We start from the raw sequence: 57,671 nt of genomic DNA on the forward strand, positions 1-57,671 counted from the left end.
AGCTAAATAACTCAACACCGTCCATGAACCAATCAGGGAAACCATATAGCCACTCGCCATTGCTAAAATAAATCAGTAGGCCGAAGAACAGGTTCAACGTGGAAATGGTTATGATAATCGCCGGTACTTTGAGCTTATAAACCAATGTTGCGTTAATCATACCCAGTAGCACACCAACCAATGCGGCAATACCAAAGGCAATCATAAAGTTACCGCCAATACTTAGAATGTATGTGGCCGCAACATATTGGGCAATTGCTGCCGTGGCGGGAAATGAAATATCAACCCCACCAGCAATAAGCACTACAAATAGACCACAAGCCATGATGCCAAGTAACGCCGAGCTTACTGACATATCGAAGATATTACCTAACGTAAGAAAATCTTCTGATGTCGCGGTCAGTACCGCTACAATCAGTACGATCATTACGGAGAGATAGAATTCGTGACGCTTGCTAAACGAAGCCAATTGGCGCTTAAATTGATTATGCATTGACGGCCTCCATGATTTGTTGCTCTGAGCAATTAGTCGGTTGGAAGTCATGGGTAAAACGTCCTTCTTTCATCACAATCACTCGGTGGCTGTTGTAAAACACTTCAGGAATTTCATCACTCACCATAATGATCGCCATACCACTTGCAGCGAGGTCTTTGGCAATGTTGTAGATGGCTTCTTTGTTAGCGACATCAACACCGACTGTCGGTGAGTCAAGAATCAGAACTTCGGGCTCTGCCGCGATCCACTTGGCAATCGATATGCGCTGCGCGTTACCACCAGAAAGGCTAGTAACAGGCAATTTTGGATCTGCGACTTTGATTGATAGTGATGAGATAAGCTTTGCCACTAGCTTGTTGGCTTTAAGATGGTCAAGTACACCCGATGGCTTTTGTAGACGCTTTAGTACCGAAGCAGTAATGTTGTCTTGAATCGACTGGTCCATGACTAATCCAGTTGACATACGGTCTTCTGATACATAACCAATCCCTTGCGCGATCGCATCACGATTGGAGCTAAACGACGTCAGTTGACCATTAATTAGGATTTCGCCGCTGTCAGGCTTATTCATTCCAAATAATGCCATGCAAAGCTCGGTACGACCCGCTCCAAGTAATCCAGTAATGGAGACGATTTCACCTGCACGAACCGACAATGACACATTGTGATATTGACCTTGTTTAGTCAGGTTTTTTACTTCTAGCTTCACATCACCTTGTTGTTGGTATGGCGCTAAAGGCGAAAATTCAAAACGTTGACCTGTCATTAAAAATGCCAACTCGTCGCTATCCACTTCATCGGTTTGATAGGTACCAATGGTACGGCCATCACGGATAACGGTAATGCGATCAGAGATCTCCATCACTTCGTCGAGTTTGTGGCTAACAAAAACAACGGTAACACCTTTCGATTTGAGATCCGCAACAACTTCGATCAGGTGATTGACCTCAGTACGAGTTAACGATGCGGTCGGCTCATCCATGATCATTAGCTTGGCGTCAGACGCCATCGCTCGACAAATTGCTACCAATTGACACTCTGCAATCGAAAGTTGCTCTACACGCTTATCCAATGGTAGCTTCACGCCTACTTTCGCCATTGCTTTAATCGCAATCTCTTCGATACGCTTTTGCTGAACTAATCCCTTTGTCCACTCAACATGATCTTGAATAGCTATGTTTTCTGCGACGGTAAGGTTAGGGAAAAGCGACAAGTCTTGATAAATAACTTGAATGCCATGTTCAATTGATTGTTGCGGATTTAAGCGTGGATATTTTTTACCTTCAAGTAGAATTTCAGCACCTTTTTCCGGCGCATGGACACCCGAAATCACTTTGAACAATGTGCTTTTACCACAGCCATTCTTTCCAGCTAAACAGTGTACTTCGCCTTGGTTGAAGGTTAGGTTAATACCATCCAAGGCTTTCACAGAGCCAAAATGTTTTGACACCTTCTTGAGGGTAATGAAAGGAGTAACAGACATATGAATTTCCATAAATCATGGGGTAGAATTGCACTACCCCGAAGTTATTACTTGTTATCGGTAAAACATTAACGAACTTGTCAAAGTTAACGCCTAGAAGCCAAGTTGACGTGCGTTTGTTTTATCAACTTCAAGGATCTTATTAAATTTCACTACACGTTTTTCAGTATCGATTTCAGCATCACCCAAACCTTTAACGTTTACTCCATCTGTTACTGCTTTGCCATCAAGCATTTGTTTTGCAACAGCAACCATCGCATAGCCAGCATCGGCAGGGTTCCACAAGTATCCTTTATCAATCTCGCCGCGCATCAAGTAAGGTGCAGCTTGGCTTGGCATTAAGATACCTACAACACTGATCTTATCTTTAGCTCGTTTCTTCTTAATCGCTTCCCCAGCACCAATGCCACCTAGAGAACCATAAGAAACAATACCTGCCATATCAGGGTGCGCCTTCATCAAATCGTTGGTCGCTGCGTATGATTGATCGATACTTTCAGCAACAGGCATGCGGCTGGTCACTTCATACATTTCTGGGTAAGTTTGCTTTTGGTAATCTATTGCTAAATTTGCCCAGTTATTGTGTAACGGCACAGTAAGTGAACCTACGTAAACAGCGTATCCACCTTTCTCACCCATATTTTTTGCAAGCTCATCCATAGTCACTTTCGCATAGGATTGGTTATCAATAGTTTCGATATCCCAATCAGCTCCGTGCCCGTCCGGAGATTCGTGAGTTAAAACGATAATGCCCTTCTCACGTGCCTTCTTGAATACTGGCTCAAGAACCGTTACGTCATTTGGCACAACGGTGATTGCATCGACACCTTTAGCAATCAAGTCTTCAATAATTTTTACTTGTTGTGCTGGATCTGGTGTAGAAGGACCAAGTTGGCGTGCGTTAACACCAAAGTCAGTTGCTGCTTGTTCAATACCTTTGTTCATTTGGTTAAACCAAGGAATACCAGATACTTTAACGACGTTTACAATTTCATAGTCTTTAGCGTGTGCACCTGCAGCAGCAAGAGCAAGAGTTAGTGCAGCAGCTTTTAGTAATACCTTTTTCATGTCCATCAATCCTTTTTTATTATGTGTAGGGTTCAATAAAATTGACGAATACATGCTATCTCATAGTTCAATACAAAAATTACCATGCACAACCAAACCGTGACACAGACACAGTAACGTTAATTCTTACGATCGATAATGTTAATAAATAGTTAAATTAACACGTCGAGGTATTTAAAGAACTGAAAATACGACAATAATAACAATTACGCAACATTTACATAACATTACATTTTCATATTTTGCCGTGGAGAATGTTAGGTGGAGAGTCAGATTTCAGTGGCTAATATTAATGAGTGTTTTATTGGTAAAAACCAGACAATGGTCACTATGTATAAGGCGGAAATTCAATATCTCTTGTATGGAGAGATAACTATTACGGGAAAAGAGTTATAGAGAATTGGTGAGTGCACTAAAGGGTGTAATTAAATAACGAATAGTAGTTAAGTTCGCATGGCACTCAACATGATTAGAACCTGTGTAACCATTTCTAACCACGTTGAGCGTATTACAGTTTCAAAGTTCGATAAACTTCTATTGGAATATAGTTGTCGTTAAAGTGTGTAGGTTATACGTTTCTTTTGCACTCCAATGCAACTAACTCACAACCTTAAGGCTCTTTTTACCACTCATCGACAAACTTCCCGTTGCAGCCCCTTCAATATGATCACTCCACCACGCCATGAGAACTTTACGACGTTCAAGGTAATCAGTACGGTTGTATGCGCTTCTTACCTTATCTCTATCTACATGAGAAATGCAGCTTCAATAATGTCTGGATCAAAGTTCTGTTCATTTAGAGTGGTACTAGCTAATGCGCGTAAACCGTGAGAAGTTTGCCTGCCCTTCATGCCCATTCTTACTAATGCTTTATTTGCTGTCTCTTTGTTGATGTGATTTTTGTTACTTTTGTCTGCTGGGAAAAGGTATTCACTATCACCTGTGATGAAATCAATAGTTTCTAATAAATATAGAGTTTGTTTTGTTAAAGGGACGGTATGTACTCTCCCCTTTTTCATTCTTTCAGCAGGAATAACCCAAAGCATCTTTTCTTTATCAATTTCATCCCAACGTGCCCCGGCCGTTTCAGTTGGTCTTGTCATGGTATGAAGTTGCCATTCTAGCAAGCAGCAAGTGATGGGTTTAATTGATGCGTAGTTGATTGTTTTGAGAAGCTCTGGAAGCTCATCAGGAGTTAGCGACGCTTGGTTAGTTACCTTAGCAGTCTCAAATGCTTTACCAATGCCAGCAAGCTTGTTGTGTTCAATCACACCCGTGTTCACTGCAAAAGTCATTATCTCATTGAGGTTGCGGCACAAGCGCCCGACTGTTTATAGCTTACCTTGGTTAGCAATGGGTTTAATTGTTTTGATCGCTTGAGGGGCTGTTATATCACCAAGAGGAAACTTACCTAAGTCAGATAAGAGGTATTTCTCAATGCGTTGCTTTAATTTCTTAGCCGTTTGCTCTTTGACGCTTGTTTTCTTCACTTCAAGCCAGTCATCAAATACCGACTGTAACGTATTCGACAATTCTAACTGTTTTTCTCTGAGTGTAGTGTCACGGTGTTCTTTAGGATCAATACCATCAGCAAGTAGTTCTCTAGCTTCAATCGCTTTGGTTCTTGCTTTGGCTAGTGAGACGTCAGGGAACTTACCTAAGGCTAGATTCAAGCACTTTCGTGAAATGGGGTGATAATAAGAAAAAACCCATAGTTTTGTTCCTGTAGGCTTAATCTTCAATGATAATCCATCACCGTCACCTAAACTTTGCTTGTTTAATTTGAGTAGCCGTTAAACGCTGTACCTTTTCGCCATCATCCCCCCTGAAGTAACCTCGAAATTGCTTAGATCTTAAAAGACTACTTAAGAGATTACTTTAAACGGTGGATTACAACACATCATGGGATCTCTTGGGACCAAAAAATGGTTAAGAGTCTGATAAAACAAGGAATTACAGGTACAAAAAAGCCCACACTAGGTGGGCTCTTTCGTATAATTTGGTGCCCGCTACTGGACTCGAACCAGTGACACCTTGCATGTCATGCAAGTACTCTAACCAACTGAGCTAAGCGGGCAAATGCTTTGAAACTTAACTAACCGCTTTACTAAGTGGCTAACGCTTCAGAACGAGATGGATAATAACGAGTGAATGGGTAGCGTGCAAGGATAAATTTGCACAAAACTGTTCGTTTGCTTTTAAAAACAACAATCAGAATAAATTTTAAACACAAAGCAGATCAATGGCTTGAAGTAGATCACATTTCGCCTCTACTTCAATAGCTACATACATCTGTCTGTTTCGTGTCTTGTTTCTCAGATGAAACGTTTTGACTTAAGATATTAGTTAGAATCTTCATCAACATCGAACACAACATTGTAGTTCTCGGTGTAAGTACAATTAGGTTGACGACTACATGTAAAGAAGCGTCGGCCTTTGTAATCACCTTGGCTTGCCAGTTTAATAATCATCGGGCTACCGCACTTCTTACAGAATCGAACTTCTTTGGATGGTTCGATTAGGTCGATGTGGGCTGCCAGTAACCTCTTCAAGCGGCTCACTTGGTAGCTGTGTTTAATTGACGCACCAATAAGAGGTAAACCTGCCGATTTACAGACGTGAATCAGTAGCTTTTCGCGGTCGACTTTCCCTTTATTGAGTTCTTTGCCGTTATCAAGTTCGATGATCACACGGGGCTCTAACGTTCGCGGGTCGCAAACTACAAAGTCGAAGTAACTACGTGAGATCTTGTTGTTGGCGATAAACCAATTCTTCTTGTTGTTCGTCTTAGCAGGAACCAGCACGTTCGACATGCTGACTTTGGCAAACACTTCCCCATGGTTACCCACCGCGGATTTAAGCGCGTTATAGAATGTCGCCTGTTGCGCTGACATCAACGCCCCTTTCTTCTGATAAGCATGGTCTTTGGTGTCATCGTGTTTCACCACATACTTTTGAATAAAGTAAAAGAACACAACCAGAACAATTACAACGATAAAGATATTAGTCATTTTCGAACACAATCAAGTCTGTATAGGGATTAAGAGAGTGGCTAGCGTATGTAGAAAAGCATCACCTGGCAAGCAAAAGAGCAAGAGTTACCAACCAGAATCACGACCTTTGAATGCTGTAATCAACAAGAGGTCGCTCATACGCTAGACACACTTCTCCTATTTTGATGATCAAATCATCAATTACACTCTAGATTGATTTAGATCAATTTACCCAGACTTGTGATCAACTAGCCTGAAAAACGTTAGGCAAATGTTAATAAGGAAGTTGATATGGAACTTAAACAAGACCCAAGATGTTATACCGACGTATGTGTAGATGGTAAATGGTTCCACTATGACCACTGTGGTACCCAAGCCTACATGTTAAAAGGCGGCGCTTCAGCGGTGATTGAACTCGCTAGCGAACCAGCAACGGAAGGCGAATTGGTTGAAATGCTTCAAGGTGTCGCTAAATAGTTCACCAAGCCAAATCAAAATATGAATTAAACGAATAAGAGTAGATAGCTGTATTAGTTAAGATAAGCACTCTTATTCGCTTAGTTATTGAAGTTCAGGTTTATTGATTAAAAGGGACTAACCTAGCTTGAACACTCAAATGATAACGACCTTATTACGCCCTGACTGCTTAGCTTGATACAAAGCATCGTCTGCCGATTTTAAATGTTTCTTATAGGTACGGCTATTCAACTGTTGTTCCGTTAGATGAGTCGTCGCACCAATCGATGTAGTTAATTCTAATGGGCCAGAATACGTCTCAATTGGTCGGTCAGCGATCGCTTGTCTTATCAGCTCAAGCTCTTTATTAGGATCTTGATTCCCAGCCAGCAACAAAACAAACTCTTCCCCACCCCATCTTGCCACTACATCGTTTGTTGATAAGATTTGCTCTAAACGCTGAGCGACTTCCACCAACACTTGGTCACCGACATCATGCCCATAAGTATCATTTACTTGTTTGAAGCGGTCCAAATCTAGAATAGCGAGCGTATACCCAAACGACGACAAAGGATGTGGTATCGGCTGAGTTAACCGTTGTTCCAAGTAACGCCTATTGTATAAACCTGTCAGTTCACATCTTGTTGATTGCTTGAGTAACTCTTTGTTGGTCTTCTGGATCGAGCGCAACCTTATCAATAGCAACGTGGCGCTTATCATCACCATGATACCCAACGCAACAACGATTCGATTCCGTAGCTGCTGCTTATCTAATGTCAGCTCACCCAACTCTTTTTCTGCGTTAAGCAGTTCGTTTTCTTGAGCTAATGATGCCGTAGCGAAATCTTGCTCTAGTAAAAAGATATCACTCTGGCGCTTATCAAAAAGCAGCGCTTTGTTGCCCTTGTAATAGAGCTTGAAGTAGCGGAGTGCGTTCTTGCTGTCGCCTCTTGAATCATAGTATTCAGCAAGTGTTCTTAAGCCGAGGACCTTCCAGCTGCGAGTCCCTACAACATCGAACATTGCAGACGATCGCTTTAGATCAGCAAAAACAAAATTATCTCGGTTCAAACCAATATTCGCTAAGGCTCTATTTAGGTAACACTGCCCCAATTGAAGTGTGTATTTGTCCACTCCTGGGTATCTAAGACACAAGTTTGCGACTTGTCGTGCTGACTCAAAGTTCTTTTCCGCCAACAACACATCACTCTCGGCTTTTAATAGAATGATTTTGTATCGTTCACTCACGTTATCGCCATTTAGCTTAGCCGCACTTTGATATGCTTCTCGACCCTTGACCAAATCACCACTGCGCAGATAAGCAAAAGACTCATTCACATGCAGCACGCCGATGGTAGACGCTTCAAGTAGTCCGCTCTTGTAATAGAGTTTTTTGGCTCTTTTAATCAGCTTGAGCGCCTTAGGCCAGTCTTCCAAATAGATATAAAGCAGTGCCATGTTTGACACTAACTTGCTGTTGTAGATGTGTTGAGGGTACTTCTTACCAAGGTCTAAACCTTTATGGAAAAAGTATTGAGCTTCGGGAAAGTCATTGCGGATATTGTTGATGACACCCGCCGTGTTATAAGCCTTAATCAACAACTCTTCATAGTGGAGCGATTCTGCGATATCTATCGCGGCTCTGATTTGGATTTCAGACTCCGCCAGCTCACCCTTGCTGATATGTTCAATTGCCAATTCAACGAGAGATTGAGTCTTTAGCCACGACATATGTTCGTGTTGTGCGAGCGCTTTAATCTGTCTGACGTATTCCGAAACGGCTTCGGTATCCAGCTTGTGTTGTGCGAGGTTCGACAAAATCATCAATTCGTAAGCACGGTAGATGGCTTTATCTTGGTCTGGGAACTTGGCTTGGAGAGTGGCGAGTTGATGAGAGGCTAAATTAGGGTCACCACGGGATACATCGAGAATACCAATCAACGCAGTTCCATATTGAGAGAGTAATAACTCTTTCTCTGGACTATAAACACTCGGGTTTTCAGGGAGAATATGCTTTAAATCATCGTCATAAGTTGGATAAAGCAAATACAGCCCAAGCACAACACTCATCAGCACGACTAAAAGAAATGAACCTAACACATTGTTTCTATTCATTTATCAGTGCCATTATTGATTGAATTCCAATTTTATTGACGTTTTTTTAAGAGCGGTCAAACATTATAACCGACAGATATACAGATTAAAATCCTGCGCAGCGGTAGATCTGGGTTGGGTTTTTCTCACTAATTAGAATAATCAGGCAACTTTCTTGATTTAACTCAGACAATCATCTACCTCATTGGCGTTATAGTGATTTTCCTGTTCCTACCTCCGCGGCTTCTTTTTGAACAAGCGGAAGCATAATGAGAATTAACAATGACCCAAATTAATGAACAACGTCTCGTAGAACATTTCTGCGATCTAGTGAAAATTGATAGTGAATCTCGTAACGAAAAAGCGATTGCTGAAGCTTTGGCTGAGCAACTCGGTGAACTAGGTTTTGAAGTTCACAAACTGGCGGTTCCTGAAGAAGTGTCTAACGGTTTCAACATTTATGCACGTTTAGATGGCACTCTTTCAGGCAGCACGGTATTCAGCTGCCACATGGATACAGTAACACCAGGTATCGGCATTGAACCAATCATCGAAGACGGCATCATCCGTTCAAAAGGCAACACGATTCTGGGTGGTGACGACAAGTCTGGTATCGCAGCTATCATGGAAGCGGTTCGCGTAATTAAAGCGGAAGGCAAAGAACACAAAACTATTGAGATTGCATTTACTGTATTCGAAGAAGGCGGTCTATTCGGCTCTTTGAACTTCGATATGTCTTACATCCAATCTGAGCACGCTATCGTACTTGATACAGGCGGCCCGATTGGCACCATCGTGAATGCAGCACCTGGCCAGCAGAAGATTGTTGCGAAGATCAAAGGTCGCCCTGCTCACGCTGGCTTAGCACCAGAAGAAGGCATCAGCGCAATTCAAGTTGCTGCAGACGCAATCACTAAGATGAACCTACTTCGTATCGATGAAGAAACGACAGCAAACGTTGGTATTGTTGAAGGTGGTCAAGCGACTAACATCGTAATGCCAGAGCTTAAAGTCGTGGCTGAAGCACGTTCTCTAAACGGCGAAAAGCTAACAGCTCAAGTTGAGCACATGATTTCTACATTCCAAGAGAGTGCAAAACAGTTCGGCGCTGAAGTAGAAATCGAATCGACTCGTGCTTACGATGCATTCGTTATTGCAGATGATCACCCGCACATTCTGTCTATCAAATCAGCGTTTGAGAAGCTTGGCGTAACAGCGAACACTAAACGCACTGGCGGCGGTAGCGATGCAAACAACTTCAACGCAAAAGGCCTAACAACAGTTAACCTTTCTACTGGTATGGCGAAAGTTCACACCACTGAAGAGTACATTGCAGTGAAAGACATGGTCGCTATCACTGAGTTTGTTGTGGCTTACGTAACGCAATAATCGAATTCTTTAGTTAGGTCGTCACTTCTATCTAGCACAATGAAAAAAGCCGAGACATCATCACGATGCTCGGCTTTTTGTTGTTTAGGTAAGCATAGAAGATCGAATCTAAAAACCTCTACGCTTCCAGAACTGGCCTTCGTCTTTGGCTACTAGGTCGAATGTCTTGTCGGCGATGATGTTGCCTTTTAGCTCGACCGTCATGCGCCATTTGCCTAGCTTGTTCGAGACTGGGGCCCAGATAGTGTCACCTAAGTAGAAATCCCAGTCATTGTTACCGACATACTCTTCACCATCGAACGGTTCGAGCACTTCACCTTTGTCTGTGGTGATGTTCGGGTGATAGATGCAGTAACGGATTTTCTCACCTTTGGCTTTTTTGATGTTCAGGATATAGCCAAACTCTACGTCGATTTCAGCATCAACGGTGGTGGTGAACTCTTGGATTTTTGGAAGATCTTTAGATTTGGAATCCCACGTTGTGTAGATCCCGTAAGATGTCATGTCGACCACAACAGAGCGCTTTGCCATTTCAATCGTTACCTTGCAGTTGTTCTATTAATTTAATTCTATTTGCCATTCAGCCAAGCTGGATAAGCACGAGGCTATTCTTGCCAGTCTCTCGCCATGCGCTTAATCACTGAAGGTTCAATATCGTGAATAGTGCCATATTGCTCTCGACACACTTCGATAATTAATTCTGCTTTGTATTTGCGTGCAAGTTGGCGGTAAGCCTTCATTTCCCAGTGCTTAATAAAGGTATTCGAAACAACCACATCAAGCCCTTGCATTAAGCCGTTTTCCGCCGTGTTTTGACACCACTCATGAGCTTGTTGCAGCTGCCTAGGATCAAAATGGTACTCACCTTGCTCATTCACAAAATACATATCGGCTTCGACATGCAATGCATCGTAGGTTTTTGCTTTTGTTGATTTGCCAGAACCAGGCAACCCTCGAATGAGTATTAACTTCATCTGTCACTTTACAGGCTAATTCGAAAACATGAGTTTATCGTAAATAGTAACGAGTTGCTCTGATAACTGCCTCTGCTCAGCATCCGAAAACCAACTACTTACACACGACTCAGATAATCACTGAATACAATGAGACTCGCCTCGAAGCGCTTGGATGGCTTCTGATAGAAAACACAAATAATTTACATCTATCCATTTTGCATATCGACAAGCGTATCAAACTACTATAGATTTAGATGTATAGACGTCTACATATCTAGCTTAGGGAGAAAGCTGTGCCTATTCGCATTCCAGACCAATTGCCAGCATCCGATGTTCTTCGTGAAGAAAACATCTTCGTGATGCCGTTATCAAGAGCATCGACACAGGAAATTCGTCCACTTCGAGTCTTGATCCTCAACCTAATGCCGAAGAAGATTGAAACTGAAACTCAATTTTTACGCCTACTATCAAACAGCCCATTGCAAGTTGATGTAGAGCTGCTGCGCATTGATGACCGACCAAGCAAAAACACACCGACTGAACACCTTGATAACTTCTATCGCCAATTTGAAATGGTCAAAGGCAGAAACTTTGATGGATTAATCATCACTGGTGCGCCGCTTGGCTTGGTTCAATTTGAAGATGTTATCTACTGGGACCATCTGAAAACCATCATGGAATGGGCAAACAAGCACGTTACTTCAACTCTATACGTGTGTTGGGCGGCTCAGGCTGGTTTGAAATTACTGTATGATTTGCCAAAACGCACTCGTAAAGAGAAGCTGTCTGGTGTTTATAATCACGAGATTCATAACCCATACCACCCTATTTTACGTGGCTTCGACGATACATTCTTAGCTCCGCACTCTCGCTATGCGGACTTCTCTCAAGAGTACTTAGCTGAGCACACAGACCTTGATGTTCTTGCGACTTCTGATGTTGCAGGCGTATACCTAGCGGCGACCAAAGATAAGCGAAACGTATTTGTAACCGGTCACCCTGAGTACGACTCTCACACGCTGCACAATGAATACATTCGTGATTTGGGTGAAGGCATGGAGCCTGTGATACCTATCAACTACTACCCGAACAACAATCCAGACAACAAACCAGTTGCAAGCTGGCGTAGCCACGGACACTTGTTGTTCTCTAACTGGCTAAACTACTGCGTTTACCAACAAACGCCTTACGATCTGGATCATTTCAGCGAAGACAATTTTACCAAAGACGATTAAGTTCTTACTTACGATTCACAAACACATAAAGCCGTGTTCAATAGGTTATTGATAAAATGACGAAATGAACGCGGTTTTTTTATGGTGTGTGGGTCGCATTCCATAATAGATTTACCACTTCAATGGGTTTGATTTCATATGATGGGTTGGTGTTCATAAGGAGCTTCACATGCCTGCCAAGCCGTTATTATCTAAACCCTTTTCGTTATCCCGCCCCCTTTCGTTATCAAGTATGGTACTACTCGCCTCGCTTTCATTGGTCGGTTGCGTCTCTGTCACTGAAGGTCCACCAAAGATTGAAAGTGATCCTATCGCGATGTCTGAATCTCGAATCGAATTAGGCTTAGGCTACATGGGACAAGGCAATATGGTCAGAGCGCGGGAAAATCTTGAGCTCGCAATTAGACACGCACCTAGTTACTACCGTGCTCGGCTTTCAATGGCGCATTACTACGAACGAGTGGGCGAAGTAGACGAAGCAAGATCTACTTATCGAAAGGCATTGAGTCTAGATTCTAGAAACGGCAATGTATTGAACAACTACGGTACATTTTTGTGTAAACAGGGTGAATACGAACAAGCCGATAAGTACTTCAATCGCGCCATCGACCAGCCCTACTACTATCTCGTCTCAGCAAGTTATGAAAACGCGGCGTTTTGTGCATTTAAGGCTGGTAATACCGACCAAGCAAAATACTACTTCAGCAGAGCGATTGACCATGACCCAAACCGCGTAAAATCGATACTACAGTTATCAAAAATCGAAGTGAGTGACGCCGATTACAATGACGCTCGACTTCGTTTATTCAAATTCCACCAGCGTTATGGCTATCAAATTCCATCGCTTCAAATCTTGGTAGAACTGGAAAACAAAGCCGGAAACAGTGCACTTGAGAAGAAGTACCAAACCAAATTAGACGAGTTGCTCTCTACTTAGAATCACTAGAACATAAAAACGGGCTTGCTGAATAAACAACAAGCCCGTTTTCTTATGTAAGCTATTAGATACTTTCTGGTATTGAAGTTTTATTTAAGCGCAATCCACTCTTGTCTCTGCTCATCATCCATAAAGGTCCACGCAACAAAGCGACTCACCTTTTGGCCTTGCGACATCTCTACCACTTTAACTTGTTTCGCTCTCAACTTACCAAGCTCTGAACGAATCATGTCTACGTTGTCTTTCTTAGAAATCAGTGTCGTAAACCACAGCACTTGCGTTGCAAACTGCTGGCTCTCTCTCGCCATTTTCATAATGAAAGCCGCTTCACCACCCGGACACCATAGTTCCGCTTTTTGACCACCAAAGTTTAAGGTTGGCTTGTCTTGCTTAGCTTGCGATTTTTTAGATTCTGGCTTGAATGACTTACCTGCTTTCTTAGCACGGTTTGCCGCTAGATTATCAAGTTTACGTTGCGACCCTTTTTCCGCTTCTTCTAAAGAACCGTGGAATGGAGGATTACAAATAGTGACATCGTAACGTTCATTATCCTTAATCACGCCTTTAAAGATGGCTTCAGAGTCTGCTTGCAAGCGCGCTCGGATCTTACCTTTCAGATTCGCGTTACTTTCTGCAATGAAGTTTGCAGTTTTGATGGATACAGGGTCAACATCTGTACCCGTACAACGCCATTTGTATTCTGTCGTACCAATGATTGGGTAGATACAGTTTGCACCAACACCAATATCCAACGCCTTAACCGAAGCGTGATGATAAGGTTCGCCTTGACCATCGCTCTTAAGGATGTCGGCCACTCTATGGATGTAATCTGCTCGGCCTGGAATTGGCGGGCACAGGTAACCCGCAGGAATATCCCAATGCTTAACGCCATAGTGATGTGCTAGCAGCGCCTTGTTAAGTAACTTAACGGCCAATGGGTCCGAGAAGTTGATCGTATCTTCATCAACAGGGTTCTTAATCAAGTGCTCTTTCAACTCAGGCAAAGCTGCAACTAATAAATCGAAGTCGTAGCGACCTGTGTGCTGGTTTCTCGGGTGTAGTCCGCCCACTGGTTTAGCATTATTCTTGTTACGCTGTGAACCGCCCGTTCGTTTCGAGCCAGAAGGCTTTTGCGAACCGTTCGATCTTTTTGGTGCGCTCTTATTCGAAGTACCTTTCTTAAACGGCGCTTTACCCGCTCCGCCTTTATTATTGGTTGGTTTACCAGAAACTCGCTTGGCTTTATTCTGTGCAGCCGCTTTTGAATCCGCGTTGTTACGGTTTTTATCAGAGGCGCTGTTTTTCGACAGGCTTAGCGTGGTTCTATTTTGTGATTGGCTCATTGGGCTACTTCTTTAAATCTAAATACATCATGAATAAACGGGCATCCAACTCAAGTTGGTGATATTCCGGTTCCATGTGACAGCATAGTTGGTAAAAGGCTTTGTCGTGCTCTTTCTCTTTGATGTGCGCCAGTTCATGCACTACCAACATTCGAAGCAAAGGTTCTGGTGCATTTCTAAAGACACTGGCGATACGAATCTCATTCTTCGATTTGATCTTGCCACCGTGATTCTTCGCAACATAGGAGTGAAGACCTAATGCATTATTGATTAGGTGTATTTTCCCGTCGTAAATCACCTTGCTAATCGGTGGTGTTTTCTTCATGTAGCGATTTTTAATCTCAATCGCATAATCAAACAGGGCCTTCTCGCTTTTTATTTCATGATTATTTGGATAGCGAGCTTCAAACCAAGGCACCAATTTACCCGACTCTACAAGTTGAGTTACAGGGTCGATAATGTGCTTAGGATAGCCTTGAATATAGCGTAAAGAAGGATGCATTATGAAAGACCGTACAAGTTACACCACGACAATACGTTGTGGTCTTGAAAATTGAGCCGCATAGTGTAACTGATCACACTTTTCTAATCACCTAGGATTCGTTACACTTTAGCGAGATTCACCAAGAGAATGAAAAAATGAAACGTGTTGTATTGTACGTCGCAGACAAATGCCCACACTGTAAAGATGCCCAACGCTATTTGGATTCTAAGAAAATTGTTTACCGCCTAACGAATGCAAAAATGCAACGTGGCCGTAAAGAGTTACAGGCAATGGGTGCTCGCTCTATCCCTGTGCTTAAGATCGGCGATCAAGTGATGGTCGGCTGGAATCAGAAGAACTTCGATAAGATGTATAACTCTAAGAACACCTAACGTGTTCTGAACCAGTCATACTTCTATACAACAAAGCCCGAATATCCAATCGAGAATGTTCGGGCTTTGTTTATTTAAATCTTACTCAATCACACATACCGCTTAACGAAATCAATAAAGGTTCTGTCGGCTTTCGACAAATACCCTTCCTTTCTCCAGGCCAACGATAGATTCAGTTTTACAGGGTCTTCAAATGGCACGCCTATCACGTCTTTTTCATATTCTGTCACTAAGCTCAACAGCGCGGTGATCGCAAACTCTTGTTTAACGATAGAAAGAATCATCGGGAGCAAGTTGGTTTCAAACGCAATGGTCATATCGAGGTTGTATTTTTTACAAGTCGCATCGATAAAATCACGGTGAAAATAGCCCGATTTGAACATGATCAACTCTTGAGCAAAGAATTCATCAAAGGTGATTGATGGTTGCGAAGCCAATGGGTGATCTTTACCTACAACGGCGACCATCTCAGAACTTAACAGATGATCCGTTTCCAAATCATCAGGGACGTTCTCATGATTAATTACACCAATATCGAGTTCGCCGTTTAACAGCATTTCACGAATCGATGCGGTGCCAGCATCAATCAGCGTCAATTTAAGGTTTGGGTATTGGCTTTTAAATGCCATCAACACTTGCGGGAAAAAGTAGCTCCCCATCATACTCGGAGCACCTAATCGAACCTCGCCTTTCTCCAAGCCTTTCAGTTCATTCATCGCAAGTTGGGCATCCTCGAACTGCTGAGAAATTCTCTTCGCATGCTCAAGCAATACTTTGCCCTCTTCCGTTAAAGTGACGGATTTATCTCCGCGTCGGAATAACACCAACTCTAATGTTTGCTCCAATTTTTTGATAGAGATGCTCAAAGCAGGTTGGGCAATATGCAGTGCTTTAGCTGCTTGAGTGAAGTTGCCAAACTGAGCAACAGCCAGAAAATGTCGAAGAGGTTTTGATTCAAGCATAGCGATATATTTAATATATAGAGGTGATGTTTTTAATATATGTCCTTAATCACACCTGTACTGATAACTTGTTCACATAGCGCTAAATAAATAGCACATGTCTAGCGAGATTTGTAAAACAAACTGTGTATTGTCTATCTCAATGCCCGTACATTCATACGATGTACGGGCATGTATCTTTTTAACCATTCAATAAATGGCTTTCTAACTACCGTCCTTTGACCTTAAATATGGTATGGCAGAGCACACACCTATACTTTTCTTTGATGCCAAGTATCTTATCAACAAGAGTTCTTTGGACTCTTATAATTCTTTGTTCTTTACACTTACACTTCATCATTTAGAAATAAAAACGCCATACTGTTGATTCGAGGATTATCAAACAAACACATACGTTCGGTAAATGTAATTATTAAAAAATCAACACTATAATTAGACTTAAATCACAAAAATGAATTATGTTTCAGTGACACCCAGCCCATAAATATAAAAATAATGCCGAGTAGCGGTTAAATAATCCCTGGTTATGTAAATTAAAGGGAATTTTACAAACAAAAACACGATCAATTTTCAACCAATACCTTAGCTTATTCACTAAGTTTACCCTTTCTTGGATCTTTTCGTTATGCGGTGATATAGCTAAATCAAACATCATATCGGTTCCAACTTTTCAGTAAAAAATCAAAGTCGATTGGTAATATGCAGCGCTTTGGCAGCCTGAGTAAAGTTACCTAACTGGGCGACGGCTAAGAAATGACGAAGAGGTTTTGATTCAAGCATGTCGATATATTAAATATATAGAGGTGATATTTTTAATATATTTCTTTAATCACCATTGTACTGATAACTTGTTCACAAATAGCTTAATTACTCGTACAGGCGCTACGTAAATGTTTGATAAAGGCAGTTCTCAATACAAACGAATCACCCAATCATTGGCGATTGGTTCGTTCATCATTTTCTGTAACCTCTACCTTTTTCAACCTATCTTGCCGCACATGGCAGAACACTTCCAAGTATCAGAAACCCAAATCAACTGGCTGTTTGCCGCGACCACACTTGGCCTTTCTATCAGTTTAGTACCTTGGGCTATCGCATCGGAAACCTTTGGTCGAAAACCCATTATTCTGTTCGGTCTGTTCGCTATACCATTAATAGGATTAAGTATGGTGTTCACGACTACCTTGCTGCAACTCGTAATTGCCCGCGCGTTCATGGGCATCGCAGTAGCAGCGTTTGCTGGTGTGGCGGTTGCTTATATGGTCGAAGAATTAACACCCAAAGCCTTTGCTGTCGCGATTGGCGGTTATATTGCGGCCAACTCATTAGGCGGTATCTTCGGACGAGTATTAGGCGGCTTAATCACAGACTATTTCGATTGGCATGCGACCGTGTTGTTTTTCGTTGTCGGTTCATTGCTTGGTGCGCTCTTCATCGCCTACCGCCTGCCTGACCAACAAAACTTCAAACCACAAAAAGGCCTGTTCTTTCACCATAATCGCTCGGTAGTGACGCACTTAAAAAACCGTACCTTATGGCTCGCGATGTTGATTGGTGGCGCTAACTTCGCCCTGTTCGTTAACCTGTATTCGGTCATGGGCTTTAGGTTGGTCTCTGAGCCTCACTCAGTACCGGTGGGTTTGGCTTCGCTGATATTTCTGTGTTACTTGGCTGGAACGGTCAGTTCTAAACTCTCCAACAAATGGACGCTTCGCTTTGATCCGCTAAACGGTATCTTGATGGGCGTGTGCATTAGCTTAATCGGAATGCTAGTTTCTGCGGTCGATAAAGTCCCGTTCATGTTGGCAGGCTTGTTACTGATTAGCGGCGGCGCGTTCTTCGCCCACACCCTTGCTTACTCTTGGGTGAGTCAAAAAGCACCTAGCGCGAAAGCGACAGCAACGGCACTTTACTTAGTCCATTACTATATAGGCGGAAGCTTAGGTGGCTTCTTACTTTTGTATTACTGGCAGTTATTTGGCTGGAACGGCGTGATAGCGGGCGGTTCTATCTTCTATGTCGCCATATTTTCTTGGGTCTATCAGCTGAAACAACTTCAAGTATCGACCTCTAAGCTCGCTGAAGCTTAACTAAGACAAGGTATCCAATGAATTATTGCTTTTGATTGACGTCCGTTCTGATATCCTACGCAAAATTTCATTTCGGAACCTGTTATGTCGAACACTCAAAGCACAGATCTTCAAACCATCCACGACCAAGTTAAACAATGGTTAGACGATGTCGTTATTGGCCTAAACCTGTGTCCATTCGCAGCCAAGCCACAACGTAATAAACAGATTAAGATCTTTGTGAGTGAAGCAAAAACGGAAGAAGCGTTATTGGAAGACATCATGACGCATTTTGTAGAGTTAGATAACACACCAGTCGCTGAATTAGAGACGACTTTGGTAGTTGTCCCTAACATGCTGCAAGATTTCTTCGACTACAACATGTTCATTGATTGGATTGAAGCGCTGATCAAACAGGAAGACTGGGAAGGTGTTTACCAAGTAGCGACATTCCACCCAGATTATTGCTTTGGTGGTGCCGACCCAGAAGACGATGAAAACCTAACGAACCGTTCTCCGTATCCGGTTTACCATTTGATTCGCGAAGCAAGCATGGAAAAAGTGTTGAAGCACTACCCTAACCCTGAAGCGATTCCTGATACTAACATTGCAAGAGTTGAATCTTTAACGCCCGCGGAACGTCGTCAATTGTTCCCTTATCTATTCAGCTAATTGCGATAATTGCCCATTAAGAACGAATCAATTTCGGCTTACGAGCCGGAGTGTTCTTGATGATATGGACGAGAAATGAACTGATCTCGTCCATTTTGTTTTGCAATGTACAGACATTCATCGGCAACTTTGATTAGTTTATCTAACGCCGACATCCTTTCCCCTTTGGTATCCCCTGTACTCAACTCAAAATGACACGCACCGATTGATATAGTGACAGGCTTTCTATCAAGCGTGATTTTCTTCATCTCTTGCAAAAGAGTCATGAATTTATCTTCAACACAACTTGGGTTTTTATTTGGATACCAAAGAATGAACTCTTCACCACCAAAACGCGCGACAAATTCACCCTCTTGAGTGTTATTGCTCAGCACGTTCGCCACTTTCTTTAATACAACATCACCCATTTGGTGGCCATAAGTGTCGTTGACCTGTTTAAAGAAATCGATGTCGACAACGGCCAAGGTTCCCTTTCCTAAAGATCCTTTTAACTGTTCCACTTCTGCGTTCAACGTTTTAAACAAGCAACGTCTATTCGGCAGGTGTGTCAAAGGATCGTACATAGCTTGGAACTCTAACTTCTCATTCAGCTCTTTGAGTTTTCGTTCTTGCTGCCTTCTAACCAGTTCCACTTCTATCCATGACGCCATTAGCCTCATCACGTCGACATCGAACTCTTTGAACTCGCGATGGTAAGGTGCCGGGCTTGAAAAATTTAAGGTGCCATAAAGCTCATCATTAACAAAAATGGGAACCCCAATATAAGACTCCAAACCAAAAGACTGGTAAGCAGGATGCTTCGCATACTTATCGTGTTTGCCACAATGCTCAATGCAGATAGGACCGATCGATTTACAAGTAATTTCGCAATAGGTTGAACGATAATCGAAGGTGTCACCACTATTGAGCTCGACCCCGTCAGGCGTAACACAATGTTCAACAACATAAGCATTACCATCGACTTTCGATAAGATACCAATATCAAGGTTGAAGCGTTCAAGCCCCATAATGAGTAGCTGAGCGATTTGAATATCGAAGCCCTTTCGATAATCATTGGTGATTTGATACAAGCGGCGTATAACAATTTCACTTTCACTAGCTTGGTTCATAAATGGAGTCCCACTGCTGCCGAAGTTAATGACAACATTAATATTTGGTATATTTAAAAAGTAAAGTGTAAAAAAACATAATAATCAATTAGTTTGTATGCAAAATACCTCATTGGTCCAACGAATAAAAGTCGACTTCTTCGACTTTGCGTTAGCACCCTATTCCTAGCTTTGGTAAAATAATCCATTAACGAAACAGAATGGATAGGAAAATGAACCTTTCTCAACTAAGCCAAGAAATCTACGATCACCTTTACCGCGACATTGAAGAGTTCCGCAGTACTTTTGATCTGCCTGTTGCTGCTCCTGAAACAATGGACGAAAAAGGCGATACGCTACATACTTCTTTAGCGATCGAAGAACTAACAGAACTGGCAGAAGCTGACTCTAAAATCGAACAAGCGGACGCCATTGTAGACAGCGTTTATGTTTTGATGGGACGCTTGGTTCATCTTGGTCAAGCTAAGGTTGAAGACAATCTAGCAATCAGCTACCTGATCGACCTACTGTTGAATGTTTCTAAAAACCGTTCAATTGACTTCTTACCGTGCTGGGACGAAGTACACTCAAGCAACATGAGCAAAGTATGTCGCAACGAAACAGAATACGCAGAAACTGAAGCTTTCTATGCTGAGCAAAACATCAAACTGATGGCTGTACAGAAAGGCGAATACATCATCGCTAAGTGTGCGGAAGATTTCGTATCTGAAGGAAAGACTATTCGCCAAGGTAAAGTACTGAAATCCGTACATTACCGTCCTGCTAACCTTGAGCCTCTAACGGCTTAATTAAGATTATTACAACTGAGGTACTTTAAAGCATCAGTTGACTGAAATAGAAAACGCCACGTTTTTGTAACGTGGCGTTTTATTATCTGTCAGTTAATTTTAGCTGTGTCTGATGGCAACTGCGTGTAAATTGCAGCCGTGTGTTAATTTTAGCTGTTTTAGTTGTAGTCGAATGTTATACCAGTCGAGCCATGTGATAAGCCGCCACATATTCGCCATTTCTAAAGGCAAATCCTGCTGACTCCCCTTCAATAACGAAACCAAACTTCTTATACAGACTGATCGCTCGCTCGTTATCGGTATAGACCGTTAATTCCAGTCGTTTGATGTTAATCCAGTTATCACACAAGTCGATCGCGGTCGCGAGTAGCTGACTACCGACACCTTTGCCTAATACATCGTCTTTAACACCCATACCAAATGAAGCCACATGTCGCCTTCTCGGGTTTACACACACTTCCAAGCCTAAATTACCAACAATCTCATCGTCGATCATCGCGACATACGAGTACACGTTGTCAGGCATATTAGAGATTCGCTTCTGCCAGCTTTCCAGAGATGGATTTGGGAGTTGCAGCGTACCGGTATAAGCATTAGTGCATTCGTAAACTTCTTTGATTCCCTTTGCATCTGACGGTTCAGACCGTCTCACTATAATACTCATCGCAACTCCTACTATTTTCATCGCTAAATATGAAACACATCCTTAATGTGCACCTAGACACACTATCAAATAGTAAATATTTAACAATAGGTTAGATGGACTTATTTTATTGGGCTTAGTTGATACTGAGTAAACGACCTCGTTCGATATCTTGCTCAAGTACCTCTGGTGTCAAGTCGCCATGTCCATGGTGATCATGATTATGGTGATGCCCATGATCGTGTCCGTGGGAATGACCTTGATGTTCATTTGCTCTTTGAGCTAACTTGTCTGAGTCCAAATAGGTATCAGTCAAATCAGCACAATAATCTTCAGTCCATAAACGTCGAGCCTCATCATCACTCATGATTTGCTCGGCTTTAGGGCCCAACTTGTCCATGTAGAACATCCCTAACTCCTCTCCTTCCACATTGGCGTGGTTGATAAGGTTCATGAAAGCAGGTTCTTGATTTTCATCAGAGAGATAACCATTTTTGTAACACACGGTTAGACCAATAATGTCATCACCAAGTTGTTCTAGTGCAGGGTTGAAATGATTGTGACTGTGATTATGTTCGGCAGCCGAGACAAGCATTGGAGTAAGTAAAACACATGCGATAGCCAATAATTTAATAGTGTTATTCATGGATAGACCTTCTAAATTTGAGCGAACAATTTGATTAGTTGTTTGGCTTAACTTCTGGTGAGATGCACGGATGGGAACGTCAGGAATATTTCAGCCTGAGCCCCTCTTCATCTCACTACAAATAATCAATATGATTAGATAACGAGGCTCGATATAACGAGCGTTCTGAAGACAAGAATCACTTATCAACCACGATTCTTGCTGGCGCGATGGTGTAAGCCATCTGCTTCATCTCCCACTCCCCCTTGGCTTCCAATGCAAGCGCTAATGCTTGTGCCTCTTCGCATACCTTCGCTGGTTTTCCGTCAGCCCAGAATGAAGGACCCGAGGTGTATCCACACATAACAGAAAAAGCGTGTTGGCCATCCTTTATTGTGTATTCCGTCATAATACCTCCACCTTCACCGTGCGTTATTCTTAGTGAGCCTTCATCGGCAACATGCATTGCATCGGAAGGGTTCGGTTTGACGTACGTTGTGTAGGTGCCTCCATCTGACATGTATTGGTTGTCGTACATGGTGTAGCCTTCTTTTTCTGAAGGTAAGGTCAGTTCGTAGTTAGGATCAATGTCCGCTAATCGTTCTGAGTTATTCGTCGCACCAGGTTGATAGTTGTGAGCATTTGATTGTCCGTTAGCGAAAACAGACCCTGCCACTAAAGAAAGGATAACGACCGCTAAAATTGATTTTTTCATAATGAACTCCAGATATTCTAAGCAAAGATGTTGCTAGCAATGATTTTTATGGTTGAGTAATAGAATGGGTTTGTTTACTTAAGTTTTTAGGATGTGAGGGCACATCAGCCCTCACTACAAAGACCCTATTTGTTATCGGTTCCTGCTCCTTCACCAGGCTCAGTTGGACGACTTACCGACTTGCGCTCAAGGTTGTGGTGAGCACGCACTCTATCCATGTATTCTTGCTTGGTGTTCATACCTTGCTTCATTGCTTCTGGTACTTGTTCAGCTGGGATCACTATGTCACGGTCGACTGGCCATTCAGTTAACAGCTCTGGGTGGTAGCCTTCTGGGTAGTACAGTTTTGGATCCAGCTCTAAATCACGAATCTCTTGTTCTTGTATGTCTTCACGGCTGTTTTTCGGCAACGGGATTCTAAAGTCAGACCCATCTGCCATATCAAATTGTGGCGCTCTAGCATTCGGGAAATCAGGTAAAATACCTTCACGAACCCACGCATTATCTTTAGTCATGTTAACGACAATGCCATCTGGCGCACCGAAGTGGTAAGGCCCTTGCCAATGGTGGCGAACCTCTGCAACGGTTTCCTCATTAAGATATGGGTCGAATGTCATGTGTGTTGTCATGAACAAGCGCGGTTGTACTTCATTAGCCACATAACCCGCCGCGTACGCTGGCGTATGGTGAGTATCAACGGTGTAACGTGCTAAGAATGGCGGCACACCTTGAATAATCGAAGACACACCAAACGTTTCGGTTTGCAGCTCAGTAATGAACAAGTCTGCACCTTTTGCGTATTTCAAATCCAACTCGGTTGGGCGACCGTCTCCTGTCCAAACAAACGAAAGCACTCGACCGTCATCTTGAGTCCAATTTAAGCGATAGCCAGACGCGCCATCTTTTGCGTGACTGCGTCGCCAGTGAATCACTTCCACATTGTCTTGGTCATAGATAACGCCACCGTCGTCGCGAAAATCAAACTCGTGTACCACTATGTCGTTGCCTGATGGGAACACATCAAATGCATCGGTGTGCCAGTTCAACATTTGCTGCATGCCTTCAATCATATGACGAGTGCCATATTCTGGAGTCGCACCACTCGGACCATAAATGTTAAGCGGCTTTTCCCAGCGACCATTCCAACCACCAAATTGGTACAGGTAAGGTAACGAGCCGTAATGGTCTACGTGTAAGTGAGTAATGAAGATATGGTCGAGTTCATTCATCGCGACACCCGCCGCTACGTAGTTCGCAATTGATCCTTCACCTAAATCAAAGACAAAGTTAGAGCCGTTACCCAATTCGACGTATATCGAGGTGTTTGCTTGCCCCGGGCGAATCATTGGTGATGTCCCCATAAACGTGACACGCATTTCATCCGGTTGAACTTCTTCAGTGCGTGGGAACCAGTTTGCGCCCGACACCATGTGATCGCCATAAGGTGCAATGCCCTCAAACATCAGGCCTTCTTTCCAACCTGAATTGGTTTCTTTGCGATAGTCACCATTGTTTACACCGCCCATTAACACAGAAAGCACTTCTTCTTCTGAAGAGTACAAGTTCCCCTTAGGTTGAGTGCTCAGATACTCTTCAAGGGTTTCACCCTCGTGATATTCAAATTTCTCGAGTTTTTGAATATCAGAGTTAGTCTGCTTGGTGTTGTATTGCATCATTGGGTCAGCAGCAAAAGCGGTTGTCGTGATGATCATTGCTGTAGAGATGATTGATAATTTTGCGAAAGTTCTCATAGTTTCACCTATCGGTCTGAGTATTTAGTAAATGAATGAAGTTCCTTCCTCACTCCGATGCAAACAAGTTTATTAATAAACATAACCTTGATATATAGTGTAAACTTTACTTAAAACCTCCATTTCATTTATGAGTTGATAACGACTCCACCATGATTTGGATGAGTGGCAATAAGAATAGAGGGAACTGAATTTGGATCTTAATCTACTGACGACATTTTTGGCCGTTTACAAACACAGCTCTATCACCGTGGCATCAGAGCAGCTCGATATTTCTCAACCCGCGGTAAGCGCGGCTATTAAGAGACTCGAAGGTGTCGTGGGCAAGGCTTTATTTGTGAGAGAAGGACGAGGTATCGCGCCCACTGGAGCAGCGGTATCACTCGCTAATAAGATAGAAGACCCATTGAACATCATTGGAACGGTTGAGCAGCAAAAGAATGACCTTAAAGTCTATTGCACAGAGAGCTTGCTTCATTTCGTTAGCCAGGTTGAAGGCGTAAGCTTTACGGAAGCGCCGCTCGAAGAGGAAGAACTGTTTGATGCGCTTACTGCACAAAAAGTGGATATCGTCATTGATGTACTTTCGAGTAAGAAACACTCATTGATTGAAGAAACCATCGTCGATGAGGAACCCGTGTGTCTGACTCGAATCAACCACCCTCGAATTGGTGAGACACTAAGTAAAGAAGAGTATTTCCAAGAGGAGCATATTGCGCTCAAGATCAAACGTGCCAACATGAACACAGTCGAGTTTTTATCAGAGAGCGATATCGAGCCGAGAAAAGTCAGAATTGAAACCAGCTCAATTTCAAGCATGCTGATTTTGGCGAGCACGACAGATTATATTGCCGCTTCTACTCGTTCTTTTGCAGAAATGCTCGCACCAGCGCTTGGCTTACGCGTTCACCCTATCCCCATCAAATTAAGACCGATCACGTTTCGAATGCTCTATCACCGCCGCTACGCTAACGACGAACAACACATCAAAACCCGCGAAGCAATCAAATCGGCATTAAGAAAGCATAAATGAAACTGAGGTTTTAACTAAAGTTAACCCTATTAATATAAATTTAGTTTAATCACATACTCTCCAGCAAGTTAATTCAATAGAACGACACTGGAGAATCCATGAAAAAGCTTAACCTTATTGCTCTACCACTTACGTTACTCAGCAGCACAGCGTTTGCGACTTCGACTCAAGTTTACATCGAACAAAACGTTGCCTCTAATGCTGCTGATAACGGTGTCTACACCACAGAAGCTGGCGCATTAATCGATACCTCAGAAAATGGACAAGTCTATATAGGTTTTGATGACCAAGGTTGGCTGGCAGCGGGTTACGGCCACGACTTTCACATCAGCGAGTCTTTCACGATCAACCTATACGGTGAACTTGGTAAATGGGACAGCGGTGAAGAGTTATTAATCGAAGGTATTATTGATTACCAAGTCAATGACAACTTCAATGTATTCAGTGGATTGGGATATAACCAGTCAGGGCAAGTACTCGAGAATGTAAGCGACACCACGATCAACACCAATAAGTTCATCGCCGGTGCGGGGTACTCACTCTCAGGCTGGGATTTAGCTTACCAATACACTCACGAAAACAGTGATGGATCCAATGGCGGATTTACTCACAACGATGACAACGTTATCTTTCATCAAGGCGACTACCGTACCAATGAACACGAAGTCGTTCTCTCTAAGAGCATCGACGACTGGACACCCTACGTGAAATACACCTATTTCAACACCAACGAAGGTGACCTTTACTTGAACGGCCAATCGATGGGTCCGATCGACAACGACAGCATCATCACTCTTGGTTTGTCTTACGACTTCTAAATATCTCAGATTCAATTCTCATAGGCAGATGGATTTGCCCACCTTTCGAGGGCACTACTATGAAAATGACTCCTCAACGTAACAAAGTCATTAATATCGCTGCAGCGATCAGTATCGTTTTGTTTTCTGCGATTCCCACCTACGCAAGTGCTGATCACTTAGATTTCCATTATCTAGAATCGAGTTATCTAGAAACCAGCTATCTAGACTCCTCCTTAGTCGAATTCATGACACCAGATTTTGATCAGGGGTATCTTAACGATGAGATTAAAGAAAACCTTATTCTGGAATAATTCGTTAACACATTATAAAACGTAAAAGACCAGAAACTCACGCTTCTGGTCTTTTTATATAGTTCTTATTTTCTATATAACTATCATCTTCTTATAGAGCTTTACTCAGTGATTAAGACTGCGTTTCTGAGTCACTTTTCTCTAGACTGATGACATTCAAAACCGCAAATGCAGAGGCTAAAAATAAACCCAATATCCAAACAAAATACCACATGAAAAACTCCTTAATACAGTGAATGGCCATTACGTTCGACATACTCGTTATCGAGTCGTCCAAACATGGTTCGGTAGCTGAACGCGGTATAACACAGAATGATTGGCACCATAACAAACGCCACGCCTGTCATGATGTTCAAGGTCAGTTCACTGGAGGTTGAATCCCACAACGTTAGGCTATGACTCGGGTTAACGCTAGACGGGATAATGAACGGGAACATCGAGAAACCAGCCGTTAAAATGATGCAAGCGTTAGTCAGGCTTGAACTAATAAAAGCTATCGCATCCCATTTCAACCTTGCGCCAATCAAAGCCAGTAATGGAATGGCCACGCTGCCGATCGGTGCGAACCACATCCAAGGGTACGTATCGAAGTTGGTTAACCAAGCGCCTGTTTGTGTGATGACTTCTTTATTCAAAGGATTCGAAGCCCAACTATGCTCCATCGCACTGACTATCAGATACCCGTCAATATGGTTTATCGCCATACAGCCAATCACCATGAGGAAAGCGATAAGTACAGCACTCGCCTGCGTCACCGTTCTTGCTTTTTTGTACACTGCGTCTGTGGTTTTCATCATCAACCACGCACTGCCTTGTAACAGCGCCATCAATAACCCAACTAGACCACACAAAAGCGCGAATGGGTTGATCAAATCGATAAACGAACCATGGTACTCAACCATCAAGAAGCTATTGAGCGCAAAAGGTAAGCCTTGCATCAAATTGCCAAACGCCACCCCAAACAAGATAGGAGGGAAGAAGCCTGAGAACGAAATTGCCAAGTCACATACTTGTCGCCACTGATCGCTGTCGATCTTTGCTCGATACTCAAGCGCCAAAGGACGCAACCACAATGAGATAAGCACCAAATACATCGCCACATAAAGGCTTGAAAACGATGTCGCATAAACCAAAGGCCAAGCCGCAAACAACGCGCCACCTGCGGTAATTAACCAAACTTGGTTGCCATCCCAATGGGGTGCGATGGAGTTAATCATCACACGCCTTTCAGCGTTCGTTTTGCCAATAAACGGTAATAACGCCCCCACTCCCATATCAAAACCATCGGTGATCATAAAACCAATCAGCAGTACACCAATCAGAACCCACCAAATTAAACGCAATGTGTCATATTCGAACATGAGTCAGTCACCTTATTGTTGAACTTGTTGTGCCAATTTGGCTTCAAGTGAAGTTGTATTTTGTTCATAGTGATAGCGACCCGTTTTTAAACTGCTTGGGCCTTTTTTAGCAACGGTAATCATCAAGTAACTTTCAACAATGATAAATACGGTGTATAGGCTAATAATAAGCGCGAGAGACGTAAGCAGGTTTTCAACGGTTTGAGAAGAAGCCGCGACTGCAACAGGAAGGATTTCACCGACCGCCCACGGCTGACGACCATACTCCGCAACAAACCAACCCGCTTCGATTGCCACCCAAGGTAATGGAATTGACCAAAGTGCTGCCTTCAATAACCAAGGCTTTTGAGTAATGTTTTTTCGGTAGGTTTGCAAGAAAGCCGCGCCAAAGACAAACAACATAATGAAGCCACAGCCAACCATGATTCGGAATGACCAGAACAGCGGCCACACAGTTGGGATTGAATCGTCTGCTGCTTGTTGGATTTGCTGTTCAGTAGCATCAGTCACGGTATCTGTGTATCGCTTAAGCAATAAGCCATATCCAAGATCGTGCTTAGTTTGGTCGAAGGCTTGTTCAGTCTCATATGACGTATCGCCCGCTCGCAAACGCTCTAGTAGTTCATAAGCAATGATACCGTTTCGAATACGCACTAAATGTTGATCACGCAAGTCGTGAAGACCTGTCACTTTTTCATCCAGAGATCGCGTCGCAATAATCCCCATCACATAAGGAATTTTCACAGCGAAGTCTGTTTTGCCTTCCTCTTGGTTTGGTAGTCCGAACAAGGTGAACGCCGCAGGTGCAGGCTCGGTGTGCCATTCCGCTTCAATCGCTGCGAGTTTTACTTTTTGGACATCACCCAGTTCATAACCAGATTCATCGCCAAGTACGATTACCGAAATGATAGAAGCTATTCCGAAAGATGCCGCCACGGCGAAAGAGCGTTTTGCAAAGGCGATGTCTCGACCTTTCAGTAAGTAATATGAACTCACACCAAGGATAAACATCGAGCCACAGGTATACGCTGAGGCCACTGTATGCAGGAATTTAACTTGAGCGACAGGGTTGAGCACAACTTCGGCAAAGCTGGTCATTTCCATACGCATGGTTTGGTAATTAAACTCTGAGCCAATCGGGTTTTGCATCCAACCGTTAGCAACCAGAATCCATAATGCAGAGAAGCTAGAGCCCAACGCCACCAACCAAGTCACAATAAGGTGTTGGCGTTTAGATAGTCTTTCCCAACCGAAGAAGAAGAGCCCAACAAAGGTCGACTCAAGAAAGAACGCGACAAGGGCTTCGATAGCAAGAGGAGCACCAAAGATGTCGCCGACATAGTGAGAATAATAAGACCAGTTGGTGCCGAACTGGAACTCCATGGTTAAGCCAGTAGTGACACCCAAGGCAAAGTTAATACCAAACAGTTTGCCCCAAAAGCGAGTCATGTCCTGATAGATTTGCTTACCGGTGAGCACATAGATGGATTCCATGATCGCCAAAAGACATGACATACCAATGGTTAAGGGGACAAAGAGAAAATGAAACATAGCAGTTAGCGCAAACTGCAAACGCGACAATTCAACAACATCAAACATTAAAGCTCCAAACATCATAATGATGGCTTTCATATTAAGAATTGGAGCGTATTTCAGCACAGTTCAAACAAACCAAACTAGAACAGATTGATTGTTAAAAAACAGAACAGATTGAATTGTCCGACGAGTGACGAGCTAGATTTCAGGTAAACATAGTCGAGGATCGACTAACGACTTAGGCTTGTGATTCCATGGTCTGAATCAAACTACCTAGCGTACGAATGGCTTCTGCTATTTTGTCGTCACAAGCGTACGAACAGTTGAGACGAATATGATGGGAGAACTTTTTGTCGCTGCTGAATATAATTCCCGGCGCAACGGAGATGTTGTTTTCAAGTGCTTGCTCATAAAGCTTCTCTACACAAACAGAATGAGGCAACTCTATCCAAAGGAAGTAACCACCTTGGCTTTTATGAATCAGAGCACTCTTAGGCAAACTGGACTCTAAAAGTGCTATATGCGCCTTCTTCCTTTCATTCAGCAGTTTACGAAGCTTTTTAAGATGATTGTCATAGCTGTAAAACGTTAGGTAGTGAGACAAGCCAAGTTGGATAGGAATACTGCTCGAGAGCGTCGAAAGGTGCTGCAATCTCTGAATCTTTAACGCTTGTTTCCTTGCAACTACCCAACCGATTCGAAAGCCGGGCGACAATGATTTGGAAAACGAACCACACAACATGATTTGCTCGCCGGTGTCATAGGCTTTGGCGGGCAATGATGTTTGATTCCCGACGTAAAGCTCTCGGTATACATCGTCTTCGATCATCGGGATCTTGTGTTGGTTCACTAACTCGGCCAATCGCTGCTTGTTGCTATCACTCATCGAGGAACCGACAGGGTTTTGCGATTCCGTCATGAACCAACACGCTTTGATGTCCATTGAAGCGAACACCGACTCCAACACATCTAAATCTATACCAGTTTCCGGGCCTGTTGGTATCTCAACTGCCGTCAGGTTTAACCTCTCAATGGTCTGCAACACACCATAGAACGCCGGATACTCTATCGCGACTAAATCACCCGGCTCTGTGCAAGATTGCAGACAAAGATTAAGCGCTTCCATCGCTCCAGAAGTAATCACAATATCGTCAGGCAGTACATTTAACCCATGCATTTGGTAACGCTGGGCGATTTGTCTACGGAGTGTTTCGCTGCCCGGTGGTAAATTCGTGAGCATGCTGTTGTCAGGCATTTGGCGGCTGGCATTGGCTAAACTGCGCGACAATGCTTGATGCGGAAACAAAGCAGGGTCTGGAAATGCCGAGCTAAGTGGAATAATGCTAGGGTCTTTCGCTCGTTGAAGCACATCGTAAAGCAGGTCGCTGATTTTAACGGGATATGGCTTGATGACTTTCTGTTGCGCGTGTTCTGAGGTGAATACATTTCTACGCGGTAACACGAAATAGCCAGACTTAGGTTTTGAGCGCACATAGCCTTGGTCTTCGAGCTGTTGATACGCCTGCAGCACCGTCTCGATACTGAGTTTATAGCGCTTACATGCGTCTCTAATTGATGGGATCTTCTCACCACTCAGCCAGATGTTTTGTTCTATCTGATTCTTGATTGTATTGGCGAGTATCTGAGATTTTTTCATCAAAAAGTCTTTTCTATCTAATGTGTAAAAGATTACGAAACCGTGGATATTCGAGGTACTCGGACATTCAGGTATAACAAAGCCTTACCCTAAACCCAATTACCTTCACGGTCGACTTGTTTATCTCTCCCATAAGAAAAGACACCACACTCGTCAATCAAGTGTGGTGCGCTAGTTACTTAGTTAAGGTTAACTAGCTGACTAGTTAGCTGGACGCCAAACGCCCCATTTGTCATTTTCGTATGTCGCCTTAGGATTTTCACCACCCTGAACCCACCATTGTGCTTTCCACGACTGGTTTGAGTATGTTACTACTTCACCGCCAAGGTAAGTTGCTGATGAATCCCAAGAGCCTGGGTCTGGCGTAGGGTCCGGTGTCGGATCAGGATCCGGCGTTGGATCTGGGTCTGGTGTTACGCCACCGCCATCAGCAATCACTTCGAACGTGAAGGTTTCAACACTTTCGCTTTCAATTGAACTAGCAATAAACGACAAAGTTTCGTTCGCTGTAATCGCAGTCGTATCAACCACAATTGAAGCCGATCCATTATTTTGAATGCTAACTGCAGAACCTTGAGTTTGTGTTAGGTTTGCTGCTTCACTTGTTGCAATCACAACTTTGTCACCAGCATTCACTACATTGTCACTCTTAACTAATTCGTAGATGTCGCCTTTCAATGGTTCAACACCACCATCACCGTCAATCAGCGTTAACTGACCAGAAGCACGGCTATCTTTTGAATTGAAGAAGTTACGTGAAGGGTCGTTTTGGAAGTACATGTAATGCTGCATTTCAGCGTGCCAGTCACCAATGAAAATCGCACCGTCTTTAAACTCTTCATGCCAACCGTTGATTTCTGAAGCCAATAGTCGAGCCCAATCGTTAACGTTTGAAGCGTCGATGACGATGTCGAAGCTACGCGCTACTTCACCATATTTGTTGATGATGTCGTACTTAACGGTGTCACCAATTTCAGGCGTACCAAACTGGTCAGAAACAAACAAGTCGCCACGCACTAGATCAGGTTGTGGTGTAGGTTCTGGCGGAGGTGTAGTACCACCCGCGATAGTGATGTCTGAACAGTTGTAGAAGCCTTCGCCAGCTGCATCATCACGTTGCCAACGTACATATAGGATTGCATCACCAGAGCGGTCAGATGGAATCGTCACGTTGATACGGTATTTGCCACCGCTAACAGGAACATTGCCCACCTCTTGGATAAGATCTAAGTCGTCCCACGCTAGTCCTTTGCTTAGGTCTGCGTTTGGTTTCGTTAGGTAGAACTCCCAGAAAGAAGGGTTGTGTGGCGCTGTCGCATTGAATACATATTCAAACGTACCAGTATTTAGCTCGGTACGAGTCCAACCAGTATGAGGCGCACCCATGCCGCGTTTTTGCGAATCATTGGCATAACATAACGTGCCGTCAGGAATCGCCGCTTTTACAGCATTGATGTTATTGAAATCCTGAACATTTTTAGCGTATTCGTTACGTTGAACAAACGGGTATGAACCAGAAATGTCTTTTGCTTGAGCACACGCAGCATTAGGTGGTGTACCCGACCAGATTCCGCCCTGCTCGTAACACGTGTTCTGACGCGCACTTGGAAACTCGGACCAACCATGAGCATTTGCCACTGAAGGCACACTCGATAGCATAGCCATACCTACTGCTACTTTTAGAATATTATTATTTATTGTTGTCACTTTCCCACTCTCTATTATTTTACCCTGCACACAACATTAACTGGTCACTTACCAATCAAAATTGCACTTCGAGGGTTTATAGTTTTTGTTTGAAGAACAACGAAAAATATATACGTCAATTTTATCAATGACAGCGGGTTTTATATTGATAGGAATCAGAATCACACAACTCAAAGAAATGCGTTGTCGATAGATGATGTTGCTTCGAATTATTGGATCTCAGTATTCCGTCTTTATTGGCGCAACATTATTCAAAGTGAATAAAAAATCGGCTTGATGAGTAAGCCGCTTTGAAGATATACGAGAGATGTTCTCTAGTTAGATAGGGATAAATCGAAAGCAATAAGAAGAGAATTTCTCGTCAAAATAACGATTTTGACGAGACGAATTAGAATTAACGGATTTAATAGCGGCTATGCATGCCCATGCGATGTGACATGTCATCGTCCATACGACCGCCCTTCCAACCGCTTCCACCCAAGAGGTTGAGCACATCGCGCGCAGTATAGTCTTCGCCGCCAAAGAAATCATTCGACACATCTTTTCGCAGCAATTGAATGTTGGTCGCCAGTTCAGTGTTGAGATCTTGTGGATCAGCAAACAAAGCTAAAGCAATTTGTTGTTGGCGTTTGCTCAGTTCATTAGAGCTTGTTTCAACCTGTCCTATCGAGAAGAAATCACGGCTTCCGTAGCTCTTCACCATCTTTGCAGAAAGTAGTTTAATCACCTTTTTGATTCTTCGTCTTTGAATGTATCTAAACATATTTAGTCCCTTTACTAACTCACCTTTAACCCAACAATCTGCTTAACCAAATGACCTTTTTAACAAATACCCTTTCTAGCCAAACGTTCTCTCTAACCAAACGCTCTCTCTAACCAAACAACAGATAGGTTTGATTATCTACTGAGATACTTTTTACTTCAGTGTTAAATACGGATTCTAGCTGCTCAGGTGTAAGCACTTGTTCTGCACTGCCAGACGCTTGTAGAACGCCTTTGTCGAGCAACAATACTTGGTCGGCGTGTCTTAAGGTCCGGTTCAGATCGTGGTTTGCCATGATCACCGCAATGCCTTTTGCTGCTACTCGTTCAATGAGCTTGTATAACAAGGCTTCTTGAGCAATATCTAGTGGAGCTGCTGGTTCATCGAGGATCAGCAGTTTCGCGTAAGGGTTCAACGTTGGCCAGATCTGTAAACACATTCCCGCTAAACGAACGCGCTGCCATTCACCGCCAGACAACGTTTGAATAGAACGATGAAGTTTGTCTGAGATGTCCAACATCTGGCTTATTTCGCCCAAAGCTAAGTTGATTTCAGCATCAAGGCCGTGTGAGGAGCTTGGCAGTGACAACGCAAGGTATTGGAACACTTCCAAATTGAAGGCTGGTCTTGCGCTTTGACACAAATAAGCGCGGTGCAATGATAAGTCTTGTAACGACAATTCAGACAAGTCTTGACCATCAATGGTGATATCACCTTTATAGTCGTTCCCTATTCCTGATGTCGCTTCAAGTAAGGTGCTTTTACCGCTGCCATTGGGACCGATAACGTGAGTAACCTGCCCTTGCTTGAGCTCAAATGATAGCGGTAATAAACGAGCGCCGACGCTCAGGCTCTTAATTTGAATCATGATTTTTAATTAGCATCCAAATAAAGATCGGCGCGCCGATACTGGTGGTCATCACACCCAAAGGCAATTCTGCTGAATCGAGTAACGTACGCGCGCAGATATCGGCAAACACCAACAAAGCAGCACCTGCGACCGCAGACAAAGGAAGCAGGTATCGGTTGTCGGTACCAATCGCTAAACGCAATAAGTGTGGCACAACCAAGCCAACAAAGCTGATCACGCCACCTAAGGCAACCGCGCAGCCGACTAAAATAGACACAGCGAAGATTAAGCGCCAACGCAGCTTAGGTACATTCACGCCCAGTTGCGCGGAATGAGTTTCGCCAATCATCAGCTTATCTAACTTGCTACCTTGCAGGCACAGCCAAATAATCACGGGAATCATGACTAACGTGAGCGAGTGTTGATACCAAGTCACGCCACCCAAACTGCCCATCAGCCAATACATTAATAACCGTAAGCTGAGGTCATCACTAAAATAGAAAGCCCATGTCACCATCGCGCCAGAAAGAATGCCTAACGCGACACCCACCAGCAATAATTTGGCCGTGGTCAGTCGCATCGTTTTGACCATGCTCACCAGAATCACGGTGAAACAGAGTGACCCTAAAACGGCAGCGATCATGAACAGTTCAGGCGTGGGAGCAAACGGCAAGAAGAACAGCACGATCACCATGGCTAAACTCGCGCCACCGGAAATACCGAGCACACCCGGCTCTGCTAATACGTTGCCTAATAAGACTTGTAAGCTTGCGCCAGATACAGCTAAACCCGCCCCGATAGCAATAGCAGCCAATAGTCGAGGTAAGCGTAAATCAATCAGTAGTTTTTGTTCTAACGTGGACAAGGTGCCCAGAGGGGAAATGAAGAGATCGCCAACCATTAGGTAAATTGCACTCAGCGCGACTAGCAATGCTGCCATGATATAAATGGCTCGCGTCCATTTGCGCTGTTTTTGGTGAAGAAGTTGTTGGAAATCCATATCAAGCTACTTTGAAAATGTTCGCGTAACCTTACCTGTATCCCTAAATAAACTCAAGGCTCACACCGTAATGTGAACCTTGATATTTCAACCAGTTGAGCGATTGTTTTAATCGTTTAAACCCGACTAAGTATTAATCGTACACAAGCTGACCGTGGTCGAACCGTGTTTCAACTTCGCACACCATTAAGGCCGCTCGTTGACCGATGGCCACGTTACGATTTGGGAATACCACGGCTTCGTTTTCATTCTTCGCCATTAATGGTTTATCACCATCATGACCAAATACTTCACCGTGCTTGAACGCGGTAAAGTTCTCTACAGAATCAGAGAACATGAAATCAAAGTCATCATGCAAGCGCACAATTGTGCGGCTAACACGATACATGATGGTTCGCTTAGGTAGATGTTCTGGCTCTGCTTCAGCAATCAAGTTACGTATCGCCAAATCAAAAGCAGTGAGCTTATCAAGTTGGTTATCACCAATTCTTGCTACCTGACCTAATTCCATTGTCAGTGCTTGCGCTTCAAAGTTTTCAGCGCTGTACCAACTAAAGGTGCTTGTTGGTGCATTCGACAGCAACACCGCTTCAATGTGAGCGCTGTTAATGAAATCGAACAGCTCTTTATTGCGAACTTCGTGGCGAACCTTAGGGCTCACGGCGAACGAATAATGCTTAGACAAGCGGATCGCACAATGCAGGTCTAAGTGCCAGCGAGTTGCGGGTTCCGTCTGCTTATAAAACTCAGTAACCAATAACTTCAAGTTCTTCGCAATATCCACTTCTCGATTACTTTCGTGCTGTTTTTCATCAAACAGACGATTCATATTCATATCAAGAAAACGAGTATGTGCGTTGGTTGCTTCTGGGTGAGCAATAATAAACAGGCATCTCGCATTCACTTCCTGAAAGCCTGTTTCTATATCCTCAATGAGCTTATCGATAAGCTCCATTGGAGAGGTTTCGTCGCCATGAACACCTGTTGAAAAGATGATGTTTTTGGTTTCAGAATTGTACTCTGCGGGAATCACTTCCAATACACCGCGTTGATGAAGCTTAATTTGAACACCGTTACTCAGTACGGTCTGTCCTGCAACCACTTCTTGCTCAAGATCTAGGCTGTCAAAAAGAAATGATTGGCGAAAGAGGGTCTTCGTCATGCGCTACTCCTTAATTGCACGGCCGTATGTTAATAAATTGTACATAGAAATTGTGTTGCTAGGATCGCACTTATCAACAGAAACTCCGTTATCACTCACAAATACTGCCCATATGTTTTAGATTTCTTGCTTATCAACAAACCGACGTCTGTTCCAAATAATGATTTTTTAATTCTGTTCTAGATGATCATTTTAAGTTTAGTCATTTCAGCAAGATAAGAGCCACGTAAGCTAACACAGCTCTTACCCGCGATGAACAGATTGAGATCAATTAATCTTTCTGATTCAGTAATCTTTCAAATTCATCAATTTGAACTTTGACCATATCGATGCTTTGTTGCCAAAAATCGGCTTCAGTCAGATCCATGCCAAGGTGTTTTTGTACCACTTCTTCTGCCATCATGCTGCCAGTATCACGAAGCAATGAGACATAATCACCGTAGAATTGTTCGCCCTTAGAATCACGTTGTGCATAAACGCCTTTACTGAATAAGTAACCGAACAGGTATGGGTAGTTGTAGAAGCTCACTTGAGAGATGCTGAAGTGCAGCTTGCTCGCCCAGAAGTAAGGGTCGGCTTCTGTCATTGCATCTCCGTACCAATCTTTCCAAGTCTTTTCCATTAGGTCGCAAAGCTGCTGAGCCGTCAGTTCGCCTTTTTCACGCTGCTCGTAGAAGACTTTTTCAAATTCGAAGCGAACGGGAATGTTCACCATTAATGCCAAAGAAGAAGAGAGCTCTTCCCACAGCATTTCCAATTTTTCATTTCGTGTTTGTGCTTGCTTCAACAAGTGGTCACGAACAATATTCTCAGCAAAGATCGAAGCGGTTTCAGCAAGTGTCATTGGGTAACGAGTTTGACACAATGGCATGTCTTTCATTACCCAGTTATGGAAAGCGTGGCCCAATTCATGAGCTAGTGTCATTAAATCTGAGCGACTACCACTCCAAGTCATGAAAACTAATGGCGTGCGAGTGGCTGCAAACTTAGTACAGTACGCACCTAGGCGTTTGTTCGCAGCAGGCGCGGCATCAATCCAACCGTTCTCAACCATTAATGCGACAAAATCAGACATCTCTGGATTGACTTCAGAGAAAGCCGTTTTGATCACTTCGATCGCTTCATCAAATGGGTAAACTTTAGATTCATTGTCACCCAGTGGTGGCATCGCGGCTAAATGGTTCCAAGGTTTCATTTCATCCAAGCCGTGAACTCTTGCCATCAACAAACCTGCTTTCTGACCAACAGCTCGATTGGCTTTTGCCACCGACATCATGGTATCTAGCGTTTCTGGTACAATGCGGCTTCCATGCAGGCTTGGATCAAGGAAATGCACATCGCTAATTTTCGAACGCTTTTTGTTTTCCGTCAGTCGCCAACCTGCCAATGCATTTAGAATCGAAGCAAATGACTCTTGATGCGTTTTCATTGCGCCTTGAACAGCACGCCATGCCGTTTCTTGTTTGTCGAACTCGCTGCCATACAACAAACTCGCCGCTTGTGAAAAACCTAGAGTTTCATCTTCGCCGTCCAGCTTTAGTGACAGTTTTAAAGAACCCGTCAGGTTATCGTATAAACGCCCCCATGCATCGCGGCCATCGACTTTCATTGCGGCTAGCAACTGCTCTTCAGCAACACTGAGTCGGCTGCTTGATAACTTACGTGAGCTTTCAATCGCAAAGCGTTGCCCTGCTACATCTGCGCTGTCATGCTCTAATACTGCATCAATAAATTCTGGTTCTGCGTGAATTAGCATGTCTTCGTAAGGGCTGAACGCTTGAGACATTTCAGAGTTTAGCTTCGCAACACGACCAAGCAATGCTTTGGCTTCTGTGTGTGTCGCGTCGACCGATGCGTGGCAATTAGCGAAGGTGTTGATCGTGCTGAGTAACGTGCCTGCCGCTTCTGAAGTTTGAATGGCGTTTTGCATCGCTAGAATAATGTGACGCTTTTCAACGTGTAGGTTCAACAGTTCAATACACTGCTGAATGAGTTCAATGTCCTGTTCGATTTTTGCATCATTAAGGTCGCTATAAGCAATGCTTAGATCCCAACTTGGTGTTGTCATGACTAAATTCCTTTCACGTAGGTAGTAATACCAATCTGGTATAGCGGCTGTAAACGTCGCTTTATACTTCTATTTATATTTCTGTTTCAATTTACAGGTCTAATAGATTGTTAATTCTTAAACTGTGTATTTTTAACACTCAGAGAACAGGCAGCCCTATCGATTTGACGTTGATAAAGCTCTGCGCAAACTGAGTAATTTGAATATGAGTTATCGACGCGTTTTCTATCGATAACTTCGAGTACAAACTCGGGTTTTTCCAATCAATATCGAGGCAGTGCGCTAACAATATGCGAATCACACCACCATGAGTAACCAACAATATATTGTCACTTGGATCGTTCAAAAGTTGCGACCAAGCTTGAGTTACTCTGTCGTGGAAACCTTGTAAACTTTCTGCACCCGTTAATTGATGATTCGCAGGAGCTTGCCAAAAGGTTTCTAGCATCTCCCACTTATCTTCAAGTTCATCAAATGGAACACCATCTACTTCACCGAAGTTCATTTCCTGAAAGCCTGTTACAACAGACAAAGGCAAAGACATACGCTGTGCAGACAAGTTCGCGAGGTCACTACATCGTCTTAGTGGCGAAGTAACTATGCTCTCAAAGGTAATGTCTTGTGTGACGAGCGCCTCGCCTATCTGTTGTTGAAGATCTGCGTTAACCAACACATCAGATAAACCATTGAGTGCAGCTTTCCCTTCAACTTTGCCATGTCTTAGTAAATAGATGTTTTTGGTTGTTCCGTTGACCATGAGTTAGACCTAGCCTTGAGTATCAAGCGAATGATTAGATGGTTTTAAGTGCAGTGGCAATCCGGCAGCTATCAACGTAACTCGTTTGACAACGCGAGCCAATGCTTGGTTCATTCGCCCAGCATTGTCGACAAACAAGCGCGACACTTTACCCAGTGGCACCACACCTAAACCGACTTCGTTAGACACCATGATAATTTGCGCCGGACTTTGTTCGACGCTGTTGACCAATACTTCAACCGCGGCTTCAACCTGTTCATTGGTTGCGTCATCACCCAATTCAAAGATGATGTTGTTCAGCCACAAGGTTAGGCAATCAATCAGTACCACATCATCTTGGTTAAACAACTGCAGTTTCGTGGCTAACTCGACAGGCACTTCGTGCCCAATCCATTGCTCACCGCGACATTCTTTATGATGGGCGATACGCTCACGCATTTCATCGTCTAGATAGGTAGCGGTCGCAATGTAATGCAAACGTCCATTTGAACATGCAACAAGCGCACATAATGCTTGTTGCTCTGCAAAACTCGACTTACCAGAACGAGCCCCACCCAATACCAAATGGCTGTTTCGCTGACTTGCTTGATTAATTTGATTAGCTTGAATAGTTTGATTCGTGTTTTTCATAGGAGACCGTTATAGAAAGCCATTGTAAAAAGCAGTTATGAATACAAGGTAAATCAGTAACTCCATCAACTGTTGAGCAGCCCCCAAGCAGTCGCCAGTAAAGCCACCAATTAGAGCCATTAACCACTTTTTGAAACCAGTTCTGAACAGATAGGCGACGACAGATAAAACCAAAGCGAATTCAAGCCCAAACCACAGGCTAGGCAGCACGCCTACAAGCAATAAGAAGACAAGTTCGCCTTTGGTTTGCTTGTTAGCCAATGGCTTACTTTTACTTGTGTCCAAATCGCTAACATAAGGCATGTCGTAAATCAGCGATGCAGCAATCGCGCGGCTAAAGGTATAACTGGACACGATAACCATAAACAGTCCGGTCATGCTTATGAGTTCATTCAATAAAACCCACTTGCCGAGCAGAGCCATAACCAGTGCAGACGCGCCATAAGTACCGATTCGACTGTCTTTCATGATGGTCAAGCGGCGTTCTAGAGTCATGCCGCCACCAATACCATCGGCCATATCGGTCAAGCCGTCTTCATGGAATGCACCAGTGAGCATCAGGCTAAAACTCATCATCAAAAAGATCGCCACCGCACTCGGCAGTACCGCATCAAGTAGCAAAAACACACCGCCACACAGAACACCCAGTAACAAACCAACCAGTGAAAAGTAACGCCCAGAACGGTTCATTCGCTCTGATGAATAGGGCGTGTTCTTCGGCATTGGTAAGCGAGAAAAGAACCCCATCGCCAGCGCAAACAGCTCCCACTGATAAGTAACTCGATCTTTCAACGATCTTTCTGGTGCATCACTCATTAAACCGTGACTCCAGCACTTTCGAAGCTCGCCATGTTGTTATAGAACTCGGCTGCCGCACGAATAATTGACATTGCGAGAGCAGCACCTGTGCCCTCGCCCAATCTCAATCCAAGATCGAGCAGTGGCTCAGCGTCTAGCAGCTCTAACAGAATTTTGTGCCCTGACTCTTCAGAGCGATGTGCGAAGATCATATAGTCTCGGCAACTCGGTTCAATTAGGGTTGCGACATACGCCGCAACTGACACGATAAAACCATCGACCAATACTGGGGTTTTGTTTTGATAAGCGCCTAGGAAAGCGCCTACCATTTGAACGATTTCATAACCACCAACTTGTGCTAGTACCTCTTTGATATCTTTAAGATCTGTAAGCTCTTTGACTTCTTTAGGGTCTAAACCTTTGCAACGCGCAACACCTTGCTCAACCACAGCTACTTTTCGCGCAAGTTGTTCATTGTTGATGCCTGTTCCTAGGCCAACACACTCATCTGCAGACCGATTCGATAATGAACTTAAGATAGCTGATGCGCTGCTGGTATTTCCTATACCCATTTCACCAAACATGATGATATTGGTGCCATTCGAAATGGTTCTAGATACAAGCTCAGTGCCCAGTTCAATCCCGCGTTCCACCGTTTCTAAACTCATTGCCGCTTCATTGGCAAAGTTATTGGTTCGCGTACCCAAACGCTGAGAGATCAACATGTCACTGTCTGATTCAACAGGCAACAATATCCCCGTGTCGACTACCGTGATATCGATATTATTCACCGCACAGAAGCAATTGATCGCCGCGCCACCGCTTAAGAAGTTCAACACCATCTGTTGTGTTACCGCGCTTGGAGCAATACTCACGCCTTCGTCAGCAATACCATGGTCGCCAGCAAAAATGATGATACTTGGCCTATTCAATTCGATGTGTTCAACCGCAGCTTCCTTGCCTTGGCTCTGAATCAATGCCAGTTGATGTGCGACTTTTTCGAGTAAACCAAGCGCACCGAGTGGCTTGGTTTTTTGGTCAATTCGGTGTTGGATGCACTGCGAGTATTGGGTATCTAACATAGTTTTTAAAAACGCTTATTCTGGGTACGTTGATTTAGGGACTGCTACTTAGGGCGTGCGACAGAAAACACATTGGAAAGCGTCGCGTATTCACCACCACCAAGTCGAGACAGTGGGTCCAATGCCAACGCATCAATCTTAAGACGTTCACTCTCTTTGTCGATCACGTCTTCGGAAATGTACACGGTTTCGACTTGAGCAAAGATGAGGCTTTGTGGCACCTCTCCAACCTCTTTTACTTCGTACAAGGTGCAGCCAAAAGCGACTGCGCACTCTTTCACTCTCGGTAAAGAAAAGCCTTCAAATTCAACCAGCTCAATATTATTCGCGGTGACTTCCGAATCACCATGTTCAAGGGTAGCTGCTGTCGCTGTCATTGTTTCTGCAGAACTTGAAGAAGCAATGTGAATCACTAGCTTACCCGTTTCTAAGGCATTACGAGTGGTATCTTTGATTTCGCCGGACGGCTTCTTCCCAACCGATAACATCAGTAGCGGTGGATTACTGGAAACAGGCGTGAAATAAGAGAAAGGCGCTAGGTTGTACTCTTGTTCAGAAGATTCCGTTAATGCCCACGCAATCGGGCGAGGAACAACGGTTTGTGTCATCAGGTGATAAATCTGAGTGGGAGCAAGAGTATCAAGCTTGAGGTTCATAGCACGTCCTTGGTCTATGTGAATTACGACTCAGTTTACGTGTTAAGCAAGGCTGTATCTATGGCTATGTGGTAGAAACCGCAGAGAGTGTTCTTAATTTGAGCAGTCCAAGGCCACTTTTTCTCAAATTGAGAATCAAAAAGACAACATGGTTTGGGCCAAACACCACCAACACCAAAAATCAATCACTTACGTTTTGGCATCGATTATGCTTTATGTAACTTACTAACCTCTCCTTAGTGAGTTAAGCAAAAAGCTTTTCAATCTCTCTCAATTGATAAGTTAGAGTTAAAGTAAGTTGAGCAACATCGTAAAAATAAAGTGACTGCCATCACTTAGCTACAAAGAGTCGACTACAAGAAACAAAGCAAAGAAACTAAGATTTAGGAGGTGTAATGATTCCAAACTCAAGTAAAAGAAAACCTAATAAATCCGGTAAGAAAGCTAGCAAAAAGGTAAGGAAAATCCCACTATCCTTCACCTAATAAGTTGTAAATAAAGTAACAAAGCCCGTCGCCCAACGGGCTTTGTTATATTTAAAGCCTAACTTAAATTTCAAACCAAACGAAATCACCTCTTTTTCCATAAACCGGAGCCCGCCCCCTAAGCTACTGATTACTCGTTCAACAAATTTTTATTCGCTTAAAATTCAAACACTGTTTATATTAAACAAGCACTTGTGCAGTGAATAAGGGATTAGAATGAGCATTTCTGGAGACAAAACATCGGTCGTGGTGGCCGGTGCAACAGGGCTAATTGGTCATCATGTGATGAAGTTGCTCATCGATGAACCAGCGGTTGATCATATCTATGCCCTATCCCGAAGAGCATTAGACTCACAATTTGACTCCACCAAGCTCCACACTCTTATTCACAGCGACCTGCAAGTTACCAGTTGGGATGACACCAATGCGACGCCTAATCTGGGCGTAATCTGCTTAGGTACGACCAAGAAAAAAGCAGGATCAAAAGAAGCGCTTCGTAAAATCGATGTGGAACTGGTTAGCCAAGTCGCACAGTCGATGAAGTTTCTTGGAGTTCAACGCGTGGCGGTCGTTTCTAGCTATGGCGCTTCACTAGATTCCTATTCGCACTACCTAAAGTGCAAGGGGCAAATGGAACAAAATTTAATGCGAATTGGCTTCAAGCAGCTTTTCATCGCACGTCCTGGTCCGCTGGTGGGTGAACGTGATGAACCAAGAGCTGATGAAAAACTCCTGCAAAGTCTCTTTCCTCTGCTGTCTCCGTTTATGTTTGGTAAGTTCAAAAATCTTCGACCTATTCAGTCGAAAGACGTAGCCAAAGCAATGTTGTTCCGATTATTCGAAAATAATTTCCAAAATATCGAAATTTACTCATCGAGTGACATGCTCAATTTATTAGCAAAATATCGCTAAAAAGCTCACCTATTCATCACAATGTTGAATATCCACCCATCCTATTGAGTGGATATTACTAATCGTTCTATTAAATTACTTTTCCTTATTTTACGTTTTATTACAGGTCGCTACTGTAGCTAACAGTATTTGCGCCCATATATCTAATCGCGCTATCGATATAAAGAAATTCATAAGGAAAACAAATGTCATTTTCAGCTATCGCTGCCTTAGCGGTATTCACTGGTATCCTCTTCTTTCTCTACGGACAGCAGAAAAAAGAAAACACTCTTTCTCGCCTCGTTCTATTAGGTTTGGTTTTTGGTAGTGCTTTCGGATTAGGCTTACAGCTGCTACTGGGTGAAGGCAACCCGGCCATCAAAGAAACGTTGGATTGGGTAAATGTTGTTGGCAGTGGCTATGTTGGCCTACTAAAAATGGTGATTATGCCATTAGTATTGGTTTCAATGATTGCGGCAGTGGTGAAGCTTGAGAAAGGTGGGTCACTGGGCAAGATTTCTGGTATCACTATTTCTGTACTGCTAGCAACAACCGCTATTTCTGCGATTGTTGGTATCGTTGTGACTCAAGCATTCGGCTTATCTGCTGAAGGTTTAACAGAAGGTGCTCGCGAAACAGCACGTATCGCAACACTTGAAAGCCGCATAGGTAGCGTTTCAGACCTAACAATTCCACAAATGCTGGTCAGCTTTATTCCGACTAACCCATTTGCAGACCTAACGGGCGCTCGCTCTACGTCTATCATCGCAGTGGTTATCTTTGGTGTGCTAACGGGTATTGCTGCTCGTAAAGTGATGGCAGAGAAAGAAGAACTAGAATCTCCAATCCGTACGTTCGTTGAAGCGGCACAATCTATCGTTATGCGCTTAGTTAAGATGATCATGGCACTAACGCCATACGGCATCGCAGCGTTAATGGCGAAGGTAGTTGCAACATCAAGTGCCTCAGACATCCTAAGCTTACTGGGTTTCATCGTTGCATCTTACGTTGCGATTCTACTGATGTTCGTTGTACACGGTGTGTTGGTTTCTTTTGTTGGTGTAAACCCGAAAGAATACTTCCAAAAAATCTGGCCAGTGCTGACGTTCGCTTTCACGTCTCGTAGTTCTGCAGCAACGATTCCACTGAACGTTGAAGCTCAAATCACTAAGCTAAACGTGCCACCAGCGATTGCTAACCTGTCTGCCTCTTTCGGTGCGACGATTGGTCAAAACGGTTGTGCGGGTATCTACCCTGCAATGCTAGCAGTCATGGTTGCGCCTACGGTTGGCATCGACCCAATGGACATTAACTTCATTCTGTCTCTGATTGCCATTATCACAGTGAGCTCATTCGGTATTGCTGGCGTAGGTGGCGGTGCAACATTCGCGGCGCTTATCGTACTTCCTGCTATGGGTCTTCCTGTAACGATTGCGGCACTGCTTATCTCTATCGAGCCACTTATCGATATGGCACGTACAGCGCTTAACGTATCTGGTGCAATGACAGCCGGTACCATCACAAGCCGCCTATTGGGTAAGAAAGACAAGCAACAAGATCTGGAACAAGCGAACGCTTAATGGATTCGATTGATTCAAGCACTTGAATCTCGTTAAACAAAAAACCGATGCACATGCATCGGTTTTTTATTATCTGTTACTTCTAACTTCCATTACTTCACAAGCAACAGCTTAGAACACAAGTTGAATCACTTTCTCAGCAAGTGCTTCATCGTCCTCTTCACTCAATCCGCTGATACCAATAGCGCCAATCACCTGCCCCTTTAACTCAATGGGAACACCGCCTTTAAAGCCAGTGATCTTAGGGTCAGTCCAGTAACTTAAGTCTTTACCAGTTTCTTTTGCCCAAGCCCCTAAGTTACCACTTGGCTGTTTGTCTCTTGCAGACGTATAAGCTTTGTTCTGTGCTAGCAATCCGGCTTGAACACTCACATTATCCATGCGAATAAACGCCAGTAACTCACCGTGCGTATCACACACGCTCACTGCGATTGCATGTTGATTATGCTCAGCAATGTCGAGAGCGTTAGACACCAATTGTTGTGCGATCTTTTGATTCAACATTCTCATTCCTTAAGGCAGCGCTTGACCACGTGAATACACGTATAAGTTGTACCACTCTTCACGCGACAGATTTATCTGAGTCGCGACTGCCGAAGCTTTGATTCGTTCTAGGTTAGTCGTACCAATAGCAGGCTGAATACTTGAGGGATGACGAAGCAAAAATGCCAACACAATCGCTTCACTTTCTACGCCATATTGGTTCGCTAACTGAGCTACGTAATGCGCGGTCTTTTTCACGTTGTCATGTTCTGAATACAAACCTTGCTCAGCAAATCGACCTTGCGCCAAGCAGCCCCACGCTTGTAATTGAATCCCCTTCATTTGGCAATGCTCAAGTGTACCTGCAGCAAAATCAGATTGATGGTGACCTTGCGAATTGATCATCACACCATCATTCAACCAATCCAGTTTAGCTAAACTCATCTCAATTTGGTTTGCGACAATGGGTTGCCCGAGCGCAGATTGCAGGTACTGAATTTGGTGGCTGTTCATGTTAGAGACACCGAAGAAATCGACCTTTCCCTGAGCTTTCAGGTTCTCAAGCGTTCTTGCCAACTCATCGAGTTCCATGAGCGGATCAGGGCGATGCAAAAGCAACACGTCGAGCTTTTCTGTATTCAATCGGTTGAGAATACCGCCTACCGATTGGCTTACCCAATCTGCCGAGAAATCATAGCGACCAACATTGCCCTCGCCTTCAAAACGAATACCACATTTAGATTGAATGAATATCTGATCACGTAATTCAGGGGCTTGTTGCAGTGCTTGACCAAAAGCTTGCTCTGCTTTGCTGAAGGTATAAATGTCTGCATGGTCGAACAGATTGATTCCTGACTCTAATGCTGTGTCGATTACGCTGCGTGTTTGCGCTACATCAGCCGCCGTTACTGGATTATCATTCCAGCCACCACCTAAGCCCATGCAGCCGTAGGCAACCTGCCCGACATTCGGTAGATAGTTTGATAACGGAATGCTCTTTTTATCATTCGTTTTGTTTGTAGATTCAATGCTGTTCGTCATACCTGATCTCGCTTTGAAGATTTGATGCCAATAAATATGCCCCTATCATATTGTTCTTTTTAGAAAACAGAATATGCTATTTACGAAATGATTGTTTTATATGACGAACAATGGAACTAACCAGTTTTGAAGGCATACACACATGAACGAGCACAAGAGAATAGAACGACTGATCCTATTTGTAGAACTTGCTCAGCAACTTAACTTTACCAAAGCAGCCGAAAAGCTCGGTATCTCTAAGAGCTACCTTTCTGAGCAGATCAAACGTTTAGAGAATGATTTACAGTGCCCTCTTTTGGTCAGAACCACGCGCAGTGTTCGTTTAACCCAAGAAGGCGAACGCGCGTTACAACAAGGTTTAACGATTCGTTCTCAAGTGTTGCAGCTCGAGCGCAGTGTTTCGGAACAACACGACATCGTAAAAGGTCTATTGCGTCTCACCGCGCCAAAGATGTTTACTGAGGTATATCTATTCGATATCTGCCAACAGTTTAGGCAGCAATATCCAGAGATCCGTTTTGAGATAAATAGCAGCTACACCAACTTTAATCTCAACCAAGACGATATCGATATCGCGTTTCGCGCCACCAATACCCCACCGGACAACATGGTGGCGAAACATTTGATTAGCTATCAGCATGATTTAGTCGCAACGCCCGGTTATCTTGATCAATTTGGTCGTCCAACCAATGTGAGTGACTTAAGTGATCATCAATGCTTAGCAACGCTACATCAAACCGAGTGGCCTTTAAAGTCTGCAAATATTGATGTGTCCGGTTGGCTTTCAAGTAATGACAATCACTTACTTAAGCAACAAGCCATGGTAGGAAGCGGTATTATTCGTATTGCGAGTTACTACGTTGCGAAAGAGGTTGAGCTTGGAGAGTTAGAGCGAGTGCTGCCTAATGAATGTCTGCCACAAGGCAATAGTATTTACCTGTTCTATCCGCAAGTTATTTATCCGGCAAAGAAACACCAAGTGTTCGTTAAATTTGTTCAGAATTACTTTGAAAGCTTAAGTCGATAAAATGATGCACAGCTCACTAGGGCTTGTTGGTTTCATCTGGCCAACATATTCGTCGTAGCGAGCTCTACTTCAACCTCTTCGGCTGAATGTTATACCAGTGAAAGCCGACTATATGGCCGATCCACTTTCAAGCCTACTCGTCCTAGTTCGTTTTATTTTTTCTTGCTCTTACATTTACATTAATACCTAAATATTCACTCTACGAATCGTTTTTTATTGACTTAAAAATGAAATCATAACGACACACTAATTTGCGTAACCTAGGGTGCAAATAGGCAATCATATTACAGTGCCTATCAGGAGGATGTATGAAACCAAATCGATCTACGGTACTCACTGGACATATAAGACATTGCCCATGTTGTTCTACCGAACTGGTCATCAAAGACCACATTCACGTTTGCCCGCGCAATGAAATTGGCGACTGTTACTTCGATGGCTATGACCAACACGAACAGCGCGCTAATACCGATTTTATCGATCATGCAAGTGCCAATGATAGCCTTGTTTACGGTATCTCAGAACACTAAGCGTTATTAAAGATTTGTTGAAGTAATTTTGCGCCAAAAAAAATGCAGCGCCAATCGAGTGATTGTTCGCTGCATTCTTAGATCCTGTAAACTTAGCTAGCCATTAGAATGGAGCTAGGTAAAACGGATTACCACATTAGATCATCTGGGATCACGAAGTCTTTGTACGGATCATCTTCGTCTACTTCATCAGAGCTTGAAGCTTGAGTATCAACGATAGATTCTTCGTCACGCATCGCGATCTTGTTCGCTACCGCAGTAGGGATAACAACATAGCTTTCGCCTTGACGCGCGATACTTAGAATGCCTTTACTTAGTTGCTTTTGGGTCAGATCTTCTACGTAAAGGTATTTGACTAGCGTACCATCGGTGAAGTTGTATTTGATCTCACCGTTCTTCTGTTCGATCTTGTTCATCTCAATCAGTTGCTTCACTTGAGCTTTAATTTCTTTGCTCAACTGCTGTTCTTTCAACTGTTGGTTTAGCTCTTTGTCTTTCGCTTGCTGCGCCAGTTTAGTTTCTTCTGCTGCCGCTTTTGCTTCACGAGACTGAACGCGAGACTTTTTAGAGCCTTTCTTCGCCTTCTTTAATTTTTTCTCATTTACCAAGCCAGCTTTAAGCATCTGCTCTTGGAGTGTTAACTTTGCCATGACTTTCCCAGTTCAGGATTAAAAACGGCACTATCATACCTGTTTTTAAGGTTTCTGTTTACTGAACAAGAACAAATTACAGAACAATTGCAAAATTTGTGCTGATAGCTCTAAGCTGCGTCCATATTCACTTCTTGTTGCTCACCACCTCCACTTTTCCCCGACACACAGTTTTCACTTAAACACACCAACAATGCCTCACCCACCGACTCGAAATTGTTAGCTGACTCTATTATTCGCGCGCGTACCATTTATCATTCCAACAAGACAATATGTTAATTTTCAATGGTTAATCGATTTTATAAAACCTTGGCATATACCTCATATTTGAATAAATGCCATAGATTTATAGCTCCAATGTCATAACTCTTGACTACGTTATTCTAGACATCAATCAATAAGGATAACGTAAACGATGAAAACTCAATGGACTTGGTTAGCTGCACTTGTGGCATCCACATCAATCGCTTCGACCTCTGCGATAGCAGACACCGACGTGTACCTCACCAATAACACCAATCAAGTAATGACCATTCAAGCCAACCACGGCGGTACCGACCAGCTTCAACTCGGTGATGAGTGGCAACAGCATGTTGAACAGATTGGCCCTTGGGAGACGAAGAAGCTGATCAGTTTCAACCGCTGGACTGGTGTGAAATCTGGGAAGACCTATGAGTTTGACACTGTGGTATCGAACGCAGTGGGTGAGAGTGTCACGCTCAACCAAACCATGAAGGGACACTGGTATAACTCGACACTGCAACATGGTTTGAGCGCCGCAGACGTTAACCTAACGTTGCATAACGATCGTAATATTCATCGCAGCACGACCGATGCATTCGGGGTCAATGCAGAGCTAGCACTTAAAGCCGATTCTACGGCGCGCTACGATGACATTTACTACACCATCACCCCACAGAAAGTGGACGAACAACCAGAGCCAGACGCCAACACGCTGAAAGTCATGACCTACAATATCTGGGCCCTCCCCGCTATCGCTTCACACATCGGTGATCGTTACGACCTCATCCCTCAATACGTTAAGGGCTACGACGTATTAGCGCTTCAAGAAGTGTTTGCCAACGGACGAGATGAATTCCTGCGAGAACTAGCAAAGGAATATCCTTACCAAACTAAAATGCTCGATAAAGATGGCATCAACATCTATGACGGCGGCGTGATCATTGTGAGCCGCTACCCTATCGTCAACGAGGCACAGTACGTATTCCCTGATTGTACCGGCACAGATTGTTTTGCTGATAAAGGCGTGAATTACGCCGAGGTTATCAAAAATGGTCAGGCTTACCATGTGTTTGGTACGCACACAGCCTCATTCGATACGGACACGGCGCGTGACTATCGTCAGCGTCAATTTAAACAGATGCGTCAGCTCGCTCAATCACTGAACATACCATCCTCTGAAACGGTGATTTACAGCGGAGATTTCAACGTGAACAAGCTTAAGTTCCCAGGTGACTACCAACAGATGTTCGCCAACCTACAAGCCACAGAGCCTGAGTACTCAGGATATACCGCTTCTACCTTTGACCCTCGCATCAATAACTTCGCTGGTGAGCCAATGTCTGGCGGTGAGAATGTTGAATATCTCGATTACGTGGTGGTGAGTTCAGAGTACACACAAAAAGCTCACAATAATAACCGCGTTGATGTTCCTCGCTCTACCAGCAGTGAATTATGGAAGCACTACAACCTTTCAGATCACTTCCCTGTTAGTGCTGTCATCAAGTAACGCGGTGAACGGATAATGCATCGAGTTAGATTAATCCTAATGCTCGTCGCTGTGACGAGCATTGTTGGCTATTCATGGTCATCAAAATCGATTGAAACATCGCAATCTTCTGTCCAACACACAGAAGTGGAGCAACATGTTTCTATAGCGACTGATGACAATAGTCCCATATCAAATACGGCAGGCTTTTCAGACAATCGCGTTTCGCAAGGTAAACAAGTCCAAACTGAAAACCTAAACGGAAAAGCGTATGCAGAAAACCTAACTGAACTTGAAGGAAAGGTGCTACACAATAAGCTCGATGAGTTTTGGTCGCTTTGCCAACAAGCCGACAATTGCACGGAACAACTCGCGCAGTTGAAATCTGAGTTACCGATGGAGTGGTTTGAGCTATTAAGCGATTACCCAAAGCTTTCTGTCGATTGGCAAGTAAGGGAAAGCACAATGCCACTCGAATCCATCAACTCTTTAGAAGCGCGTGTTGAGCTATTTAAGCAATCTGCACAAGAAATTTGGGGAGAATTAGCCCACCAACTATTTGCCGATCAATTTGCGCATTTGGATTTTACGCTTAGCGCAAACACGCTTGAGGAAGTCGAAGCGACTGAGTTTGTCTTACACTATCAAGCTTTACTCTCGGAATGGGAAAGTCAAACGGGAACATTAAACGCAGAAAATCCGGCTCAACAATACGAGCTTGCTGTCTCACTGCTGCCAAACAACTACAGTTCTTCCGAGCTAGCGACCATCAAGGCTGAACTTCAAGAAACATATTTGGATGCAGCACAGGCCAATAATATCGCCGCGCGTGAACAACAAGTGGCGCAACAACAGCAGACTGTGATGACCTACCACGAACAACTGGATCAATTGAAATCGACCTTAGATTCTCAACGTTCGGCAAGCCATGCCAATTGGGATGCACAACAATGGAACGACTACTACCAACAGCAAATAACAGAATTTCGTGAGAAGTTCTTTGAATAATATAGGTTCAGACAGTCAAGCTAAGTTAGACCATCACGAAACTGCGCAGGCGTTTTATTGAGCCACCCTTTAAACGCCCTTCTGAAATTTGCAGGGTCGCTATAACCGAGCCTTTCACCAATGTCATCGATACTCATAGTTGTGCCGAGCAACAGCTCTTTAGCTAATTCCACTCGAACTTCGGTCAGCAATACTTGGTAACTGGAATCATGAGTGACCAGTTCTCGTCTGAGCGTACGAGAACTGCAACCAAACTCATCCGCAAGTTGTTCAATATTCGGGAAACTGCCTGCGGTTTGATAAAAGATCGTTTTGATCTGGTTAGTCAACAGATGCTCGGAGTCCAGCGTTTCCACTATCGACTGGCAAGACGCGAGATAGCGCTTCAGTGTCGCGGCATCGTGAGTCAATAAGGTTTGTGACAAAACCGAGGCATCAAAACGCAATTTACAATGGCTCTGCTCAAAAACTACAGGGCACTGGAAGCGGTTGTCATAGAGCTTGGCGTAGTTAGGGCGAACGTATGGCAAAGCCAGAGTGTGAATATCCAGATCATGGCCTGTCAGTTCTTTGAACAAAGAGACAATTGAACTCAGGAAATACTCGCTGCAGAAAGGAAGTAGCTCTCCCACCTCAAAAGTATTTTCAATCTGGATCACCGCTTGTTCAGAATCTAAAAGCAATCTAACCGAGAAGATAGGCCCATTCAGGCGCAAATACTTAAAGCCCGACTTAATGGCCTCCCCGACATTTTGACTGGTTGATAGCGCATAACCCAACACGCCAAAATGGCTCAAGCTAGCGTGTTCTCCCAACCAAAGCCCTAAGCCATCGTGAGGAAAGCTCTGATTAGCCGCGCTAAACAACGCAAGTTTATCAGCGTAAGTCAGCTTTCCATTCGGGTATCGCCAATCCATAGTTTCTAACCCGACTTCCGTGAGCAGCCTTTCAATATCGACACCTCGTTGCGCTAAGGTATTCAACAGCAGCGCTATATCTAATGTTCCTAGCTGATGCCGATGCCCTGTTGGCTTATACTCCGCGATAGTCTCCAATCGTCTCTCCTTATATCGAGCCCATTCCCATAAACCTGACTACTCAGCCTCAACAACACATGCTAACAAAATCGTGATTGGTAACGCGTTCTTGTCCGAATATGACCTCCCAATTCTACGCTACTCATCGCACAATGGCTTTAATTGTTAAAATAATGTGAACCATCGCAATGATAAAAACGAGTCTAGCCCCACACAGTTTGATTGATTCTGATGGTCAGCCGATCATTGGACATTTCGATGGCATCCCAAAGCACCTGAACATCGAGAACTTTGACTACCGAAACTCGATGGACTCAAAAGCAAACCCTTGGCAGAAGCACTTCCACTATAAGCAATTCCAGTTTGCCAGCATCGTCACCGACACGCACATTATCGGCGTCGCTATCGCGGATATTCGCTACTTGGGCTCAGCGTTTTGTTATGTCTACAACATCGAGAACAACCATCTAGAAGAGTCATCTTGGTTGAGGCCATTAGGGTTTGATAAGCATGTAACGCCTTCACCATTCGAAGGAAAAACAAGCATTGCAGATCAAAGCGTCACCTTTGATATTGAAGACGGACAATGGCGAGTTTGCTTGAATACCAAACTCATAACGGTCGATATCGCTTTAGAGCCTGAAACCGACAGCTTGCCCTTGGCGATGTGCAGCCCAACGGGCTATTCAGGTTGGACTTACACCCAAAAGCACAATGCTTTGCGCATCAGCGGCGACATCCAAATCAAGGGAACATCATTAACCCTCACGCAAGCTCGTGCCGGTTATGACTTTTCAGCGGGATACATGAGGCGCGAAACCAGTTGGCGCTGGGCAAGCATCAACACGCAATCCAATGGCACTGATATTGGCTTGAATCTCGCGGCGGGCGTCAATGAAACCGGAGGCTGCGAAAACGTATTGTGGGTCAATGGAATCAGGCACTTGCTTAACCCGGTACAGTTTACGTTCAGTCGCCAAGACACGAACTTACCTTGGCAGATAACATCACAAGATGGACGTATAAACCTGACCTTTACGCCCTTAAATAACCGCAGCGAAAAGCTCAATTTATGGCTGTTAAAGAGTAACTTTCGTCAGTTCATTGGTCACTTTTCTGGCTCGATTGAAGACAACAATGGAGTGACACATCAACTCGATGGTGTTCTTGGTCTAACAGAAGATCACTTTGCCCGCTGGTAGCGAAACTCTGCTGATTGAATCTCAGACGATCGAGTCTAAGTAAACTTGATACTAAAAACGCGTATGGCGTCTCAACAAGGATAAAACATGAATATCGACGCATTAATCAATCATCCGGAATGGCTGCTGTTGGTATTGGCGCCTTTGTTCATGATCTGTATGTTGGCCGAGTATTTCATTGGTCAAAAGCAAGGCCGATTACCAGACAATTCAAGTTACAAGCTATCGGAAGTCATGTGTAACTTCACGTTAGCAGGCATGCATCAACTCTCCGATTTGTTAACCGGGCTGCTGATCGTTCAGCTCTACCTGTGGCTGTTTGGTTGGCGCTTAATGGACATTGAAATGGGTGTATTGAGTTTCATTGTATTAATGGTTCTACAGGACTTTTTCTACTACTGGTTCCACAGAGCAAGCCACCGAGTTCGATGGATGTGGGCAGCACACGTCGCGCACCACAGCTCTGAACGTATGAACTTCAGTACCGCATTTCGTCAAAGCCTAATGTACCCGCTTGCGGGAATGTGGCTATTTTGGGTACCACTCGTCATCATAGGTTTCGCCCCTAAATGGGTAATCTTCGTGGTACTTCTGAATCTGGGTTTACAGTTCTTTGTGCATACTCAGTGGGTACGAAGCCTAGGGCCTTTGGAATACCTTTTTAATACCCCATCCCACCACCGTGTTCATCACGGCAGAAATCCGCAATACATCGATAAGAACTACGCTGGCGTTCTTATTATCTGGGACAAGTTATTTGGGACGTTTGAACCGGAAGTGGAAACAGTGCGTTACGGCGTCACCAAACCTGTAGAGAGTTTCAACCCGATAACGGTGACCTTTCAAGAGTGGAAAACCATATTCAAAGATCTGCGAAACCAAACGCTAACCATGAAGCAGAAAGTGAAATTAATGCTCTCACCACCTTCTGACTAAATAGCCTACATAAAATAGATTGTTCATCCTAGTACACTTTATGGAAGTCGATAAAATTAAAGGTGAGATCGCTTACCCAAAAGTCCCCATCCAAGTCGGCACCTTGAACGTATCTTTTGTCGCCCATCTCTAAGGTGATAATGTACTTTCCAGCGATCAGCCCCTCTACCATGTAAAAACCGTCACTCTCGATTTCGCTCGAATATTCCGTTCCTTTCTGAATATGTTTGAAGTGCAGATACGCATTGCTCTCGATAGCGCCCTCCACTGTGCCATCGACCCCAAATGACACCACCATTTCGATGTTCGCATGAGTTAATCCAACCTGCTTGGTATTAACAAACACAGGGTTTTGAATCGGCGTGAGGTTTAGGTCTAGTGCCCCTTCATCAATATAGATAGGCAGATTGCTTCGAGCGGGAACACTCGAGAATTCAAAGCGCCCTTTTGCATCGCTCACAGCACGTTGGTCGAGTATCTGCAGGCTCACTCCAGATATCGGTTGCTTGTGGTGATCATAGACAACCCCAGTCAACTTAGAATGGTTGTACCGGTTCCACTCAACAAACTCACCGATGTCCTCATCGAAGTAGGTTTTAGCCCCAAATTCCGTCGTCATTTCCACACCGTATTGGTCCTCTGTTCCTTCCAACTTAAACAACAGATAAGGATTCACACGCGCCTCTAAAGAGGCAGTAAACGACACATCTTGTTTCTGGTAGCGAGCAGATACATTGGTGGTGAGTTCTTGGAATACATTAAGAGGATCAAGTACACACTCTTTACATGCGTTTCTTAAAGAGAGCTCTGTGCGTTCATGATGACCAGAGCCATTAACCGTGCCAGAGATGTTCCACGAGGTATCAGAAAAACCACTTTTGGCGAGCTCGACTGTGTGTAAGTAGGTATCTTCATGGCTGTCCTTTGCGTATTGATAATCGCCCGCATAAGAGAGAAACAGATTACGCGACACCTTGGCGTTCACTTTTGGCTCGACACTGAGTTCATCTTCATCGTCCCTTACGGTTAAAAAGGCCGTGAGATTTGCAAGCGACAAGTTGTACTTGAACACGTCATATTCCATCGACTCTGAATCCAGTTCATCGGTTTTATTGAGCTCGATTGACGCAGATTGGTCGCCGCCGAGTAAGATATCAAACTCCATTGGAAAACGATTAAAGTCGGGTAACCAACCGATATGACCTGCAAACCAATGTGTCGGTAAGTATCGCCCCTGAAAGCCAACCAAGTCTTTGCCATGTTGCCTCCTAAAAGCGCTACCTACGGTAAAGTAATCAGCAAATCCATACTCCAGAGACACGGCACCCGCTCTGTCTGTACCTTCATTCCCGACCACCTGAACGCCCCACTCGTTGCGTGGCAAAAAAGCATCTTCTAAACCAGCGACGGTAATCTCTTCTTCCTGCCAGACACCTTTCGATAGGTAGTAGCGAAACTTAATGGTGTCACCGGGTGAGATGTTGTCTTCTTCAACAACAAAGCGTCCAAACTCATCAGAACGATACGTCGTTTGATAGATGCCATTAACCAACACATCGATGCTGATATTGGGCTGAGTAGTACGCTCCAGTTGTAAGTTGCCAAACTCTGGCTGACGCTTTCGGTTGGTATAATACAGCCCATCTTCGAGTGTTTGATTGACGGTAAATACACTGCCATCTAACAGCACGTGTCCAATTTCAAGTGAACCTTCTCCATCATGTGCTTCAACCGCAATGTTGTAATAGACGATAGGCTGATCTTCTCGCGAATCAATAGACAACCTAGACAAGGAATGTTCGGTACTTAAGATAGTGTCGGAAATGGCATAAACATCACCGCCCGTTTCACTGTCATGGTAAACAGAAGCTGCTACTCTTATTGCCAAACCCACGGTCGCAAGCGGCTCTATGGCCGGAGTATTACTAGCACGCTTCAACTCTTCTGCTTTCTTACGGGATTCATTTTTGATCTTAGAGATCACCGCTTCCAACTCGGTTAACGAGCTGAACTCAGGAGAAACGGTTAGCCGATAGTCATCAATGTCCCATCTGATTTTGGCAGGAATACAGGCTTGCAAGCTGTACCAATGAATGTAGGTTTCCGAGTCAATCACTTCAAACTTGATTGACTGGATGTTGTTGTCATCGCGATTATTGTTTTCATCGCGATAACAGGCGGCTTGCTCGGTATCAACGATATAAGGAGGAGACTCTCGCCCAACATCTTGCGGTAAGTAGA

General features: G+C 43.8%; 55 protein-coding genes, 1 tRNA gene and 2 pseudogenes (2 of these 58 running past the window's edge). 19 read left to right on the forward strand and 39 right to left on the reverse strand.

All coding sequences use genetic code 11. The features are described 5' to 3' along the window. The 6 genes and pseudogenes from OQJ75_RS05215 to OQJ75_RS05240 form a co-directional block, all read right to left on the reverse strand. Positions 1 to 493, reverse strand: the beginning of a protein-coding gene (locus OQJ75_RS05215) for an ABC transporter permease (RefSeq protein WP_265971387.1). It extends 506 nt beyond the left edge of the window; only the first 493 of its 999 coding nucleotides appear in the window; the start codon lies at positions 491 to 493; the stop codon falls past the left edge of the window. Further along, positions 486 to 1,979, reverse strand: coding sequence for a sugar ABC transporter ATP-binding protein (locus OQJ75_RS05220; RefSeq protein WP_265971385.1), 1,494 nt, complete (start codon positions 1,977 to 1,979; stop codon positions 486 to 488). The genes OQJ75_RS05215 and OQJ75_RS05220 overlap by 8 nt, the downstream gene beginning before the upstream one ends. 93 nt (positions 1,980 to 2,072) lie before the next feature. Further along, on the reverse strand, positions 2,073 to 3,047 hold the full coding sequence (locus OQJ75_RS05225; RefSeq protein ID WP_048611924.1) for an autoinducer 2 ABC transporter substrate-binding protein: 975 nt from the start codon (positions 3,045 to 3,047) through the stop codon (positions 2,073 to 2,075). 597 nt (positions 3,048 to 3,644) lie between these two features. Next, a pseudogene (locus OQJ75_RS05230) lies at positions 3,645 to 4,829 on the reverse strand (tyrosine-type recombinase/integrase). 218 nt (positions 4,830 to 5,047) lie between these two features. Beyond that, positions 5,048 to 5,124 (reverse strand) — tRNA-Val (locus OQJ75_RS05235). Between the two features lie 265 nt (positions 5,125 to 5,389). Further along, a complete protein-coding gene (locus tag OQJ75_RS05240; RefSeq protein ID WP_260810858.1) occupies positions 5,390 to 6,058 on the reverse strand; it encodes a DUF2726 domain-containing protein in 669 nt (222 codons plus the stop codon). A 273-nt stretch (positions 6,059 to 6,331) separates the two neighbouring features. On the opposite strand from OQJ75_RS05240, the gene OQJ75_RS05245 reads away from it, so the two are divergent. Continuing rightward, on the forward strand, positions 6,332 to 6,517 hold the full coding sequence (locus OQJ75_RS05245; RefSeq protein ID WP_017059179.1) for a hypothetical protein: 186 nt from the start codon (positions 6,332 to 6,334) through the stop codon (positions 6,515 to 6,517). Positions 6,518 to 6,652: 135 nt separating this feature from the next. Here the strand turns inward: OQJ75_RS05245 and OQJ75_RS05250 are convergent, their stop codons facing one another. Beyond that, positions 6,653 to 8,611: a GGDEF domain-containing protein gene (locus OQJ75_RS05250; RefSeq protein ID WP_265971382.1), complete on the reverse strand. Its 1,959-nt coding sequence runs from the start codon at positions 8,609 to 8,611 to the stop codon at positions 6,653 to 6,655. Positions 8,612 to 8,872: 261 nt separating this feature from the next. Here OQJ75_RS05250 and OQJ75_RS05255 point away from each other — a divergent pair, with 261 nt between their 5' ends. After that, complete coding sequence (locus OQJ75_RS05255; RefSeq protein ID WP_265971380.1) at positions 8,873 to 9,979, forward strand: M20/M25/M40 family metallo-hydrolase; 1,107 nt, start codon at positions 8,873 to 8,875, stop codon at positions 9,977 to 9,979. 108 nt (positions 9,980 to 10,087) lie between these two features. Here the strand turns inward: OQJ75_RS05255 and OQJ75_RS05260 are convergent, their stop codons facing one another. Together OQJ75_RS05260 and OQJ75_RS05265 are read right to left on the reverse strand one after the other, a co-directional pair. After that, positions 10,088 to 10,510, reverse strand: coding sequence for a DUF3859 domain-containing protein (locus tag OQJ75_RS05260; protein ID WP_050645258.1), 423 nt, complete (start codon positions 10,508 to 10,510; stop codon positions 10,088 to 10,090). Between the two features lie 74 nt (positions 10,511 to 10,584). Beyond that, positions 10,585 to 10,953, reverse strand: coding sequence for an ATP-binding protein (locus OQJ75_RS05265; RefSeq protein WP_265971377.1), 369 nt, complete (start codon positions 10,951 to 10,953; stop codon positions 10,585 to 10,587). 275 nt (positions 10,954 to 11,228) lie between these two features. Here OQJ75_RS05265 and metA point away from each other — a divergent pair, with 275 nt between their 5' ends. Further along, positions 11,229 to 12,170, forward strand: coding sequence for a homoserine O-acetyltransferase MetA (gene metA / locus OQJ75_RS05270; RefSeq protein ID WP_017059174.1), 942 nt, complete (start codon positions 11,229 to 11,231; stop codon positions 12,168 to 12,170). Positions 12,171 to 12,339: 169 nt separating this feature from the next. Then, positions 12,340 to 13,107, forward strand: a complete 768-nt coding sequence (pilW, locus tag OQJ75_RS05275) for a type IV pilus biogenesis/stability protein PilW (RefSeq protein ID WP_265971375.1) — start codon at positions 12,340 to 12,342, stop codon at positions 13,105 to 13,107. An 89-nt stretch (positions 13,108 to 13,196) separates the two neighbouring features. On the opposite strand, the gene rlmF is transcribed toward pilW, so the two are convergent. Further along, the gene (gene rlmF, locus OQJ75_RS05280; protein WP_265971373.1) at positions 13,197 to 14,450 is read right to left on the reverse strand and encodes a 23S rRNA (adenine(1618)-N(6))-methyltransferase RlmF; all 1,254 of its coding nucleotides are present in this window, start codon (positions 14,448 to 14,450) and stop codon (positions 13,197 to 13,199) included. A gap of 4 nt (positions 14,451 to 14,454) precedes the next feature. Then, positions 14,455 to 14,952: a YgjP-like metallopeptidase domain-containing protein gene (locus tag OQJ75_RS05285; protein ID WP_161680468.1), complete on the reverse strand. Its 498-nt coding sequence runs from the start codon at positions 14,950 to 14,952 to the stop codon at positions 14,455 to 14,457. A 137-nt stretch (positions 14,953 to 15,089) separates the two neighbouring features. Between OQJ75_RS05285 and OQJ75_RS05290 the strand changes: the two genes are divergently transcribed. Next, positions 15,090 to 15,326, forward strand: coding sequence for a glutaredoxin family protein (locus OQJ75_RS05290; RefSeq protein WP_016786183.1), 237 nt, complete (start codon positions 15,090 to 15,092; stop codon positions 15,324 to 15,326). 89 nt (positions 15,327 to 15,415) lie between these two features. Here the strand turns inward: OQJ75_RS05290 and OQJ75_RS05295 are convergent, their stop codons facing one another. Both OQJ75_RS05295 and OQJ75_RS22570 read right to left on the reverse strand, forming a co-directional pair. Further along, positions 15,416 to 16,288 (reverse strand): LysR family transcriptional regulator, encoded by an 873-nt coding sequence (locus tag OQJ75_RS05295; RefSeq protein WP_265971366.1) that lies wholly within the window; start codon positions 16,286 to 16,288, stop codon positions 15,416 to 15,418. Positions 16,289 to 16,984: 696 nt separating this feature from the next. Then, positions 16,985 to 17,068, reverse strand: a pseudogene (locus OQJ75_RS22570) (LysR family transcriptional regulator); the annotation flags it as partial. A gap of 110 nt (positions 17,069 to 17,178) precedes the next feature. On the opposite strand from OQJ75_RS22570, the gene OQJ75_RS05300 reads away from it, so the two are divergent. Together OQJ75_RS05300 and OQJ75_RS05305 are read left to right on the forward strand one after the other, a co-directional pair. Continuing rightward, on the forward strand, positions 17,179 to 18,378 hold the full coding sequence (locus OQJ75_RS05300) for an MFS transporter (RefSeq protein WP_265971364.1): 1,200 nt from the start codon (positions 17,179 to 17,181) through the stop codon (positions 18,376 to 18,378). Between the two features lie 84 nt (positions 18,379 to 18,462). Continuing rightward, entirely contained in the window at positions 18,463 to 19,029 is a 567-nt protein-coding gene (locus OQJ75_RS05305) for a DUF1415 domain-containing protein (protein WP_017105514.1), read from the forward strand. A 38-nt stretch (positions 19,030 to 19,067) separates the two neighbouring features. On the opposite strand, the gene OQJ75_RS05310 is transcribed toward OQJ75_RS05305, so the two are convergent. Beyond that, a complete protein-coding gene (locus OQJ75_RS05310; protein ID WP_265971357.1) occupies positions 19,068 to 20,138 on the reverse strand; it encodes a diguanylate cyclase domain-containing protein in 1,071 nt (356 codons plus the stop codon). A 212-nt stretch (positions 20,139 to 20,350) separates the two neighbouring features. Here OQJ75_RS05310 and OQJ75_RS05315 point away from each other — a divergent pair, with 212 nt between their 5' ends. Continuing rightward, the gene (locus tag OQJ75_RS05315) at positions 20,351 to 20,926 is read left to right on the forward strand and encodes a nucleoside triphosphate pyrophosphohydrolase family protein (RefSeq protein ID WP_102516678.1); all 576 of its coding nucleotides are present in this window, start codon (positions 20,351 to 20,353) and stop codon (positions 20,924 to 20,926) included. A gap of 175 nt (positions 20,927 to 21,101) precedes the next feature. On the opposite strand, the gene OQJ75_RS05320 is transcribed toward OQJ75_RS05315, so the two are convergent. The 4 genes from OQJ75_RS05320 to gntH form a co-directional block, all read right to left on the reverse strand. Then, entirely contained in the window at positions 21,102 to 21,590 is a 489-nt protein-coding gene (locus OQJ75_RS05320) for a GNAT family N-acetyltransferase (protein WP_265971353.1), read from the reverse strand. A 115-nt stretch (positions 21,591 to 21,705) separates the two neighbouring features. Next, entirely contained in the window at positions 21,706 to 22,215 is a 510-nt protein-coding gene (locus OQJ75_RS05325) for a hypothetical protein (protein WP_265971351.1), read from the reverse strand. A gap of 178 nt (positions 22,216 to 22,393) precedes the next feature. Beyond that, positions 22,394 to 22,909 carry a hypothetical protein gene (locus tag OQJ75_RS05330; protein ID WP_265971349.1) on the reverse strand — a complete coding sequence of 172 codons (516 nt, stop codon included), beginning with the start codon at positions 22,907 to 22,909 and terminating at the stop codon, positions 22,394 to 22,396. Between the two features lie 125 nt (positions 22,910 to 23,034). Continuing rightward, positions 23,035 to 24,660: a guanitoxin biosynthesis MBL fold metallo-hydrolase GntH gene (gntH, locus tag OQJ75_RS05335; protein WP_017068281.1), complete on the reverse strand. Its 1,626-nt coding sequence runs from the start codon at positions 24,658 to 24,660 to the stop codon at positions 23,035 to 23,037. A gap of 193 nt (positions 24,661 to 24,853) precedes the next feature. Here gntH and OQJ75_RS05340 point away from each other — a divergent pair, with 193 nt between their 5' ends. The 3 genes from OQJ75_RS05340 to OQJ75_RS05350 all read left to right on the forward strand — a co-directional run bounded on the left by OQJ75_RS05340 (position 24,854) and on the right by OQJ75_RS05350 (position 26,804). Beyond that, the gene (locus tag OQJ75_RS05340) at positions 24,854 to 25,693 is read left to right on the forward strand and encodes a LysR family transcriptional regulator (protein ID WP_017070907.1); all 840 of its coding nucleotides are present in this window, start codon (positions 24,854 to 24,856) and stop codon (positions 25,691 to 25,693) included. Positions 25,694 to 25,791: 98 nt separating this feature from the next. Further along, complete coding sequence (locus tag OQJ75_RS05345) at positions 25,792 to 26,511, forward strand: hypothetical protein (RefSeq protein WP_265971343.1); 720 nt, start codon at positions 25,792 to 25,794, stop codon at positions 26,509 to 26,511. Between the two features lie 59 nt (positions 26,512 to 26,570). Next, positions 26,571 to 26,804: a hypothetical protein gene (locus OQJ75_RS05350; protein WP_265971342.1), complete on the forward strand. Its 234-nt coding sequence runs from the start codon at positions 26,571 to 26,573 to the stop codon at positions 26,802 to 26,804. Between the two features lie 112 nt (positions 26,805 to 26,916). On the opposite strand, the gene cydX is transcribed toward OQJ75_RS05350, so the two are convergent. The 15 genes from cydX to OQJ75_RS05425 form a co-directional block, all read right to left on the reverse strand. Further along, the gene (gene cydX / locus OQJ75_RS05355) at positions 26,917 to 27,018 is read right to left on the reverse strand and encodes a cytochrome bd-I oxidase subunit CydX (RefSeq protein WP_265971340.1); all 102 of its coding nucleotides are present in this window, start codon (positions 27,016 to 27,018) and stop codon (positions 26,917 to 26,919) included. Between the two features lie 10 nt (positions 27,019 to 27,028). Beyond that, complete coding sequence (gene cydB, locus OQJ75_RS05360) at positions 27,029 to 28,165, reverse strand: cytochrome d ubiquinol oxidase subunit II (RefSeq protein WP_265971339.1); 1,137 nt, start codon at positions 28,163 to 28,165, stop codon at positions 27,029 to 27,031. A gap of 12 nt (positions 28,166 to 28,177) precedes the next feature. Next, the gene (locus tag OQJ75_RS05365; RefSeq protein WP_265971337.1) at positions 28,178 to 29,764 is read right to left on the reverse strand and encodes a cytochrome ubiquinol oxidase subunit I; all 1,587 of its coding nucleotides are present in this window, start codon (positions 29,762 to 29,764) and stop codon (positions 28,178 to 28,180) included. A gap of 175 nt (positions 29,765 to 29,939) precedes the next feature. Continuing rightward, positions 29,940 to 31,358, reverse strand: coding sequence for a PLP-dependent aminotransferase family protein (locus OQJ75_RS05370; protein WP_265971335.1), 1,419 nt, complete (start codon positions 31,356 to 31,358; stop codon positions 29,940 to 29,942). Positions 31,359 to 31,559: 201 nt separating this feature from the next. Next, positions 31,560 to 33,017, reverse strand: a complete 1,458-nt coding sequence (locus OQJ75_RS05375) for a lytic polysaccharide monooxygenase (protein WP_265971626.1) — start codon at positions 33,015 to 33,017, stop codon at positions 31,560 to 31,562. Positions 33,018 to 33,468: 451 nt separating this feature from the next. Beyond that, positions 33,469 to 33,828 (reverse strand): DUF6559 family protein, encoded by a 360-nt coding sequence (locus tag OQJ75_RS05380; RefSeq protein ID WP_265971333.1) that lies wholly within the window; start codon positions 33,826 to 33,828, stop codon positions 33,469 to 33,471. 109 nt (positions 33,829 to 33,937) lie between these two features. After that, positions 33,938 to 34,696, reverse strand: coding sequence for a vitamin B12 ABC transporter ATP-binding protein BtuD (gene btuD / locus OQJ75_RS05385; protein ID WP_265971332.1), 759 nt, complete (start codon positions 34,694 to 34,696; stop codon positions 33,938 to 33,940). Next, the gene (gene btuC / locus OQJ75_RS05390; protein ID WP_265971330.1) at positions 34,683 to 35,678 is read right to left on the reverse strand and encodes a vitamin B12 ABC transporter permease BtuC; all 996 of its coding nucleotides are present in this window, start codon (positions 35,676 to 35,678) and stop codon (positions 34,683 to 34,685) included. The genes btuD and btuC overlap by 14 nt, the downstream gene beginning before the upstream one ends. Before the next feature lie 133 nt (positions 35,679 to 35,811). Continuing rightward, entirely contained in the window at positions 35,812 to 36,840 is a 1,029-nt protein-coding gene (locus OQJ75_RS05395; protein ID WP_265971328.1) for a succinylglutamate desuccinylase, read from the reverse strand. Positions 36,841 to 37,111: 271 nt separating this feature from the next. Continuing rightward, entirely contained in the window at positions 37,112 to 38,908 is a 1,797-nt protein-coding gene (locus OQJ75_RS05400) for a M3 family oligoendopeptidase (RefSeq protein WP_265971327.1), read from the reverse strand. A 139-nt stretch (positions 38,909 to 39,047) separates the two neighbouring features. Next, positions 39,048 to 39,665 carry a histidine phosphatase family protein gene (locus OQJ75_RS05405; protein WP_265971325.1) on the reverse strand — a complete coding sequence of 206 codons (618 nt, stop codon included), beginning with the start codon at positions 39,663 to 39,665 and terminating at the stop codon, positions 39,048 to 39,050. A gap of 9 nt (positions 39,666 to 39,674) precedes the next feature. Continuing rightward, positions 39,675 to 40,295, reverse strand: coding sequence for a bifunctional adenosylcobinamide kinase/adenosylcobinamide-phosphate guanylyltransferase (gene cobU, locus OQJ75_RS05410; protein WP_265971323.1), 621 nt, complete (start codon positions 40,293 to 40,295; stop codon positions 39,675 to 39,677). A gap of 9 nt (positions 40,296 to 40,304) precedes the next feature. Continuing rightward, positions 40,305 to 41,111, reverse strand: coding sequence for an adenosylcobinamide-GDP ribazoletransferase (locus OQJ75_RS05415; protein WP_265971321.1), 807 nt, complete (start codon positions 41,109 to 41,111; stop codon positions 40,305 to 40,307). Then, entirely contained in the window at positions 41,111 to 42,175 is a 1,065-nt protein-coding gene (cobT, locus tag OQJ75_RS05420) for a nicotinate-nucleotide--dimethylbenzimidazole phosphoribosyltransferase (RefSeq protein ID WP_265971319.1), read from the reverse strand. Before cobT ends, OQJ75_RS05415 begins: the two co-directional genes overlap by 1 nt. A 44-nt stretch (positions 42,176 to 42,219) precedes the next feature. Further along, positions 42,220 to 42,831, reverse strand: coding sequence for a flavin reductase family protein (locus tag OQJ75_RS05425; RefSeq protein WP_265971318.1), 612 nt, complete (start codon positions 42,829 to 42,831; stop codon positions 42,220 to 42,222). 701 nt (positions 42,832 to 43,532) lie between these two features. On the opposite strand from OQJ75_RS05425, the gene OQJ75_RS05430 reads away from it, so the two are divergent. Further along, complete coding sequence (locus tag OQJ75_RS05430; RefSeq protein WP_265971316.1) at positions 43,533 to 44,228, forward strand: NAD-dependent epimerase/dehydratase family protein; 696 nt, start codon at positions 43,533 to 43,535, stop codon at positions 44,226 to 44,228. A 185-nt stretch (positions 44,229 to 44,413) separates the two neighbouring features. Next, the gene (locus tag OQJ75_RS05435) at positions 44,414 to 45,787 is read left to right on the forward strand and encodes an L-cystine transporter (RefSeq protein ID WP_265971315.1); all 1,374 of its coding nucleotides are present in this window, start codon (positions 44,414 to 44,416) and stop codon (positions 45,785 to 45,787) included. 111 nt (positions 45,788 to 45,898) lie between these two features. On the opposite strand, the gene OQJ75_RS05440 is transcribed toward OQJ75_RS05435, so the two are convergent. Together OQJ75_RS05440 and OQJ75_RS05445 are read right to left on the reverse strand one after the other, a co-directional pair. Beyond that, entirely contained in the window at positions 45,899 to 46,291 is a 393-nt protein-coding gene (locus OQJ75_RS05440; protein ID WP_265971313.1) for a GlcG/HbpS family heme-binding protein, read from the reverse strand. Between the two features lie 9 nt (positions 46,292 to 46,300). Beyond that, complete coding sequence (locus OQJ75_RS05445) at positions 46,301 to 47,311, reverse strand: aldo/keto reductase (protein ID WP_265971312.1); 1,011 nt, start codon at positions 47,309 to 47,311, stop codon at positions 46,301 to 46,303. Positions 47,312 to 47,453: 142 nt separating this feature from the next. On the opposite strand from OQJ75_RS05445, the gene OQJ75_RS05450 reads away from it, so the two are divergent. After that, on the forward strand, positions 47,454 to 48,338 hold the full coding sequence (locus OQJ75_RS05450; RefSeq protein WP_016799764.1) for a LysR family transcriptional regulator: 885 nt from the start codon (positions 47,454 to 47,456) through the stop codon (positions 48,336 to 48,338). A gap of 308 nt (positions 48,339 to 48,646) precedes the next feature. Beyond that, positions 48,647 to 48,868: a hypothetical protein gene (locus tag OQJ75_RS05455; protein WP_265971309.1), complete on the forward strand. Its 222-nt coding sequence runs from the start codon at positions 48,647 to 48,649 to the stop codon at positions 48,866 to 48,868. Positions 48,869 to 48,996: 128 nt separating this feature from the next. Here OQJ75_RS05455 and OQJ75_RS05460 read toward each other — a convergent pair whose 3' ends face one another. Together OQJ75_RS05460 and OQJ75_RS05465 are read right to left on the reverse strand one after the other, a co-directional pair. Further along, positions 48,997 to 49,518 carry a DUF2058 domain-containing protein gene (locus OQJ75_RS05460; RefSeq protein ID WP_004734880.1) on the reverse strand — a complete coding sequence of 174 codons (522 nt, stop codon included), beginning with the start codon at positions 49,516 to 49,518 and terminating at the stop codon, positions 48,997 to 48,999. A gap of 110 nt (positions 49,519 to 49,628) precedes the next feature. Beyond that, complete coding sequence (locus OQJ75_RS05465) at positions 49,629 to 49,769, reverse strand: hypothetical protein (protein ID WP_265971306.1); 141 nt, start codon at positions 49,767 to 49,769, stop codon at positions 49,629 to 49,631. Positions 49,770 to 49,933: 164 nt separating this feature from the next. Between OQJ75_RS05465 and OQJ75_RS05470 the strand changes: the two genes are divergently transcribed. Both OQJ75_RS05470 and OQJ75_RS05475 read left to right on the forward strand, forming a co-directional pair. Continuing rightward, positions 49,934 to 51,268, forward strand: coding sequence for a sphingomyelin phosphodiesterase (locus OQJ75_RS05470; protein WP_265971305.1), 1,335 nt, complete (start codon positions 49,934 to 49,936; stop codon positions 51,266 to 51,268). A 39-nt stretch (positions 51,269 to 51,307) separates the two neighbouring features. Then, a complete protein-coding gene (locus OQJ75_RS05475; RefSeq protein WP_265971624.1) occupies positions 51,308 to 52,255 on the forward strand; it encodes a chromosome partitioning protein ParA in 948 nt (315 codons plus the stop codon). 20 nt (positions 52,256 to 52,275) lie between these two features. Here the strand turns inward: OQJ75_RS05475 and OQJ75_RS05480 are convergent, their stop codons facing one another. Beyond that, entirely contained in the window at positions 52,276 to 53,310 is a 1,035-nt protein-coding gene (locus OQJ75_RS05480; RefSeq protein WP_265971303.1) for an AraC family transcriptional regulator, read from the reverse strand. 170 nt (positions 53,311 to 53,480) lie between these two features. Here OQJ75_RS05480 and OQJ75_RS05485 point away from each other — a divergent pair, with 170 nt between their 5' ends. Then, on the forward strand, positions 53,481 to 54,494 hold the full coding sequence (locus OQJ75_RS05485; protein ID WP_265971302.1) for a DUF2804 domain-containing protein: 1,014 nt from the start codon (positions 53,481 to 53,483) through the stop codon (positions 54,492 to 54,494). A gap of 87 nt (positions 54,495 to 54,581) precedes the next feature. Beyond that, complete coding sequence (locus tag OQJ75_RS05490; protein ID WP_265971301.1) at positions 54,582 to 55,430, forward strand: sterol desaturase family protein; 849 nt, start codon at positions 54,582 to 54,584, stop codon at positions 55,428 to 55,430. A gap of 28 nt (positions 55,431 to 55,458) precedes the next feature. On the opposite strand, the gene OQJ75_RS05495 is transcribed toward OQJ75_RS05490, so the two are convergent. Next, on the reverse strand, positions 55,459 to 57,671 hold the 3' portion of the coding sequence (locus tag OQJ75_RS05495; protein WP_265971299.1) for a carboxypeptidase-like regulatory domain-containing protein. Its footprint extends 256 nt past the window's final position; the window shows 2,213 of its 2,469 coding nt (coding positions 257–2,469); its start codon lies off the right edge, out of view; its stop codon occupies positions 55,459 to 55,461.

The organism is Vibrio sp. 14G-20 (genome assembly GCF_026241515.1).
GTDB lineage: Bacteria > Pseudomonadota > Gammaproteobacteria > Enterobacterales > Vibrionaceae > Vibrio.

Bases quoted from the DNA above. Each gene is read 5' to 3' on its own strand.
- OQJ75_RS05220 (WP_265971385.1), bottom strand. From the start codon at position 1,979: ATGTCTGTTACTCCTTTCATTACCCTCAAGAAGGTGTCAAAACATTTT.
- OQJ75_RS05225 (WP_048611924.1), bottom strand. From the start codon at position 3,047: ATGAAAAAGGTATTACTAAAAGCTGCTGCACTAACTCTTGCTCTTGCT.
- OQJ75_RS05240 (WP_260810858.1), bottom strand. From the start codon at position 6,058: ATGACTAATATCTTTATCGTTGTAATTGTTCTGGTTGTGTTCTTTTAC.
- OQJ75_RS05245 (WP_017059179.1), top strand. From the start codon at position 6,332: ATGGAACTTAAACAAGACCCAAGATGTTATACCGACGTATGTGTAGAT.
- OQJ75_RS05250 (WP_265971382.1), bottom strand. From the start codon at position 8,611: ATGAATAGAAACAATGTGTTAGGTTCATTTCTTTTAGTCGTGCTGATG.
- OQJ75_RS05255 (WP_265971380.1), top strand. From the start codon at position 8,873: ATGACCCAAATTAATGAACAACGTCTCGTAGAACATTTCTGCGATCTA.
- OQJ75_RS05260 (WP_050645258.1), bottom strand. From the start codon at position 10,510: ATGGCAAAGCGCTCTGTTGTGGTCGACATGACATCTTACGGGATCTAC.
- OQJ75_RS05265 (WP_265971377.1), bottom strand. From the start codon at position 10,953: ATGAAGTTAATACTCATTCGAGGGTTGCCTGGTTCTGGCAAATCAACA.
- pilW (WP_265971375.1), top strand. From the start codon at position 12,340: ATGCCTGCCAAGCCGTTATTATCTAAACCCTTTTCGTTATCCCGCCCC.
- rlmF (WP_265971373.1), bottom strand. From the start codon at position 14,450: ATGAGCCAATCACAAAATAGAACCACGCTAAGCCTGTCGAAAAACAGC.
- OQJ75_RS05285 (WP_161680468.1), bottom strand. From the start codon at position 14,952: ATGCATCCTTCTTTACGCTATATTCAAGGCTATCCTAAGCACATTATC.
- OQJ75_RS05290 (WP_016786183.1), top strand. From the start codon at position 15,090: ATGAAACGTGTTGTATTGTACGTCGCAGACAAATGCCCACACTGTAAA.
- OQJ75_RS05295 (WP_265971366.1), bottom strand. From the start codon at position 16,288: ATGCTTGAATCAAAACCTCTTCGACATTTTCTGGCTGTTGCTCAGTTT.
- OQJ75_RS05300 (WP_265971364.1), top strand. From the start codon at position 17,179: ATGTTTGATAAAGGCAGTTCTCAATACAAACGAATCACCCAATCATTG.
- OQJ75_RS05305 (WP_017105514.1), top strand. From the start codon at position 18,463: ATGTCGAACACTCAAAGCACAGATCTTCAAACCATCCACGACCAAGTT.
- OQJ75_RS05310 (WP_265971357.1), bottom strand. From the start codon at position 20,138: ATGAACCAAGCTAGTGAAAGTGAAATTGTTATACGCCGCTTGTATCAA.
- OQJ75_RS05315 (WP_102516678.1), top strand. From the start codon at position 20,351: ATGAACCTTTCTCAACTAAGCCAAGAAATCTACGATCACCTTTACCGC.
- OQJ75_RS05320 (WP_265971353.1), bottom strand. From the start codon at position 21,590: ATGAGTATTATAGTGAGACGGTCTGAACCGTCAGATGCAAAGGGAATC.
- OQJ75_RS05325 (WP_265971351.1), bottom strand. From the start codon at position 22,215: ATGAATAACACTATTAAATTATTGGCTATCGCATGTGTTTTACTTACT.
- OQJ75_RS05330 (WP_265971349.1), bottom strand. From the start codon at position 22,909: ATGAAAAAATCAATTTTAGCGGTCGTTATCCTTTCTTTAGTGGCAGGG.
- gntH (WP_017068281.1), bottom strand. From the start codon at position 24,660: ATGAGAACTTTCGCAAAATTATCAATCATCTCTACAGCAATGATCATC.
- OQJ75_RS05345 (WP_265971343.1), top strand. From the start codon at position 25,792: ATGAAAAAGCTTAACCTTATTGCTCTACCACTTACGTTACTCAGCAGC.
- OQJ75_RS05350 (WP_265971342.1), top strand. From the start codon at position 26,571: ATGAAAATGACTCCTCAACGTAACAAAGTCATTAATATCGCTGCAGCG.
- cydX (WP_265971340.1), bottom strand. From the start codon at position 27,018: ATGTGGTATTTTGTTTGGATATTGGGTTTATTTTTAGCCTCTGCATTT.
- cydB (WP_265971339.1), bottom strand. From the start codon at position 28,165: ATGTTCGAATATGACACATTGCGTTTAATTTGGTGGGTTCTGATTGGT.
- OQJ75_RS05365 (WP_265971337.1), bottom strand. From the start codon at position 29,764: ATGTTTGATGTTGTTGAATTGTCGCGTTTGCAGTTTGCGCTAACTGCT.
- OQJ75_RS05370 (WP_265971335.1), bottom strand. From the start codon at position 31,358: ATGAAAAAATCTCAGATACTCGCCAATACAATCAAGAATCAGATAGAA.
- OQJ75_RS05375 (WP_265971626.1), bottom strand. From the start codon at position 33,017: ATGCTATCGAGTGTGCCTTCAGTGGCAAATGCTCATGGTTGGTCCGAG.
- OQJ75_RS05380 (WP_265971333.1), bottom strand. From the start codon at position 33,828: ATGTTTAGATACATTCAAAGACGAAGAATCAAAAAGGTGATTAAACTA.
- btuD (WP_265971332.1), bottom strand. From the start codon at position 34,696: ATGATTCAAATTAAGAGCCTGAGCGTCGGCGCTCGTTTATTACCGCTA.
- btuC (WP_265971330.1), bottom strand. From the start codon at position 35,678: ATGGATTTCCAACAACTTCTTCACCAAAAACAGCGCAAATGGACGCGA.
- OQJ75_RS05395 (WP_265971328.1), bottom strand. From the start codon at position 36,840: ATGACGAAGACCCTCTTTCGCCAATCATTTCTTTTTGACAGCCTAGAT.
- OQJ75_RS05400 (WP_265971327.1), bottom strand. From the start codon at position 38,908: ATGACAACACCAAGTTGGGATCTAAGCATTGCTTATAGCGACCTTAAT.
- OQJ75_RS05405 (WP_265971325.1), bottom strand. From the start codon at position 39,665: ATGGTCAACGGAACAACCAAAAACATCTATTTACTAAGACATGGCAAA.
- cobU (WP_265971323.1), bottom strand. From the start codon at position 40,295: ATGAAAAACACGAATCAAACTATTCAAGCTAATCAAATTAATCAAGCA.
- OQJ75_RS05415 (WP_265971321.1), bottom strand. From the start codon at position 41,111: ATGAGTGATGCACCAGAAAGATCGTTGAAAGATCGAGTTACTTATCAG.
- cobT (WP_265971319.1), bottom strand. From the start codon at position 42,175: ATGTTAGATACCCAATACTCGCAGTGCATCCAACACCGAATTGACCAA.
- OQJ75_RS05425 (WP_265971318.1), bottom strand. From the start codon at position 42,831: ATGAACCTCAAGCTTGATACTCTTGCTCCCACTCAGATTTATCACCTG.
- OQJ75_RS05430 (WP_265971316.1), top strand. From the start codon at position 43,533: ATGAGCATTTCTGGAGACAAAACATCGGTCGTGGTGGCCGGTGCAACA.
- OQJ75_RS05435 (WP_265971315.1), top strand. From the start codon at position 44,414: ATGTCATTTTCAGCTATCGCTGCCTTAGCGGTATTCACTGGTATCCTC.
- OQJ75_RS05440 (WP_265971313.1), bottom strand. From the start codon at position 46,291: ATGTTGAATCAAAAGATCGCACAACAATTGGTGTCTAACGCTCTCGAC.
- OQJ75_RS05445 (WP_265971312.1), bottom strand. From the start codon at position 47,311: ATGACGAACAGCATTGAATCTACAAACAAAACGAATGATAAAAAGAGC.
- OQJ75_RS05450 (WP_016799764.1), top strand. From the start codon at position 47,454: ATGAACGAGCACAAGAGAATAGAACGACTGATCCTATTTGTAGAACTT.
- OQJ75_RS05455 (WP_265971309.1), top strand. From the start codon at position 48,647: ATGAAACCAAATCGATCTACGGTACTCACTGGACATATAAGACATTGC.
- OQJ75_RS05460 (WP_004734880.1), bottom strand. From the start codon at position 49,518: ATGGCAAAGTTAACACTCCAAGAGCAGATGCTTAAAGCTGGCTTGGTA.
- OQJ75_RS05465 (WP_265971306.1), bottom strand. From the start codon at position 49,769: ATGGTACGCGCGCGAATAATAGAGTCAGCTAACAATTTCGAGTCGGTG.
- OQJ75_RS05470 (WP_265971305.1), top strand. From the start codon at position 49,934: ATGAAAACTCAATGGACTTGGTTAGCTGCACTTGTGGCATCCACATCA.
- OQJ75_RS05475 (WP_265971624.1), top strand. From the start codon at position 51,308: ATGCTCGTCGCTGTGACGAGCATTGTTGGCTATTCATGGTCATCAAAA.
- OQJ75_RS05485 (WP_265971302.1), top strand. From the start codon at position 53,481: ATGATAAAAACGAGTCTAGCCCCACACAGTTTGATTGATTCTGATGGT.
- OQJ75_RS05490 (WP_265971301.1), top strand. From the start codon at position 54,582: ATGAATATCGACGCATTAATCAATCATCCGGAATGGCTGCTGTTGGTA.